General features: G+C 62.4%; 41 protein-coding genes and 1 tRNA gene (1 of these 42 running past the window's edge). 13 read left to right on the top strand and 29 right to left on the bottom strand.

Annotated features, from left to right (window positions below; all coding sequences use genetic code 11):
• A protein-coding gene (locus tag K8U03_10805; GenBank protein ID MCE9605377.1) for a U32 family peptidase crosses the window boundary here: on the bottom strand, positions 1-275 show its 5' end (the start). Its footprint begins 2269 nt before the window's first position; the window shows 275 of its 2544 coding nt (coding positions 1-275); the start codon lies at positions 273-275; its stop codon lies off the left edge, out of view.
• A gap of 178 nt (positions 276-453) precedes the next feature.
• Between K8U03_10805 and K8U03_10800 the strand changes: the two genes are divergently transcribed.
• On the top strand, positions 454-1302 hold the full coding sequence (locus K8U03_10800) for a DUF4105 domain-containing protein (GenBank protein ID MCE9605376.1): 849 nt from the start codon (positions 454-456) through the stop codon (positions 1300-1302).
• Positions 1303-1307: 5 nt separating this feature from the next.
• Here K8U03_10800 and K8U03_10795 read toward each other — a convergent pair whose 3' ends face one another.
• Positions 1308-2303, bottom strand: coding sequence for a 2-hydroxyacid dehydrogenase (locus K8U03_10795; protein MCE9605375.1), 996 nt, complete (start codon positions 2301-2303; stop codon positions 1308-1310).
• Positions 2304-2378: 75 nt separating this feature from the next.
• Here K8U03_10795 and K8U03_10790 point away from each other — a divergent pair, with 75 nt between their 5' ends.
• Complete coding sequence (locus K8U03_10790) at positions 2379-3017, top strand: HAD family hydrolase (GenBank protein ID MCE9605374.1); 639 nt, start codon at positions 2379-2381, stop codon at positions 3015-3017.
• Positions 3018-3043: 26 nt separating this feature from the next.
• On the opposite strand, the gene K8U03_10785 is transcribed toward K8U03_10790, so the two are convergent.
• The gene (locus K8U03_10785; protein MCE9605373.1) at positions 3044-4813 is read right to left on the bottom strand and encodes an HAD-IIB family hydrolase; all 1770 of its coding nucleotides are present in this window, start codon (positions 4811-4813) and stop codon (positions 3044-3046) included.
• A 148-nt stretch (positions 4814-4961) separates the two neighbouring features.
• Complete coding sequence (locus K8U03_10780) at positions 4962-5108, bottom strand: hypothetical protein (GenBank protein MCE9605372.1); 147 nt, start codon at positions 5106-5108, stop codon at positions 4962-4964.
• A gap of 79 nt (positions 5109-5187) precedes the next feature.
• Here K8U03_10780 and K8U03_10775 point away from each other — a divergent pair, with 79 nt between their 5' ends.
• From K8U03_10775 to K8U03_10765, 3 genes are all read left to right on the top strand, one after another.
• Entirely contained in the window at positions 5188-6279 is a 1092-nt protein-coding gene (locus K8U03_10775; GenBank protein ID MCE9605371.1) for a TIGR03009 domain-containing protein, read from the top strand.
• Positions 6280-6640: 361 nt separating this feature from the next.
• Positions 6641-8881 carry a hypothetical protein gene (locus K8U03_10770; GenBank protein MCE9605370.1) on the top strand — a complete coding sequence of 747 codons (2241 nt, stop codon included), beginning with the start codon at positions 6641-6643 and terminating at the stop codon, positions 8879-8881.
• Between the two features lie 79 nt (positions 8882-8960).
• The gene (locus tag K8U03_10765; protein ID MCE9605369.1) at positions 8961-9542 is read left to right on the top strand and encodes a hypothetical protein; all 582 of its coding nucleotides are present in this window, start codon (positions 8961-8963) and stop codon (positions 9540-9542) included.
• 76 nt (positions 9543-9618) lie between these two features.
• Here K8U03_10765 and tyrS read toward each other — a convergent pair whose 3' ends face one another.
• The 9 genes from tyrS to K8U03_10720 all read right to left on the bottom strand — a co-directional run bounded on the left by tyrS (position 9619) and on the right by K8U03_10720 (position 21919).
• Positions 9619-10908, bottom strand: coding sequence for a tyrosine--tRNA ligase (gene tyrS / locus K8U03_10760; protein MCE9605368.1), 1290 nt, complete (start codon positions 10906-10908; stop codon positions 9619-9621).
• A gap of 169 nt (positions 10909-11077) precedes the next feature.
• Complete coding sequence (gene ispD, locus K8U03_10755) at positions 11078-11815, bottom strand: 2-C-methyl-D-erythritol 4-phosphate cytidylyltransferase (protein MCE9605367.1); 738 nt, start codon at positions 11813-11815, stop codon at positions 11078-11080.
• 128 nt (positions 11816-11943) lie between these two features.
• A complete protein-coding gene (locus tag K8U03_10750) occupies positions 11944-13422 on the bottom strand; it encodes a J domain-containing protein (protein MCE9605366.1) in 1479 nt (492 codons plus the stop codon).
• Positions 13422-14567 (bottom strand): hypothetical protein, encoded by a 1146-nt coding sequence (locus K8U03_10745; GenBank protein MCE9605365.1) that lies wholly within the window; start codon positions 14565-14567, stop codon positions 13422-13424. The genes K8U03_10750 and K8U03_10745 overlap by 1 nt, the downstream gene beginning before the upstream one ends.
• Positions 14554-16335 (bottom strand): molecular chaperone HscC, encoded by a 1782-nt coding sequence (locus K8U03_10740; protein MCE9605364.1) that lies wholly within the window; start codon positions 16333-16335, stop codon positions 14554-14556. The genes K8U03_10745 and K8U03_10740 overlap by 14 nt, the downstream gene beginning before the upstream one ends.
• A gap of 122 nt (positions 16336-16457) precedes the next feature.
• Entirely contained in the window at positions 16458-16709 is a 252-nt protein-coding gene (locus K8U03_10735; protein ID MCE9605363.1) for a hypothetical protein, read from the bottom strand.
• Between the two features lie 32 nt (positions 16710-16741).
• A complete protein-coding gene (locus K8U03_10730) occupies positions 16742-18151 on the bottom strand; it encodes a DUF1501 domain-containing protein (GenBank protein MCE9605362.1) in 1410 nt (469 codons plus the stop codon).
• A gap of 16 nt (positions 18152-18167) precedes the next feature.
• On the bottom strand, positions 18168-20441 hold the full coding sequence (locus K8U03_10725; GenBank protein ID MCE9605361.1) for a DUF1549 and DUF1553 domain-containing protein: 2274 nt from the start codon (positions 20439-20441) through the stop codon (positions 18168-18170).
• Between the two features lie 149 nt (positions 20442-20590).
• Positions 20591-21919: an NAD(P)/FAD-dependent oxidoreductase gene (locus K8U03_10720; protein ID MCE9605360.1), complete on the bottom strand. Its 1329-nt coding sequence runs from the start codon at positions 21917-21919 to the stop codon at positions 20591-20593.
• A gap of 195 nt (positions 21920-22114) precedes the next feature.
• On the opposite strand from K8U03_10720, the gene K8U03_10715 reads away from it, so the two are divergent.
• Positions 22115-22558 (top strand): PGPGW domain-containing protein, encoded by a 444-nt coding sequence (locus K8U03_10715; protein MCE9605359.1) that lies wholly within the window; start codon positions 22115-22117, stop codon positions 22556-22558.
• Here K8U03_10715 and K8U03_10710 read toward each other — a convergent pair.
• The 6 genes from K8U03_10710 to K8U03_10685 all read right to left on the bottom strand — a co-directional run bounded on the left by K8U03_10710 (position 22501) and on the right by K8U03_10685 (position 28739).
• Positions 22501-23265, bottom strand: coding sequence for an endonuclease/exonuclease/phosphatase family protein (locus K8U03_10710; GenBank protein MCE9605358.1), 765 nt, complete (start codon positions 23263-23265; stop codon positions 22501-22503). The genes K8U03_10715 and K8U03_10710 overlap by 58 nt on opposite strands.
• 34 nt (positions 23266-23299) lie before the next feature.
• A complete protein-coding gene (locus K8U03_10705) occupies positions 23300-24493 on the bottom strand; it encodes a hypothetical protein (protein MCE9605357.1) in 1194 nt (397 codons plus the stop codon).
• A gap of 90 nt (positions 24494-24583) precedes the next feature.
• Positions 24584-25951: a cardiolipin synthase gene (gene cls, locus K8U03_10700; protein ID MCE9605356.1), complete on the bottom strand. Its 1368-nt coding sequence runs from the start codon at positions 25949-25951 to the stop codon at positions 24584-24586.
• Positions 25952-26079: 128 nt separating this feature from the next.
• Positions 26080-27348 (bottom strand): glycoside hydrolase, encoded by a 1269-nt coding sequence (locus K8U03_10695; protein ID MCE9605355.1) that lies wholly within the window; start codon positions 27346-27348, stop codon positions 26080-26082.
• Positions 27349-27452: 104 nt separating this feature from the next.
• Positions 27453-28538 (bottom strand): GGDEF domain-containing protein, encoded by a 1086-nt coding sequence (locus K8U03_10690; GenBank protein ID MCE9605354.1) that lies wholly within the window; start codon positions 28536-28538, stop codon positions 27453-27455.
• 63 nt (positions 28539-28601) lie between these two features.
• The gene (locus K8U03_10685) at positions 28602-28739 is read right to left on the bottom strand and encodes a hypothetical protein (GenBank protein MCE9605353.1); all 138 of its coding nucleotides are present in this window, start codon (positions 28737-28739) and stop codon (positions 28602-28604) included.
• A gap of 283 nt (positions 28740-29022) precedes the next feature.
• Here K8U03_10685 and K8U03_10680 point away from each other — a divergent pair.
• A tRNA-Asp gene (locus tag K8U03_10680) sits at positions 29023-29096 on the top strand.
• A 169-nt stretch (positions 29097-29265) separates the two neighbouring features.
• Here the strand turns inward: K8U03_10680 and uvsE are convergent.
• Complete coding sequence (gene uvsE / locus K8U03_10675; protein MCE9605352.1) at positions 29266-30162, bottom strand: UV DNA damage repair endonuclease UvsE; 897 nt, start codon at positions 30160-30162, stop codon at positions 29266-29268.
• Entirely contained in the window at positions 30159-30566 is a 408-nt protein-coding gene (locus K8U03_10670) for a tryptophan-rich sensory protein (protein ID MCE9605351.1), read from the bottom strand. The genes uvsE and K8U03_10670 overlap by 4 nt, the downstream gene beginning before the upstream one ends.
• Positions 30567-30957: 391 nt before the next feature.
• Here K8U03_10670 and K8U03_10665 point away from each other — a divergent pair, with 391 nt between their 5' ends.
• The 3 genes from K8U03_10665 to K8U03_10655 all read left to right on the top strand — a co-directional run bounded on the left by K8U03_10665 (position 30958) and on the right by K8U03_10655 (position 40648).
• Entirely contained in the window at positions 30958-38919 is a 7962-nt protein-coding gene (locus tag K8U03_10665; protein ID MCE9605350.1) for an SUMF1/EgtB/PvdO family nonheme iron enzyme, read from the top strand.
• 136 nt (positions 38920-39055) lie between these two features.
• Positions 39056-40060 (top strand): isopenicillin N synthase family oxygenase, encoded by a 1005-nt coding sequence (locus tag K8U03_10660; GenBank protein MCE9605349.1) that lies wholly within the window; start codon positions 39056-39058, stop codon positions 40058-40060.
• Positions 40061-40117: 57 nt separating this feature from the next.
• Positions 40118-40648 (top strand): hypothetical protein, encoded by a 531-nt coding sequence (locus K8U03_10655; GenBank protein MCE9605348.1) that lies wholly within the window; start codon positions 40118-40120, stop codon positions 40646-40648.
• Between the two features lie 53 nt (positions 40649-40701).
• On the opposite strand, the gene K8U03_10650 is transcribed toward K8U03_10655, so the two are convergent.
• From K8U03_10650 to K8U03_10640, 3 genes are read right to left on the bottom strand one after another with little or no spacing between them, the layout of a single operon-like run.
• Positions 40702-41271 carry a hypothetical protein gene (locus K8U03_10650; GenBank protein ID MCE9605347.1) on the bottom strand — a complete coding sequence of 190 codons (570 nt, stop codon included), beginning with the start codon at positions 41269-41271 and terminating at the stop codon, positions 40702-40704.
• Positions 41268-42554, bottom strand: a complete 1287-nt coding sequence (locus K8U03_10645) for a DUF1552 domain-containing protein (GenBank protein MCE9605346.1) — start codon at positions 42552-42554, stop codon at positions 41268-41270. Before K8U03_10645 ends, K8U03_10650 begins: the two co-directional genes overlap by 4 nt.
• A 26-nt stretch (positions 42555-42580) precedes the next feature.
• Positions 42581-45304, bottom strand: a complete 2724-nt coding sequence (locus K8U03_10640) for a DUF1592 domain-containing protein (protein ID MCE9605345.1) — start codon at positions 45302-45304, stop codon at positions 42581-42583.
• Positions 45305-45497: 193 nt separating this feature from the next.
• Between K8U03_10640 and K8U03_10635 the strand changes: the two genes are divergently transcribed.
• Complete coding sequence (locus tag K8U03_10635) at positions 45498-47156, top strand: CehA/McbA family metallohydrolase (protein MCE9605344.1); 1659 nt, start codon at positions 45498-45500, stop codon at positions 47154-47156.
• A 15-nt stretch (positions 47157-47171) separates the two neighbouring features.
• On the opposite strand, the gene K8U03_10630 is transcribed toward K8U03_10635, so the two are convergent.
• Together K8U03_10630 and ggt are read right to left on the bottom strand one after the other, a co-directional pair.
• Positions 47172-48518 carry a DUF1501 domain-containing protein gene (locus K8U03_10630; GenBank protein ID MCE9605343.1) on the bottom strand — a complete coding sequence of 449 codons (1347 nt, stop codon included), beginning with the start codon at positions 48516-48518 and terminating at the stop codon, positions 47172-47174.
• Between the two features lie 148 nt (positions 48519-48666).
• Positions 48667-50421 (bottom strand): gamma-glutamyltransferase, encoded by a 1755-nt coding sequence (gene ggt, locus K8U03_10625; protein ID MCE9605342.1) that lies wholly within the window; start codon positions 50419-50421, stop codon positions 48667-48669.
• Between the two features lie 345 nt (positions 50422-50766).
• Here ggt and K8U03_10620 point away from each other — a divergent pair, with 345 nt between their 5' ends.
• Both K8U03_10620 and K8U03_10615 read left to right on the top strand, forming a co-directional pair.
• Positions 50767-51396 (top strand): pit accessory protein, encoded by a 630-nt coding sequence (locus K8U03_10620; GenBank protein ID MCE9605341.1) that lies wholly within the window; start codon positions 50767-50769, stop codon positions 51394-51396.
• A gap of 129 nt (positions 51397-51525) precedes the next feature.
• Positions 51526-52629, top strand: coding sequence for an inorganic phosphate transporter (locus K8U03_10615; protein MCE9605340.1), 1104 nt, complete (start codon positions 51526-51528; stop codon positions 52627-52629).
• A gap of 35 nt (positions 52630-52664) precedes the next feature.
• Here the strand turns inward: K8U03_10615 and K8U03_10610 are convergent, their stop codons facing one another.
• The 3 genes from K8U03_10610 to K8U03_10600 all read right to left on the bottom strand — a co-directional run.
• Positions 52665-54113, bottom strand: a complete 1449-nt coding sequence (locus K8U03_10610; protein MCE9605339.1) for a DUF1501 domain-containing protein — start codon at positions 54111-54113, stop codon at positions 52665-52667.
• Positions 54110-56719 (bottom strand): PSD1 and planctomycete cytochrome C domain-containing protein, encoded by a 2610-nt coding sequence (locus tag K8U03_10605; GenBank protein MCE9605338.1) that lies wholly within the window; start codon positions 56717-56719, stop codon positions 54110-54112. The genes K8U03_10610 and K8U03_10605 overlap by 4 nt, the downstream gene beginning before the upstream one ends.
• Before the next feature lie 83 nt (positions 56720-56802).
• Positions 56803-57671, bottom strand: an 869-nt coding sequence (locus K8U03_10600; GenBank protein ID MCE9605337.1) for an MlrC C-terminal domain-containing protein, incomplete at its 5' end; no start/stop codon positions are given.

Here is a 57671-nt window from a genome sequence, read left to right as displayed (position 1 = left end):
ATCCCGGCGATCATCTGCGAAGCGGCGGCAAGCTCGTCGCTGAAGATGAGCGTGTTCATCGTCACGTAGCCGCGCACGTTGTGCCGGTGCAGATACTCGACCACCTGCGGCAACTCTTCGAGCGTGAAGTTGTGCGCGCGGTGGCGGGCGTTGAAATCGGAGAGCCCGAAGTACACGGCATCGGCACCGTTGGCGCAGGCCGCGCGGAGGCATTCCCAATCGCCGGCAGGAGCCAGAAGTTCGCAGCTATTCGTGGAAACGGTAGACACGGTCATACGCGGACTTCGATCGGAGAAAAAGGGAACGGCGAGAGAATGCCGGCGGTGCTAGAGATCCCAGCGCTCTTGCGGCGCGGGACCGACGTCGAGTAGTAACCTTCAGTTTACTCGACGCCGCGGGAACTTGGATAGGTAGCCGAAAACCACACTTGGCGCTCATGACAGCCGCTTTACGATGACCAACGCCCCCCAAACCAAACGCTTTTCGCTTGCCTATCGATCGGCGATTGCGCTCGCGTTGTCGGTTGCCTTGGCCGGGGGCTGCGCGAAGTTCAAGGCCTCGAACGAGCGGAACTGGAGCCCGGACCAATCGGTGTTGGCGAGCGCGGAGTTCTCGAAAGATCTCAACCAGGTAACGGTGCGCAACGTTCGCTACTGCGATTACAAAACATCCGACGATTACGTCGTTCGCCATTACGACAAGACGTACGACCTGACGAAGCTGAAGACCGTCGACTTCGTGCGGGTGCCGTTTCCCGACATGCCCGAGCTCGCGCATACGATGCTGAGCTTCGGCTTCGACGACAAGGACTATGTCGGCGTCAGCGTCGAGATTCGCAAGGAGCAAGGGGAGACGTACAACCCGGCGCTCGCGGCGATGAACAAATACGAGCTGATGTACGTCGTCGGCGACGAGCGCGACTTGATCGGCTTGCGGACGAACTTCCGCTTAAACGACGTTTACGTCTACGCGACGCGGGCCGAGCCGGACCAGGTGCGTAAGCTGTTCGAGAATATTCTCCTACGCGTGAACAAGCTCAAGCGACAGCCGGAGTTCTACAACACGCTCACCAACAACTGCACCACGAACATCGCCAAGCACATCAACGAACTCATGCCGAACCGCGTCCCCTACGACTATCGCATTCTACTCCCCGGCTACTCCGACCGACTGGCTTACGACCTCGGGCTCCTGAAAACGGAATACTCGTTCGACGAAACACGCCGCGCGGCCCGCGTGACCGATGTGGCGTATCGACATCGGGACGATCCGGAATTCTCGCAAGCGATCCGGAAGCGATAGTAGCTCTACTTCAGCGTGACTTCGTTCAATAGCGGCTTGCCGGTTGCGAAGGCCGTGATGCCGGCGATCGTTTGCGAGGCGATGCTGGCCAGAGCGTCGCGCGTGAAGAACGCTTGATGACCCGTGACGAGGACGTTCGGAAACGTCAGCAGGCGCGAGAAAACATCGTCGAGAATCGGATGGCTCGAATGGTCTTCGAAGAAGAGCTCGGCCTCTTCTTCATAGACGTCGATGCCCAGCGCGCCCAGCCGGCCCGACTTCAGCGCCGCGACGACGGCCCCGGCATCGATCAGCGCCCCTCGACCGGTGTTGATCAACATCGCGCCGGGCTTCATCAGCGCGAGCCGGGCCGCATCGATCAGATGATGCGATTGCGGCGTGAGGGGGCAATGCAGCGTCACGACATCGGACTCGCCGAGCAGTTGCGGAAGCTCGACGTAGGCGGCTCCGAGCTGTTTCACGGCCTCGTTCGGATAGGGATCGAACGCCAAGAGCCGGCAGCCGAAGCCCGCGAGGATCCGGGCCGTGCATTCGCCGATCTTTCCGGTGCCGACGATCCCGACGGTTCGGCCGTGGAAGTCGAAGCCGAGCAAACCTTCGAGGGAAAAGTTTCCTTCGCGCACGCGGTTGTAGGCTTTATGAAACTTGCGATTGAGCGTGAGCATCAGGCCGACGGTATGCTCGGCGACGGAGTAAGGCGAATAGGCCGGCACGCGAATCACGCGGAGCCCCAACGCGGCCGCGGCGGCGAGATCGACGTTGTTGAAGCCCGCACAGCGCAGCGCGATGAGCTGCGTCCCTCCGGCGGCGAGCGTTCGCAGCACGTCGGCATCGAGCCGATCGTTGACGAAGACGCAGACGCAGTCGAACCCTTCGGCGAGCTTGGCCGTGGCCGGCGAGAGGTGCGGTTCGAGGAACAGCAATTCGTATGAGAACTTGCCGACGGCCGTGGTGAGAAATTCCCGATCGTACGGCTTCGAGTTGAATACGGCGATGCGCACGTTACGCTCCTTTCGAAGAACGGGCGAGACGGTAACAATCTAACCGCGCGAGCTCCTTTTGGGACGAGATTTATCATGCCGAAATCCACTAACACCGACCCGACGCCCCGACCCGAGCGGGTGCCGGTGCGCGGGATCATCTTCGATCTCGACGGGACGCTCGTCGATTCGGCGCTCGACTTCGACGCGATGCGCGCCGAGATGGGCCTGTCGGCGGGAACGGCGCTGCTCGAAGCGATCGCCGACCTTCCGCCTGAGGAAGCGGAACGCTGCCGTGAGATCCTTCATCGGCATGAACACGCCGGCGGCTTGCGCGCCACGCCGATCGCCGGAGCGGCCGAGTTCGTGCGCACGATCGACGCGCTCGGCATGCATCGCGCGCTGTGGACGAGGAATAGTCGCGCGGTCGCATTGCAAACGATCGCACGGTTGCAAATGCCGTTCGAGATCGTCGTGGCGCGCGACGACGCGCCGCCGAAGCCCGACCCGACCGCCGTGCGCGATCTTTGCCGGCGTTGGAAGATCGAGCCCAATGAGATCGTAGTCGTCGGCGACTACGTGTTCGATATCGAAGCCGGCCGACGGGCGGGAGCCCGGACGGTGCTGTATACGGCCGGGGCTCCGCTAGAGACATGCGAGGGGCATGAGCTGGCGGATTTTCATCTCGCGTCGTTCGAGCAGACGGAGCAATTGCTGCGCTGGATGTTGCAGTAGAATCGCGTCGAGATAATTTCTTGTGCTCACGCATGCACCGGCTTGGCGTCGGTATCCGGCATCGGCATGAACGGCGTCATCGGCAAGGTGTAGCGTTTCTCGATCGCGGCGCGAATGAGTGCGCGGCTTTCTTTCGGCGTCACGCGGTTCCCTTGCGACGACTGCTCGGCGATCCCTTGCGCTTCGGCTTCGAGCTCACCGTCTTTGATTCCTTCGGCAAACCAACGAGCGACGTCGCCGCGATCGAGATGAAACTTCCAAGTCGCGTCGTCGACGCCGTCGGCCGTTTGCATGAAGAGAATCAAGTTCTGCGCGCGCAGGTTGAGCGCCTTCGTCGGACCGCGGAAATAGAAGCTCCGTTCCGGCGGCAGCTCGCCTTCGGCGTATTTACGGATATGCCGACGACGCTCCGATTTGCTGCGGGCCGGGCGCACGAAGGCCGTCTCACCGGTCGCGCGCGACCAAAGCAACACTTCGTCCTCGCCGCGCTGGAGCCCGGCCAGCGATGGCTCCGGCGCTTTCAACGCTACGCACAACTCCTTCACCGTTTCCGCAGGCTCGGGCCCGACGGCGACGACCAGCTTCACCGTTTCCAGCACCGTCGGCGAGACGGCGGCCGGATGAACGGTGATGAGGATCAAACGATTGAGTTGCTGAGGCAGCGCGAGCGCCACCGGCAGCCAATTCGTCGGCAGCAGATGATGGGCCTCGTCGACTACGATCCAATGGGGCCGGCCGGTCGCGGCGCGTAGTTCCAAGAGCCGGCTCAAGAGCGTGAGGAACATCGCCGGCCGATCGGCGAGCGCCACGCCGACCATATTGAACACGCAATTTCGCGTTGGGTCTTTGAGCACTTGCAGCGTTTCGTCGATCACCGGCGGTTGCTTCGCGCCGCCGAGCACGATCGCCCCGTCGAAGGCCGTGTAGTCTCCCTCGGGATCGATGAGGCAGTATTGAAATTTATGCTCGCCGAGACGTTCGAGCAGGCCTGTCGCGACGGTCGACTTGCCGCTGCCGGAAGGGCCCGCGATGAGGATGCCGTTGTCGTACGGACGGATGCGCAGCTCGACCCCGTCGGCGCGCGTCCCGAGCAGCAGCTTATGCCGCTCGACTTTGCCTTCGAGATCGGCCAGGTCGTCGGCCAGCATCTGGTCGATCAACTGAGTCACGCCGGCTCCGTGGTCGCGCGCCAGTACGATGTCGGCACGCTCCTTCACCGCCGGCAGCGCGTTGTCGACCGCGGCCGAGCACTCGCACATGCTGAGAAACGCGTGATCGTTTTCGGCATCGCCGACGCCGACCACTTCGTGCGGCGAGAGCTCCATGCGCTTCAGCGCCGCTTTTAGGCCGGTCGCCTTGTTGATGTTGGCCGGCAAGACCATCACGGCGTCTTTGTTGAAGATCACCTGTAGTTCGAGGCCGAGATCGCGAATGACTTCGAGCACCGTCGTCTCGTGGGGATGCCATGTCGCGACGATGATTCCGCCGACCGAGATCGGGCCGACGCCGCGGCGCACCAACTCATCGACGAACGCTTGCGACGGGCGTTCGCCGAGGTACGTCGACTCCTGATTGCTCGGCCGATACAACAGCGCGCCGTTCTCCGCCACGATCCACTCGAAGATCTCGAAATGGTCGAAGGTCTTCTTCAAGTCGTCGAGCTCTCGGCCTGTGACCAGGATCAGCTTCCGGCCGGAGCCGCGCAGCCGTTCGAGCGCGGCCAAGGTCGGCTGGTCGACGATGCCGCTCGTGGCGATCGTGCCGTCATAGTCGGTTGCAAGAGCTAGGTAACGCATAGTGAGCCGCTCAAAGAAGAGGTCGCGAGATGGAAGCCGGCGGGCCAGCCGAGGCGGAATCGCCCAAGCCATGCGGGCGAATCCCATGCCGAACGGTGCATGAACGGCGACGAAACCGGCGTTTCTCGGCCTCGGCGACGGACAAAACCTATTCCGAGGGCATACTTGTGCGAGGTTTCGCGAGGCCTGCCGGCACGAGGTCGACCAGCGGCCGGCCGGAGTTCGCGCGGCCGCGCAGCGCGAGGCCGAATCGTGCCGCCAGCGGGGTGAATCGGTCTAGGGTCGGTTTGGGCATGTTGCTAGAATCCCGCCCGCATTTTGCCTCCCGTCGGTGTTGTCTCCAGCGTCGTCTCCTTCTCCGCTAGGTGTTCGCTATGTCGTCGCGCATCGTTCCGCTCACGGCGCTTTCGGTCATGTTGCTGGTGATCTTTTGGGCCGTCGTCGCAACGGCGCAACAGCAGCAATTCCCCGAACAACAGCAACAACCGCTTCCGCAGCAGCAACTTCCACCTGAACAACAGCAACAACAGCTGCTGCAACAACAACAATTGCCGCCGCAGCCGCTCGAGCAGCAACTCGTCGGCCCGCCGGCCGGGGTTCCGCAGCAAGGGCTGCCGCCGGGAAATGGCATGTTGCCGGCGCCGGCACCGCAGCCGCTCCAGCAAGCTCCCTTCGTGCTCTCGCCGCCGGAAGAAGAGGTGCTCGATCGACTGCTCACCGATTGGCAAATGAAGAGCGGTCAGGTGAAGACTTATGAATCGACCTTTACCCGCTGGGACTACGACGGCGTGTTCGGAAACGCGAACGCCGCGAAGCGGATCGTCAAAGGGAAACTGAAATACGCCGCCCCCGACAAAGGCTACTACGAGCTCGACGACGCCAGCGAGAAGTGGATCTGCACGGGCGCCGCCGTCTTCGAATTTCGGAACGACTTAAAGCAGATGCGCGAACATCCGCTGCCGAAAGCAATGCAAGGGCAAGCGATCGCCGACGGGCCGATGCCGTTCGTGTTCGGCGTCGATGCCGGAAAGATGAAGGCCCGCTATTGGCTGCGTATCACGACGCCCCAAGCCAACCAAGCGGATCAGGTCTGGCTCGAGGTCTATCCTCGACACGCCAAAGACGCCGCGAACTTCCAGAAGATCGATCTAATTCTGAGCTTCGCCCACGACGGCAAGGCGGTGACGAAGCTGGAGCCGTTTGCCTTGAACATGCACTTGCCCAACGGCAAAGACCGAACCGTTTATCAGTTCACGGACATGGTCGTGAACGGAGCGTTTAACAACTTTCGCGAGTTTACCGGCGTCTTCGTGCGCCCCAGTACGCCGTTCGGTTGGCAACACCAGGTGATGCCGAGCGGCGACGAACCGGAAGGAGCCGCGCCGGGTGCGAACCCACAACAAGCCGGCCCTCCCAACGGACAGCCGAACATCAACGTCGGCTTGGCTCCGTCGGCGAATCGGTAAGCGTGGGCGAATGTTCCTGTAGAGATACGGCACTTGTGCCGCCCCCCAACGGCCGGTTCACACCGGCCACTCGCCTCGGAGATCGAGAGGCCGTCTCCGGGAGCGTAACTCCTTCTTGCGTGGCGAGTTGCGTCTCAGTTGCAGATCGCCTACCCGGGCTCCGCTGATTGACTCGCCGGGCCGGCTCTCTATAATTCCCGGACGAAAGGCCATATTCGGTAAATACTTACGCCCGAGCGGCGAAGTGCTTATCGAGGCGTTTCAGGCCGCGAGTTCCTGGGCCGTTTCGGTGTGGGGCCACTAAGGTCTCGGGCCGCATTAGACCCCTGTGGGGCAGGTCGATCTACCGATGGTAAAGGCGATGCTTCGCACACTGACGGTTCCGGTCTTCAGCTTACTAACGGCTACATGCCTCCTGGCACAAGCTTCGGGCCTGCTGGCCCAAGCACCTGCCAGCGGCGACGAGCCCGGCAAGCCGGCCGCGGAGAAGCCCGAAGGGGCGAAAGCCGGTCCGCCGCAACTCGGCCCTGCCGGTGAAAAGCGGGTCGGCAAATACCTCCGCATCGGAGCTCCGATCACGGACAAGGTTCGGGATCGGGTTCGGCGCACCGTCGAGACCTTCGTCGATCAGGCGAAGAAGCATCAGCAATGGCCGGTCGTCATCTTGGAGATCCAGTCGGGCCGCACCGAGTTCGGCAGCGCTCACGACTTGGCGAAGTATCTCAGCGGGCCGAACCTCAACGGCGCGACCACGATCGCTTACGTCCCGAAGACGCTCACCGGCCACGGCGTGCTCGTCGCGCTGGCGTGCAATGAGATCATCATCCATAAAGACGGCGTGAACGAGACGACCGAAATCGGCGATGCCGGAACGCACGAAACCTCGATCGATCAGGTCATGACCGCCGGCTATCGCCAGATCGCCGAAGGGCGCAAGACCGTGCCGCTGCCGATCGCGCTGAAGATGCTCGATAAAAAGATCGAGCTGCTCCAAGTCGAAACGGAGAGCAGCCGGGAGTTCGTCTTACGCGAAGATCTCGAAGCGCTCAAAAAGCGCAAAGCGGTGAGCGAGCCGAAGGTGGTGATTCCCGCCGGCCGGCCGGGACTCTTCACGGGAGCCCAAGCGCAAGAGTTCGGCTTCGTCGGCCGCCGCACGGCGGATAAGACGGAGCTGTTGCAAGAGCTCGGCCTCTCCGGCGAAGCGCTCGAAGAAGATCCCTCGATCGACGGCGAATGGCGCACCGTGCGCGTCGACGTGCGAGGGGTGATCAACGCCGAGATGATTCAAGAGAAGATCAAAGTCATCGACGACGAGATTCGTAAGAACGACGTTAACTTCATCTGCGTCTGGATCGATAGCCCGGGCGGAGACTTCGCCGCGAGCTCGGAGCTCGCGCATCATCTTGCGAAGGGGCTCGACCCTTCGAAGCGGCGCACCGTAGCCTATATCGCCGGCGAAGCGCGCGGCGATGCGGCCCTCATCGCACTGGCTTGCGACCAGATCGTGATGCTGCCCGACGCCGAGCTTGGCGGCAGCGGCGCGAAGGCGATCGAAGATCGGAACATCGCCACGACCGAGATCACGTTTCGCGACATCGCCGGCGCGAAATTCCACTCGCCGACGCTCGCCGCGGCGATGGTCAACCCGAAGCTCGAAGTGTTTCGCTATACCCGCCGCGACAACGGCCTGACCGAATACTTCACCGAGGCGGAAGTCGATCGCCGACCCGACACCGGGCAATGGCAACAAGGGGAACAAATCAAAGCCCCGCAGCACAACCTGCTGCTTTCCGGCAAGCGGGCCGATGATCTCGGTCTGTCGCAGCATGTGGTCGCCGACTTCGCGGAATTCAAAGCGCTGTACCATTTGGAGCACGACCCGCAGCTGCTCGAACAGAATCTCGCGATGCAGTTTATCGCCGCCCTTAACACGCCGAGCCTGAGTTTGCTGTTGCTGCTCATCGGCGGGGCCGCGCTCTACATGGAGCTGCACACGCCGGGAGTCGGCGTCGGTGGGTTCGTCGCCGCGGTCTGCTTCGTGCTCTACTTCTGGAGCCAGCATCTCGGCGGAACCGCCGGCTGGCTCGAAGCGCTGCTCTTCGCTCTCGGCATGTTCTGCGTCTTGATCGAGATCTTCGTCTTTCCCGGCGTCGGCATCTTCGGGCTCGGCGGCGGCTTGCTCGTCATCACTTCGCTCGTGTTGGCGAGTCAGACGTTCGTCATCCCGCGCAACGACTACCAGATGGAGCATCTGCGAACGTCGCTGTTGGTGGTCGTCGGCGCGATCGGCGGCACGATCGCCACTTCGGCCATAATGCGCCGCTTTCTGCCGCACGCACCGATGTTCAGCCGCGTGTTGCTGGCGCCTCCCATCGGCGAAGAACTGAGCGAGCTTTCGCGGCGCGAATCGCTCGGGCAGTTCCAACACTTGCTCGGCGCTCGCGGCACCGCCTCGACCACGCTGGTGCCCGGCGGCAAGGCCCGCTTCGGCGAGCAACTGGTCGACGTGATCAGCGAAGGAGAGTTCATCGATCGTGGGTTGCCGATCGAAGTGATCGAAGTGCAAGGAACGCGCGTCGTCGTGCGGCAAGCCAACGCTTGATTTATGTTCCAAGCCCGACGTACGCTGTGTGATCGTAAGACGCGTGATCGTAAGACGTGGGTAATATGAGACGCTGCCGATGATGTCCCCTCTCGCCTGGGCCGCTTGCTTGCTCGCTTTCGGGCTGTTGATCGTCATCATCGAAATGTTCGTTCCCTCGGGCGGCGTATTGGCGTTCATCGCCGCCGTGTCGGTCATCGCGTCGATCGTCACCGCGTTTCGTCACTCCTCTACCGCGGGCCTGGGCTTCATGACGATCGCCGTCTTCGGGACGCCGATCCTCCTGGCGATCGGCTTCAAGCTCTGGCCGAGTACGCCGCTCGGGAAGCGCATCTTGCTCGATGTGCCGACGGGCGACGACGCCGTGCCCGACGCCGACTTGCGAAAACAGCGGCACGTGCTCATCGGTAAGTTCGGCACGGCGAAGGCCGAGATGCTGCCGGGCGGACCGGTCCTCGTCGACGGCCGGATCTACGACGCCGTGAGCGAAGGAGACGCCGTCGACGATGGGACGCACGTGAAAGTGGTCGACGTCCGCGGCACCCGGCTCGTCGTACGCCCGACGAAGGAAGAACTCCCACCCGTCGGCGACCCGAACGACCCACTGAACCGCCCGATCGAGTCGCTGGGGCTCGATCCCTTCGAGGGGCCGCTAGGCTGAGAGACCGGACGCTAACGCGTTCCGGCTGATGGGCTTCTATTAGCCGGAACGCGTTAGCGTCCGGTTCACAAACGTCCTAAACGAACCTTAGCACGGCTTTCTTCTTCTTCCCCACCGCCACGATCATCGACGCTCCGCCGATCAACTGCTCGGCGGTCAGTTGCGTTTTGAGGTCGTCGATGCGGTGGTCGTTCACGTAGGCCCCGCCTCCTTGGATGGCGCGGCGAGCGTCGCTGTTGCTCGTCGCTAAACCGGCGGCGACGATCGCTTCGATGATGTTCAGCCCTGCGCCGTCGAGCTTCGCGCGGGGAAGCTCTTTAGACGGCATCCCCGCGAGCGCTTGCTCCAAGAGCTCGCCGCTCAGTTGATCGACCGGCGTGGCGAAGAGGGTCTGCGTCGCTTGCTGCGCTTCGGCGAGGCCGGCCTCGCCGTGAACGAGCTTCGTCAGTTCGTCGGCGAGCCGCTTCTGGCTCTCGCGCTTGCTCGCGTCCGCGGCGCGCGCGGCATCGAGCGCGTCGAGCTCCGCATGGCTCAAGTCGGTGAAGAGCGCGAGACACTTCGCTACGTCGGCGTCGGTCACGTTCACCCAGTATTGGTAAAACTGGTACGGCGACGTCTTCGCAGGCGAAAGCCAAACCGTGCCGCTCTTTTCGGATTTCCCCATCTTGCGACCTTCGCTATCCGTCAGCAGCGGACAGGTCATGCCGTAGAGTTGCACGCCGCGCATGCGCCGCCCGAGGTCGATGCCGGCCGTGATGTTCCCCCATTGATCGCTTCCGCCGACTTGCAACTCGCAGCCGTGCGCTTCGTGGAGCTTCACGAAGTCGTACGCCTGGAGGAGCATGTAGCTGAACTCGGTGTAGCTGAGCCCGGCATCGGAGCCGAGCCGAGCCTTCACCGAGTCTTTCGCGAGCATCATGTTCACGGAAAAATTCTTCCCGACGTCGCGCAGGAAATCGAGAAACGTAAACGGCCCGATCCAGTCGAGGTTATTCAGCAGCAGCGCTCCTTGCGGCCCGTCGAAGCTGAGGAACCGGCGCATCTGCTCGCGCATCGCGTCGACATTGGCCGCGAGTTGCTCTTTCGACAACAGATTCCGCTCGTCGCTCTTGCCGCTCGGGTCGCCGATCATGCCGGTCGCTCCGCCGACGATCGCGATCGGCCGATGCCCGGCCCGCTGAAAACGGCGCAAGATCATCAACGCCACCAAGTGCCCAACATGCAGGCTATCGGCCGTCGGGTCGAAGCCGGCGTAGAGCGTGCGCGGCTTCTCGGCGAGCCAGGCACTCAGCCCGGCGTCATCCGTCGTTTGATGCACCATGCCGCGACGACGGAGATCGGCCAACACTTCAGGAGCTTGCGACATACTACTTAAACCGAGAAAGCGAGAGAGATTCGAGACTCAACTAAAGAAGCACGAATGTCGAAGTGCGAATGACGAAAGAAGCACGAAGTACGAATGACGAAAGGCCTTCCGTGCTTCGTCATTCGTCATTCTTTCGTCATTCGCACTTCGTCATTTCAACAATCAACTACTAACGAAAAAAGTCGTCCCCCGCGAACGGATTCGAGAAATCGTTCTTCGGCTTCGGCAGTGCTTTGATCGCTTGCTCGGCGAAGCGCAGGTCGTCTTGGGTCGTGATCTTCATGTTGATCGGCGACCCGGCGACCACGGCTACTTTGCGCCCCAAGCGCTCGACGAGTTGCGCATCGTCGGTCGCTTGGAAGCCGGCCCGCTTGGCATACGCTTCCAGCAGCAGCTCTTTGCGGAATACTTGAGGGGTCTGGGCCTCCCAAAGGTTCGCGCGCGAAACCGTTTCTTCGATCGTGCCGTCGGCCGTAACTCGTTTCAACGTCGAAGCGACCGGCACGCCGAGAATCGCGGCATCCGTTTTTTCCGCCGCCGCGAAGACTCGGCCGATCCATTCGTCGGCGATGCAGGGTCGCGCGGCGTCATGCACGGCGACGAACTCGATCTCGGGCTTCAACCGTGCGAGGCCGTTCTGAATGGAATCGGCCCGCTCGGCCCCGCCGGCGACGACCTCGATCCCCAGAAACGTGACGTTCGCCGAGAACTTCCGATCGAACTCTTCGCGATCTTCCGGCGCGATGACGAGGATCACTTGCTTCACTTCGCTGCGAGCAAGAAACCGCTCGACCGAATACAACCACACCGGCTTCCCGCCGAGCGGCACGAACGGCTTCTTGTAGTTCTTATCGCGAAAGCGGCTGCTCTTCCCGGCGGCCGGCAAGATCACGGCGAAGTTCGACACGGGACAAGCTCGCTAACAGGGGGACGATACGGAACGACACAAGGCGGCAGCAGCGAAGCGTACTATTGTCCCCCTTCGCCGGCGAACGTCAAGCGAACGGCCGGTCCCGAGCGGCTTAAGCTCCCGCGCTAAAGCGTGACGAGCCGCAGCGTTTGATACGTGAACCGCAGCGGCCAATCGCGCGCGATCTCTTCCGCCGGCCGCGCGTTGATCGAGGCGTAGAACTCATTCTCCGCCATTACCTGCGCCACGGCTTCCGGCGCAAGCTGATGGTAGAGGCAAAACTTCAACAGCCGCAAACGAAACTCGGAGGTGTAACCCTGCTTCAACGTCGGGACATCGAGAAAATCCACGACCACGCCGCGGGCCGTTTCCAAAGTCCAAAACGACTCGCCGTTCCGCTCCGTCTCCGTTTGCACCTGCTGCACGAGCTGCCCGAAACGGCTCAGCGCGGCCGGTCCCTTCCCGGCCACTTCCGACAGCAAAATCAACAGCTCGGCGGGATCGTCGATCCACGGCGCAACGAACGCGCAGATCTCGACGTAAGAGTCGAGCGCCTGGAGCGACCACGAGCCGGCGATCAGATTGCAGAACGCCGGCGACACCCCTTCGTCGCGCAACTTCTTCACTACCTCGGCCGTTTCGCGCAAGTAGTCGAGTTGCGTCAGCGAGTCGTAGTTCGACTCCTGCGCATTGCCGAACTGCTCCAGGTCTTGCATGCATTCGGCCGTCAACGCTTTTGCCGATTCCGCATCGGACCAGCAAAAGCATTCGACCGCCGTCCACAAGACTCGCATCCACACGCTCGCATCGTAAGCCACGCGCGAGCGCCGCAACACGGCCAGGTCTTCCCGAATGAGGGCCCAAGCGTTGCTCCGCACCGCCGCTTTCCATCGCCAATCGGCCAACAACGAGATCGGGCCGCTCAGCAGCGTCTCGCGTAATAACGTCGTGCAGCGCGGCGTCAATGCTTCGGCCGGCCGCCGCTCGAGCTCGCGGCGATACAACTCCACCGCCGCGCCGCGCGAAGCGGTCGCCTTTTCCATACAGGCGATCAACCAATCGCACGGCTGCCGCTCGGCGTCGAGCCGCGCGCTGAGCCGCAACAGCCAATAGAGCCCGAGATACGCTTCATGCCGGGTCGGCGTCGCGCTGCGCAGTGCATCGAGCTCGCGATACGCCGCGGCGCTATCGCCGCCGACGGCCGGCGCCCAAGCCGCGGCAAGTCGGGCCTCGTACGTCGGTTCGACGGACGTCGGCCTTCCGTTCGCCGCGGTCGGAGCTACGTCCGCCGAATTCGGAATCGCCGACTGCTCCATGCTCGCCCCTTCGGCAACGGGCGGAACGCTCCCCTGCTCCGCTGCCGACTTCTCGATGCTCGGCAGATCGCCGACCGAGGCCATCCATTCCGTGATCGACAGGGCCGTGTCGTACGCTTCGCGGATCCGCCGAAACTCCTCGGGATAACGCTCCGGGCGATACGTCTTAATCAGCTTTTGATAGGCGCGCTTCAGCCCCTTCTCGTCGGTCCCGAGCACGACGCCGAGCAACTCGAACACGTTCTCCGGCCAACGCGCAAGATCGGCGGGTAACGGCAAGTCGCTCATCAACGAGGACGCGCCGGAATCGCAGGGCCAGGGTTCGGCCTCGACGAGGGTCGATTGAAAGAGGGGTTCGCGCTCCGATTCGGGTTCGGCACCGGGTTCGGCATCGGGGGCGAGCGAGGCACGAACGGCGCCGGTCGAGGCGCCTGCTGTTGCGCCTTCAATCTCTCCAGCGCTTCGGCAACCTTTCGATTCCCCGGCTCGCGATCGATGGCGTTGAGGTCGCGCTCGACCCGTCCGTAAGCTCCCGGCGACTGCTGCGCGCGGGGCGTCGAAAGAGCCGGCGGCGATTTGGAAGACGACAAGAAATTCAAGTACACGCGAATCGCAAACATCGCCACGACGATGACCCAGCCGTTACGAAGAATCGCGACCCCTTGGCCCGGCGCCAGATTGAAGATCTTGCGCGACTTCTTCGGTCCGCCGTAGTCGTGAGCCCTCGCCGAACCGTCGGTGTCGAACGCCGGGACGAGTTCTCCGAGGCGCGACACGGAACGTTTCTTCGCCGTGAGCAGCGCATTCACCAAGCCGGGTTCGAGGGCCGCCACGAGCGGCAACTGCCGCTGCAAGCGCCCGGCCGCGTCGCGCCATTGCGGCAAGGTCGCCGTGAGGCGCTCGTCGGGCGTGCGGCGACGTTTCGATCGTTCTTCCGGGCGCAACGTGAAGAGCTGCGTGAGGTGTTCCGCCAAGTCGAGCACCGCGCGATCGTGGCCCGTGCGCGGAACGACGACCTCAAGCCCCGGTTGCAGCGCGCGCAGTCGATGCGCGAGGGTCGGAAACGTGCGGCAGCGTTCGGCGAGCCGCTGCCAAGCGATGGTCCGTTGCGGTGGACTCTGTTGAAAGAACCCTTCCGCGAATCGTTCGACCTCTTCGCGCAGCTTCTTCTCCGCGGCCCAAAAGAACGAGCCTCCGCCGACACCGACCAGCGCGCGGCGTTCCTCCGCCGAACGCAATGCGAGCGTTTCCAACGCGTACTGCGCTTCGGTTGACGGGAACCAGCTTTCCTTTTCGAGCCGTTCGAGTAGCGTGCGGCGAAACTCGTCGACCCCCGCCTCGGGACCGACTTGCAGTTCCTCGCGCGCCCAGGGAATCAAATCGGCGCGTGCAATCTCGAGCGTGGCCGGCGCCGCCGCGTCAGGGTTCCGCATCCGGCGCTCCTTCGTAGTCGTCGCCCCGATCGAAGAGCGCGAGAAACGAACGCACTTCCGCCCGCTGTTCCTCGATCTGTCGCGGATCTCCCAGCTCGAGCGCCGACTCGAATTGGTGCAACACGCGATCCATCCGATCCCGATCGGGTGCGGGCAGCTCTTGGTAAAGCCGTTCGGCCCGTTGCAAGAGGAAGCGGTTCACGGAATCTTCGCGCGGATGCACCTTGATCGTCTTCATCGCCGCGACCGCCTTCGCGATCTGCTCGGGGCTCATCCCCTGCGCGTGCCGCGTGACGACGTGCGAATACTTCTTCCCGCTCTTCACGATCGTCGCCTCGACTTCGATCACGCCGTTGAGATCGTAAGTGAAGCGCAAGTCGATCTCTTGCCCGGCCGGCCCGGGCGGGATGTTGCGCACCTCGAACTCGCCGAGCAGCAGGTTGTCTTCGCACCGCCGCGCCTCGCCTTGATAGATCTTCACCGTGACGTGCGTTTGGTTCGGATGCAGCGTGCTTACGCGGCGGACGCGGCTGACCGGAATCGTCGTGTTGCGATGAATGACGGGCATGAAGTAGCCGTCGCGCACTTCGACGCCGAACTCGCGCGCAATTTCGGTGCCGAGCGAAAACGGCGAGACGTCCGTCACGACCAAGTCGTCGACGCCGGCGTCGTGGCTCATCAGGCCCGACTGCACGGCCGCGCCGATCGCGACGACTTCATCGGGATTCAAGCGACAATGCGGCGGCTTGCCGAAAATCTCGCCGACCCGTTGAATGAAGCGCGGCATACGCGTCGCCCCGCCGACGAGCACCACTTCGTCGATCTTCTCCGGCGCGAGCTTCGCATCTCCCAGCGCGCGGCGAATCGGCATTTCGACTCGGGCGATCAGATGCTCCGTCCAGCGCAAGAGCTCTTCGCGGGTGATCGTGACTTCGGCATTCGTCGCATCAGCACTCTTCGTCTCGGCAGCGGCGGCGGCGGGGAACTCTCCTTCTCGGTTCGGCAGCCGTACCGACGCCGTTTCCTCGCGCGAAAGCCGGCATTTGGCTCGTTCGCATTGTTGCAACAACCGCGAAACCAGCTTCGACGATTCATGCTCGCAGCGTTCGAAGACGAGCCCTTGCTGTTGTAAGATCTTCGCCGCCATGACTCGCGTGAAGTCTTCGCCGCCGAGAAAGTTTTCGCCGGACGACGCGCGGACTTCGAGCACCCCTTCGAAGAGCTCCACCACGGAAACATCGAACGTGCCGCCGCCGAGATCCAAGACGACGATCGTCTTGTCGTCCTTCATTTCGTGAAAGCCATAGGCGACGGCCGCCGCGGTCGGCTCGTTGAAGATCCGCTCGACCTTCAGGCCCGCGATTCGTCCGGCGTTGATCGTCGCTTTGCGTTGATGCTCGTTGAAATAGGCCGGCACCGTGATGACGGCCCGCTCGATCGGCAACTGCAAAAACGCCGCGGCGTCTTCCTTAAGCGATTGCAGCACCAAGCTCGAAAGCTCCTCGGGCGAGAACTTCCGGCCGCAAATCTTTACCGACCGATCGGTTCCCATGTGCCGCTTGAAGATGGAAGCGCACCGCTCCGGCGCCACCACTTGCAGTTCGCGGGCCGCAAGTCCGACGAGCAGCTTATCGTGTTCATCGATCCCGACGACCGACGGCGTCAACGTCTCGCCGAGCGCGTTGGGAATCAGCTTCGGCCCCTGATCGGTCATCGCCGCGACGACGGAGTTGGTCGTTCCCAAATCGATGCCGATAATGACGCTCATAAACCGACCGCGTGCCTACTAAGAAAGGAGGCGATCAACTCGCCTCGGCACCATCAAGCACCGAGCGAGAATCGCACACCCCATCTTGCCGGCGGGGAAACGAGAAGTCAAATTCCCAACGATCACGAACACAAATCGAAGACAATCATCAACAGCAGCAGGGTTGCGGAAAGGACGCGGATGCCCCAACTATTGAACAACATTCCAACGCTCGCTCCGATTCCGGCAATGACGATCGCGAACGAGCGGATGAACGGCGTGAAATCGATGGCGTAGCCGCCATGAACGTTTCTTAAGCACCCACTGGCATAACCCAACACAACCGAAAACAAGCCGATAGAAATCAGTATTCGTCGTAGAGAGAACTTAAACATATCGGTCTTCGATCTCGCGCCAATCAAAAGCCCTACGCAATCACCCCATGAATCGGCGAACCCGCCGCGATCGGCAACGGCCGATTGTTCGGGTCGAACACTTCCGTTCCTGAGTCGATCCCCAGCAGATGGAACATCGTCGCGGCTAGGTCGTCGGGTTTTACCGGTTCGCGGTTCGGGATCGTGCCGTGCTTGTCGCTCGCGCCGTGGAGGTAGCCTCGCTTCACGCCGCCGCCGGCGAGTAACACCGTGTAGCAGCCGGGCCAATGATCGCGCGAAACATTGGCGTTGATCCGCGGCGTCCGGCCGAACTCACCCATCCAAACGACGAGCGTTTCCTCAAGCAAGCCGCGCTCGTCGAGGTCGGCGAGGAACGTCGGGAGCACTTGGTTCGTCAGCGGCAGATGATACTTCTGCATGATCGGAAACGCGCGGGTGTTGTCGAAGCCGTGCGTGTCCCAGCCCCCCTTCTCGGTGCTGCGCCCGCCGATGCTGTCGGAGAAGTAGACATTCACGAACTTCACCCCCGACTCGACCAACCGCCGCGCCAGCAAGCAACTCTGCCCATAGGTCGTTCGGCCGTAGCGTTCGCGCACCGCTTCGGGCTCGCGCCCCAAGTCGAACGCCGCCGAGATCTTCGACGACGTGAGCATGCCGAGTGCCGTGTCGTAGTATTGATCGATCCCGCGGGCCTTGGGGGAGTTCTCCAAGCTGCGCGTTTGCCGATCGATGAGCTGCTGCAAGCCGCGCCGTTGCGCGAGCCGGTCGAACGACAAGTTTTGCGGCAAGCTCAACTCCGGCAAATGAAACGCGCCGGCATTCGGATCGGACGCGATCAGCAACGGATCGAACTTGCGGCCGAGAAAGCTCGCGTGTTGGCCGGGCGTGACGGAACCATCGCGGCAGACATACGGATGGGCCGTGAAGGTCGGCACGTCGCCGTCGCCGGGAGCCAAGCGCGACACGACCGAACCGTAGCCCGGAAACAACTCGATCGAATCGCGAAGCCGAATGTCGTCGACCGGCGGGGCGTGGCCGGTGAGCGCGTAGTAGGCCGCCGAGTTGTGGTTCTTCATCGTATGATGGACGCCGCGCACGAGCGTCACCTTGTCCATCATCGGAGCCATGCGCGGCAGATGCTCGCAGATCCGGAGCCCGGGCACGGAAGTCGGCACGCTGCCGTAGAGGCTGCGGATGCCGTCGGGGGCGTCGGGCTTCATGTCGAACGTATCGAGATGGCTCGGCCCGCCGAACTGAAACAGAAACACGACGCTCTTCGCTTTGGCTTTCAGCTTCGGCGCGACGAGCTTCGCTTGTTCTTCGGCCTGCAAGACGCGCGGCATCGACAAGCCCAACATCCCGAGCCCGCCGATCTTCAGCGCATCGCGCCGCTCGAGCGCCGCGGCGACTGCTTGCCGTTCGTAAGACTCGAATAAAGACATCGACGGCTCCTTTCCGTTACCGGCGCAGCAGAAATTCTTTCGCGTTGACGAAACCCCAAACGACGTCTTCCAACGCGCTCCGCTTGTCGCTCGCTTTCGCCACATACGCCGCGAGCGACGTTCGTTCTTCGGCCGTCGGTGCGCGGCTCAGCGAGGCCCAGGCGAGCTCTTCGATCATCGCGTCGACGCCTCGGCCCGACTTCAACAACGCGTCGATCCGGTTCTCCGGCGTGGTGAGCAGCTCGTTGATCGTCGGCCCGCTGATGAGTTGAAAGGCGTGGCCTAGCGCGACGTCGCTCGAACGCTCGCATTCGCAACTCAGCAACCGGAGCGGCTTTCCGAACTTCGTGAGAAACGTATCGCCGCCGGTGCCGGCCTTCGAGCGTTCGCGAAACGTCCGGACGCCGGGAAGCTGCCCGGCCCGCATCCCGAGCGGATAGCCGGCGAACTTGAGCTTCGTACCGGTCACTTGCGACAACGCATCCAATAACGGCTCGGCAGCTAAAGGGCGCGGCGCGACGTGCGCATAGTTGCTCTCGTCGTCGCGGTTCGTCTCGTCGGTAGCGCCGGAGAGTTGATACGTGCGCGAGTTCATGATCGTGCGGATCAGATGCTTCAAGCGGAAACGATGCTCGACGAAGTCGGCAGCGAGACGGGCCAGCAGTTCCGGATGCGACGGCGGATTCGTCGCCCTAAAATCGTCGATCGGATCGACGATCCCGCGCCCCATGAGATGAAACCAAATGCGGTTCGCCTGCGCCTGCGCGAAGAACGGGTTATCGTCGGCCGCGAGCCAAGCGGAAAGATTCCGCAGCCGATCTTCGCCGGTCGGCAAGTCTTGCACCGCCCCGAGCATGCGCGGCGCGCGAGGCGCACCGGTGCGCGGATCGTCGTAGTCGGCCGACGGAGCCAGCCACACGAGCTGCTCGCCGTCGAATTCGTGCGTGGCGTTTTTATCGTTGAGCCGATCTTCGAGGATCTTGTACTTCACTTGCGAGAAGACGTTGACCCAGCGGTAGTAGTCGGTCTGCGTCCAACGATCGAACGGATGGTTGTGGCACTTCGCACATTGCAGCCGGACGCCGAGAAACACCTGCGCCGCGGTTTCGGCACGGACGACCGGATCGCGCTGGGCCCGATAGTAATTCGCAGCGGGACTGAGATACGTGCTGCCGCGTGAAGCAATCAACTCGGAAGCCATCTCGTTGAGCGGCAAGTCTTGATCGATCCGGCGCCGAAGCCAAGCATGAAAGCCTTGCACTCCCTTCCGATCGAGCGCCTCTTCTTCGAGCCGCAGTAGGTCGGCGAACTTCAAAGCCCAATGATCGGCGAACTCCGGCCGTGCGAGTAGCTCGTCGATCAGCTTCGTGCGCTTGTCGGGTTCGACTTCAGCTAAGAACCTTTGCGCTTCATCCTTCGTCGGCAGCAGCCCGAGCAAGTCGAGATAGACGCGCCGAAGAAACACGACGTCGTCGCATAGGGGAGCGGGCAGCATGCGCAGCGCGCGGAGCTTCGCGAAGACCGCCGTGTCGATATAGTTTCGCTCGGCAGGATAGTTCGGCTCGTGGGCATCGGGCCAGTGAAAGTCGGGCCGATGCGGCACGAACGCCAACCGGACGGGACTTTGCCGATCGAGATAACGGACCAGCACCGTCGTCTCGCCGAACGCGCTGCGGCGAACCGTGCCGTCGGCCGCGACCTCGGCGCGCTTGTTCGAGGTTTCATAGACGGCCTTGTCGGAAACGTCGAGCCGCGAGCCATCGGCGAAGACCGCTTCCGCCCGGATGCGCACTTCTTCCGCCGGCTCGACGACGAACTGCTCGACCGGCGTGACGAGCAGCCGATCTAAGGCAGGTATTCGGCCGACATCGCTCGGCGCGCCCGCCGCGATCCACGACTTCAACACGGCATAAGCGTGTGAGTCGCGCGTGAAGCGTCGGCCTCCTTCGTGGGCTTGTTGCATCGTTGCTTTGAGCAGCAGCAGGCTTTGCTCCGGCTCCAGCTTGTCGATGCGCCGGCCGAGCTGGTCGCGCACGAGTGCCGTATGGTCAAGCTGAGGGTCTTGCCCACGCAGCGAAAGCTTGAAGCCGGCCTTGCCGTTCGCGTTGCCGTGGCACGTGCCGAGGTTACATCCGGCCTTCGACAACACCTGCATGACGTCGCGCGTGAAGCTTACTTCGGCGGCGGCCGCGGTGCAGGAAGCGTTTGCAAATCCGTACGCGGCGAGGCAGAGACCGATGGCGAGACGCAGCGAGCGGCGATCTCCGAAGCGGCGGCGTGTTGCGAGCATAGCGGCCGGCCTGGGGAAGGAGCTTGCTAAGCGATGCGGAAGGCGGGGCAAGAAGGATCGTGGTGGGCGAGCGGCGGGAGGCTCCTATTGTATCGTCGCCGGTCGCGGACCCGCAACAAGTCTTCCGGCCACCGTCTCTGTTCGCACCGTCACATCGACGAGGCTGCCAGCCAACCGGTGCTGAACGCGGCTTGAAAGTTGTAGCCGCCGATGAAGCCGTCGAAGTCGAGGATCTCGCCGGCGAGGAACAGGCCCGGCACGAGTTTGCTTTGCATCGTGCGGGAATCCACTTCGTCGAGTTCGACACCGCCGGCCGTGACCTCGGCTTTGTCGAAGCCGCGGCTGCCGCTGGTGCGGATCTTCGCGCGCTTCAAGGCCTCGATCAGCTTGGCGCGCTCGCTCTTCCCTAGCTCCGCGGCACGGCGCTCGTGCGGGATGCCGGCCTGTGTGAATAACGCCTCAACCAAGCGCCGCGGCAGCAGGTCGGGCACCAGCGCGAGCGCGAGCTTCTTGCCGTCACGCGCAGCCGCCGCGCGCAGCAACTCGTCGAGCGCCGCATCGCTCACGTCGGGAAAGAAGTCGGCGAGTAGCAAGACTTCGCTCGGCCGCTTCGCTCCGGTCACGGCGCGACTCACGTCGAGCACGGCCGGCCCGGAAAGCCCGACATGCGTGAAGAGCGTTGCACCGCGCCGTTCGATGAGCACCCCCGGCGGCAAGCCTCGCACGCGCTTCTTCTCCGACCCGAGCGGTACACCTTCGGCAGCGACGACGCGCAGAATCGTGTCCGGAATCGCGATGCCGGAGAGATCGCGGACCCAGGCTTCGTCGGTGGTCAACGGCACAAGCGCCGGACGCGGAGGGCGGATCGTGTGGCCGAGCGCGGCGAGCCAGCGATAGCCGTCGCCCGTGGTGCCGCAACCGGCATAACTCTTGCCGCCCGTAGTGATGAGCAGCTTTTCGGCAACGAGAGTCCGCTTCGAAGTGACGACGCGAAACGACGTGGGCTTCGCCGCGTTGTCGCCTGCGGAGGGAACCGGCTCGAACGCTTCGACCGGCTCGTCGAGCGCCAGTTCCGCCCCGCTCCGCCGCAAACGCCGCACCAGCGCATCGGCCACGTCGACGGCTCGATCGCTCCGCGGAAACACCTTGCCGGTGTCGGGCTCCACATACGTTAGCACCCCCTCGGCATGGAACAACTCGACGACTTCGCGCGGCCCCAGCGCGGCAAGCGGCGAATGTAGAAACGAACCGGCCGAGCCGAAAGCATCGCGGATCCCGCGGGCATCGCAATCGTGAGTGACGTTGCAGCGCGTGCCGCCGGAGATGAGGATCTTCACCCCCGGCTTGCGATTCTTTTCTAAGAGCAACGTGCGCCGCCCGCGCTCCGCGGCCCGAGCCGCACCAAGCAACCCCGCCGCACCCGCGCCGACGACGATCACGTCGTAGCGGTCTTCGCCGGCGGAGTGGGTGGTCGTCACGGTGGCATGCCTATGCGGAAAACGATACAAAAACGAATCCACTATTGTGATCGTTCCGCAAGCGGCGTTCTAGGGTTGATTATTCCGCGAAGCCGGCGGATGGAACTAAAGTTGGATTGCGTTACATTGCCATCTCCGATCGACTTGAATCGACATTCCGATCCCTGGCCCCCGACCCCTGACCCCTGAATCGCCGTGCCCTCCCTTTACGTTTGGTGTGGAATCGCTTCCTGCGCGATGTTCGTCGTCGGCCTCGCCGCGACGGGCTACGCGCTGCTGCGGCTGCCGGTCGACTTCTTTAGGAACGGCCTTTCGCCGAACGCCGAGCGCCGCTTCGCGCATCCGGCCCTGCATCTCGGTTGGTGCGTAGCTCGCAATCTATTGGGAGCCGCGCTCGTCGTGGCAGGCATCATCATGCTCGTCACGCCGGGGCAAGGGCTCTTGACGCTCGTCGTCGGGCTGATGCTCGTCGACTTTCCCGGCAAGCGCCGACTTTCGCTCTATCTGATTCGCCGCGGCCATCTCATCGAGGGGGCGAACCGCTGGCGGGCGCGTTACGATAAGCCGCCGTTCGCAGCACCTCACGACGACACGCCGGGGAGCGGGCCGACGACCGACGCCGAGGCCCCTTCGGCTTGAAGATGGAAGTCGAGCACGAGCGGCAAGTGGTCGCTCGCGCTCTTCGCCGCCTTGCTGCTGACGACGCGAGCTTCGTTGACGACGACGCCGCGACGATGAAATGCTTTATCGAGCGAGCCGAGCGCGAAGTACGCCGGAAACGAACGGAACCGCGACGGCGGGGTCGTGATGTGTTGGAACCCGTGCCGTGTCATCGGGCCGGCGGCCAGCGTATTGCGCCAGTCGTTATAGTCGCCGACGATCAACTCCGGCACGTTCGCCGTCGCTTGAAACAGCCGATGCTCCAAGAGATGCGCAACCTGCCAATGGCGCTCGGCCTCGGCGAGCCCGAGATGCAAGTTGACGATCTTCAACGGCCCTTCGGGAGTGTCGACGACGGCGATCTGCGCGCCGCGCGGCTTCTTTTGCTTCAAGCGGAGCGAAATTTGGTGTCGTTCGATGATCGGCCAGCGCGAGATGAGCAGGTTGCCGTAGCCGCCGCTCTTCAGATTGACGTTCATCTGATACATCTTGTCGACAGCCCGAAAATGCTCGGAAAGGAGCGTCGCTTGATCGTCGCCGCCGCAGCGTTTGAAGAGGTGCGTCACTTCTTGCATGAGAATCAGGTCGGGATTTTCATGCTCGATCACTTCGATGATCCGCGGCAAACGGTAGCGCCGATCGCGGCCGCCGATTCCCTTATGAATGTTGTACGTCAAGAGGCGCATCGCAAGAGCGTTCCTTCCGGGAAGTCGGCGAAAGTTACAAGCCGTGTCGAAAGTACCAGGCCATACGATGCAGAAAGCGCTGCCACCATGACGAGCGACGATGCGTATCGAGTTCGATCTTGCGACTATGGGCGCGCTCGTAGTCGCTGACCTTCAATAGCGCTGCGGCCAACGGCTGCGAGCGGATCACGGCGAGGAATTCCAAGTTGATCCGCAGGCTGCGCGGATCGAGATTGCAAGACCCGATGACCGACCAGCAGTCGTCGACGACCATCGCCTTGCTGTGGAGCATCCGATCTTCGCGCTCGTAAATCTCGAAGCCGTAGCGTAACAACTTTTCATACATATACCGGCTCGCCCATTGCACCAGCGGCACGTCGTTGACGCCCGGCACGATGACCTCCACCGCGACGCCGCGCTTCCGCGCATGCAGCAACGCGCGCAAGATGCTGCCGACGGGGATGAAGTAGGCCATCAGCAGCGTGATCCGGCTCCGCGCCCCGTCGATGATCGTCTTCAACACGCGCGACGGACGACGATGATGGAGCGTCGGCTGCGAGTCGAAGAAAAAGATTCCCTCGTCGCGGCAATTCGCCATCGGGATCACCGGCCAGCGACGCTTTTCTTTCGGGCGGAGATGATTGATCCGGAGCCAAAGGTCTTCCATCGCGGCGGCGATCTCGGCCGATTGCGGACCGGTCATGCGAACATGGACGTCGCGCCAGCCGAGACCCTCGGGGGGGCGATTGTGCTTCTCGGAGACGATCGGCGGCCCACTCGCGTCGATGAGGTTCATGCCGCCGAAGTAGGAGACCTGATCGTCGATCGCGGCGAGCTTGCGATGGCTGCGGCGATTGAAGATCCGAAAGAAGCCGACCTTCCCCCACAGCGCGGAGAGCTCGCGAAACGGCTTGACCGTGATGCCGTCGCGGGCGAGATCGGCGAAGAACTTCGCCGGCGTGCGCAAGCTGCCGACGGCATCGTAAACGAGTCGGCAATCGACGCCGGCGGCGGCCCGTTCGCGCAGCGCATCTGCCACGGCGCGGCCGGCCGGGTCGTCGGCCATGATGTAGCTTTCGATCCAGACTCGGTGCTTCGCCGCGCGAATATCGGCGACCAGCGATGCTACCATCGGCGGCAATTCGACGAACAGTTCCAGCCGATTGCCGGCGACCTCGATCGCAGCGACTTGGCCGCTACGGCTTTCCGGGCTCAAGGTGGTGGTCATGGGGTGCCTGCTCGAACAAGTGAGCGATTTTCATGCGCTGTGAGGAGTCCTCGCGCAGCGGCGAACGATCCGTGACCGGTCGCCGCGTCATTAGAGCAACGAATCGACCAGTCGGGCCAAGTTTTCCGCGACCTTCACGTAGCCTGGTCGCCCGCGCCAGCGTTCGAGGCTGAGCGTTTCCGCCCCGGCTATGTAACGTTCCTGGATCGAACGCAGTTTTTGCGCCAATTCTCGATGATATACGATGCAACTCACCTCGGCGTTCAAGGCGAACGACCGAATGTCCATGTTGCTCGAGCCGATTTGCACCGCTTCGTCGTCGATGCTGAGATGTTTCGCGTGCAAAAATTTCTCGCGATGCAGATGCACGACGACGCCGGCCTCGAGCAGTTGCTCGTAGAACGAGCGCTGCGCGAAGCCGACCAGCCATTGATCGATCTCGCGCGAGACGATGAGCCGAACTTCAAGGCCTCGCAAGGCGGCGGCGACGAGCGCTTCGAGCAGCGTCTCGTCGGGAATGAAGTACGGCGTCGTGATCACGACCCGCTGCTGAGCCGCGTAGATGAGCGTGGTGACTAAGCGTAGCGTATTGGCTTGCGGATAGCCGGGCCCGCTCGGCAAGGCCTGCGCAACCATGTCGCCGGCCGGCACGACGGGAGGAAAGAACCGCTTCGCTTCGCTCAATTGTTCGCCGGTTTCCAAATAGCGATCGGCTAAGAGGACCGCTTGAAACTGCGGCACCACCGGGCCGGAGATGCGGGCGACGAGTTCCTCGAACACCAAGCCCCGCTTAAACGCGGCATCGACGAGATTCTGCGAACCGATGTAAGCGATCGTGCCGTCGACGACCGCGATCTTGCGATGGTTCCGCAGATCGCGACGGGCCGTGTGTTTACGGAACAGTCCGACCGGCAGCAGCACTTCGACTTCGATGCCCGCGCCGATCAAACGCGGCACCAGCGCGCGACAAGCGTGTCGCGAGCCGTGGGCGTCGACGAGCACCAAGCAGCGGACGCCGCGGCCATGCGCATCGAGTAGCGCCGCCTCGACGCTCCGGCCGGTCGCATCGTCGGCGAAAATATAATAGAGCAAGTTCACATGGTTGCGCGCCGCGCGAATATCGGCGATGAGCCGTGCGATCGAGCCTTCGTAGTCGGCGAGAAGTTCGACGTCGTTGCCGCCGACGACCGGAAAATCTCCCAAACTTTCCGCCAAGCGCGTCGTCTCGCGGAAGCGGGTCGGCAGATCGTGCTCGGCCGCTTTATTGCCGAACGTCGGAATCGAACCGCTTTGCAGAAGACGAGTCACGCGGCTCTGCAACTGCACCCGCTTCAACGGTAAGTAAGCTCGACCGAAGAGCGCGTACAACACTACGCCCGGCACAGGCAACAAGAAGATCAGCAACAGCCAAGTGCGCGCGGCGGACGGCGTGCGGCGCTGCGGCACGTAGACGAGCATCACGAGGCGGATCGACCATTCGACGCTGTAGAGAATCAGGCTCCACTGGTCGCTGAGCCATTCAAGAAGCATGGGGCTAGGAAGGGGCCGGGGGTCGGGGGTCGGGGATCAGACGGGAGTCGGATGGTTCAGTCTCGTGCGCCATCTTTGCCGTCGGTGAGCCATTCGATGTTGAAGCGCGCGAGCGTTAGCGCGGCGTAGCCCTTTGTCTTCTTCGGGTCCGCTTCGGTCGGACGGCCGCTTTCGTAAAGGCACAGGATCGTACCGTTCGGAAGCACGGCGACATCGCTATATGCCCCGAAGCCGGGATCGAGCGATTTGTTCACCGGCCAGGTTTTTCCTTCGTCGTACGAAAGCTTCACCGAGAGGTTGCGCCGGTCGCGCGCTTTCCCGGCGACTGCTTTCCCGTCGGCACGTTCTAAGTTGTGCGGGTTGACGAACACGATCCGGTTCCGATCTTGCGCCCCCGCCAAGCTCACGCGGACGATGCTCGCCATGCAGATCGGGTCGAGCAAGGCCTCGTCGAAACGGGGAGCGGTCCAACGGGTCGCCCCATCGGCACTCTCGACGACGAGCCGGCGGTGTTGCTTCGAATCGCTGCGCATGTTGAGCATCGTCCGGCCGTCGGCCAACTCGACGACCACGGTTTCGCTCGGGTCGACGATCTCCGGGGAAGCGACGGCGGCGATTTCGCTTCGTCGCCACGTTCGGCCCGAGTCGTCGGAAAAGATCGTCGCCGCGACGGAGGGATGATGGGCATGGCCGCCGGTGCCGGTCGACAGCCAAACCGGCACGACTAAGCGACCGGTGCGGAGCTGAATGCCGTGGGCCGGACCCGTCGCGAGCACCTTCCAAGCGTAATCGGAACGAAACTCGTCGAAGGTCGGAGTGATCTCGACCGGCTTGCTCCACGTTAGGCCGTCGTCGGTGCTGCGCATGGCGAAGCAGCGCATGTATTCGAGGCAGAACAGCATGTGAACGGTGCCGTCGCGCTCGGCGATCGCGACCGGGTTGTTGTACGTCACTTCGTTCGGGTCGGCTAAGTTCTGCGCGAGCGCTACGGGATTCTTTTGCTTAGGGCCGGCGACGTTCGAGATCGTTTCCGGAGCGGAGAAAGTCCGGCCGCCGTCGGTGCTGCGACGGATGCGGATGTCGATCGCGCCCCAATCTCCTTTGCTCCCTTTGCGTGCCTCGCAGTACGCGAGCACGGTCCCTTTCGCCGTGACGACCAAGCCGGGAATGCGGTAGATCGAGTAGCCGTCTTTGCCGGCTTCGAAGAGGTCGGCCTTTTCCGACAGCGGCGCGGCTTCAAGCGCAGGCAGATTCGCGAGCGCTGCGACAAGCGCGAGCACCGCAACTCGCAACACGAAATTCCCGGCGGCGACACTAACGCGCATGACGATTTCTCCCAACGCTTGAACGAGCAAACGACTGCCGCGATTCAATCAGCGGCGGAGAGGCGCGTCAAGCGCTCGCGGGCGAATTCGGCGCGCGAGCGGCGTTAGACCTTGGCCGTGGCGACCGGGGAAAGTTCTTCGGCGCTCTCGTCCGGCAACTGCAAGGTCGGCAGATCGCTGAGCGTCTCATGCAGCGCGGCGATGTCGAGCAAGGCGGCCGCCGTGCCGGCCGGATCGAGTTCGACGGCCGAGACCGCGGCATCGTGCGCGTCGGAGATCCGTTGCGAGCGATCGCCGTTGGGGACGACCTTCAAGCCATCGTGGAAGAACGTGCAATTGCGGCCGGCTTGCTTGGCGGCATACATCGCCGCGTCGGCGCGCACGAGGATCGCATCGGAGGTTTCGCCGTCGCCGATCGCCGCGGTCGCGCCGCCGCTGACCGTGACGGAAAGCAGCTTCTCGATCTTCTGGCGCATCCGCTCGACGAACACGCACGCTCCGCGCAGTTCCGTTTGCGGCATGATCACGACGAACTCTTCGCCGCCGTAACGCGTGACGATATCCGTCTCGCGGGCCGTTTCTTCGATCAGCTTCGCCACGGCCTTCAGCACGCCGTCGCCGGCCAAGTGGCCTTGGCGATCGTTGACTTGCTTGAAGTGGTCGACGTCGAACATGGCGAGCGAGAAGCCCATGTTGTAGCGGTTCTTCATTGCGACGAGCGAGGCCAGCGCATCGTCCATCGCCCGACGATTGCAAACGCCCGTCAGCGGGTCGGTGCGCACGTCGGAGAACGTCAGCAGGTGGTTCGTTTGCTGACGGATCTGATCGTAGGCGTGTGCGATCTGCGTCGCGAGATGCATCGTCGGGCCGAGAATTTCTTCGGCTTCCGAGCAGAGCTCTTTCCACGACGCTTCGGAATGTTCGTTGCTGAGTGAGCTGACGCGCGTTTTGAAGCGGTCGAGGCTGGCCCGATGGCGGGCGAGATCTTTGCGAATGTCGCCGGCGATCGCTTCGAGACTCTTCGCAACGGCCTGCGCGCGTTTGATTTCGCGCCGCGCTTGCGGCTCGGAGGTGATCGGCATTTGCTTGCGCAACCGACCGACGATGTAGCCCAAGAGCGCTACGATCGCCAATCCGACCGGGCTCGGCAGGCCTAAGTGGACGATATCGAATTCGGCGAGGAGCGACATCGGCGAAAGTCTCGAGCGGAAAGAGGAGCGAAATAACGGCGCGACGAGCGACGGGTTCGGCGATTAGTATTTGTTGCGCGAGCCGAAGCCCCGCATACTGAACACGCCGAACACGACGCAACCGAGAAGTATCCAAAACCAGTCGCGCATGTTGAGTGTGACGACCCAATGCATGACGCTGCGATAAGCTTGGTAGAGCACGGGCACTCGCTTTCGGCGAATCCAAAGGTCGCTAAAATCCCACACACCGAAACTGTAGTTCACATTTCCGGTTTGCGCGGCCGGAGACCGGCTCGCACGAGGCTCGTCCGGGGGAGCGTCGGGAAAGCCTGTCCGGTCGTAACGATCGCACCGCGCATTCCGCCTCGGGAGAACGCGGGCCTGGAAACCGGCTTCGCAAGCCTGCCGGCAGGGGTTCGCGGCGCCCGTAGAGAGGCCCTTGCGAGCCGTTCGGCGCGAGCTATAATCGGAGACTTGTTTGCTTGGGGACGTAGCTCAATTGGTTAGAGTACCGGACTGTCGATCCGGTGGTTGCGGGTTCGAGTCCCGTCGTCCTCGCTTGCTGAAATGCTTTCCGTACTGGTTACCGCACAAGGGCTTGAGTCAATTCGCTGACTCAAGTCCTTCGTCGTTTTCAGGGGGGTGTTACCTAAAGTGTTACCTTCCGGCGAATTCGGTCGCTGGTACGTCTCCCATGCGGCCTCCGCCGTATCTTCCGCGCGGCGAGTCACCCGTTGCTCAACTCCGCCCTCAACTTCTCTACCGCTGCTTCTTTCGCTTTGGCTTCGACTTCGACGGTGATCTTTTTTCGCCGCCAGCAATCGGGAAAGTCATTCACGTCGATGAAGTCGTGATGTCGTTCAGGCTTGGGGCCGTCCCAGCCTTCCAACGGACTGGAAAGATGGAATAGCGGCTCCCGATTCCATGTCGTCATAGCCTGCTTCGTGGCTTCTTCGATGCTCAGACCATCGGGAAGACAACGGTGATGGTGCACGTCATACACCAGCGGGATGCCGGTGGCCCCGCAGATCGGCAACAGATCGGCAGGCGTGAAAACTTTGTCGTCGTTCTCGACGGTCAATCGGCTTCGGACCCTCGATGAGAGCCGGTCGAGATTGCGGGCGAACTCAGCAAGGGCCTTGGGCTTGTCGCCGTAGGCCCCGCCCCCGTGGATGTTGATGACATCCGCCTCGATCCATTCGGCCACTTCCCCCTGGTATTCAAGTTCCTGCAAGGAGTTTTCAACCACGTCGAGTCGGGGCGAGTTCAGCACCACGAATTGATCGGGATGGAAACAGGTTCGCAGCTTGTGTTTCTCGGTGAACTTACCGCACGCTTGGAAGCGGCGAATGATCTCGTCGCCATCCGGCAGATCATCGACCTCGTACCCGCACGTCGGATGCGTTTTGATGGGGAGAATTTGGCTGTTGATCCGAAAGCAGCCGATGCCGTTGTCGGCACAATACTGAAGGGCGGCCAGCAAGGCGTCGGCGTTTTCCAAGCAGAGACGGCTCAACTTCGCCAGGGCGTCGGGGCGCTTCATCTTGCCGATGGAGGTAGCCGTCGTCGTGACGAACTTGATGGGCTGGTCCCGAAACGTGCAGCAAAGGCCGAGCCGAATCAAGGGGCCGTCCCCCAATTCATCGCCGTGATCGACAGTTGCAGCACCGTCGCAAGCGAAACCCAAATCAAATACGGCACTTGCGCCAAGGCGACCGAGCGATAGTACCGCCGGATCGCCGCCATCATCCAGACGATCGTTCCCAACACGATCAGGATGTCCACCGCCGCCAGCGGCAGGTTCCGCAAACCGAACTGAATCGGCGTGAAGCTCAGGTTGGCAACGAGGTTGATGGCGAACGGCAGAGCCACGAGCCATGGCAATTTCCTACGAAACGCCTGTACGAACACGAACCCGAAGCTGACGAGAATGATCGGGTAGAGAATCTGCCAGATCAGCCCGATGGTTGCCGGGGCGGGCGTCCAGCTGGGTTTGGCGAGCGAGTCGTACCATTCGAGCCAGGGCATCGGATGTCTCGTTTTCGGTTGCGGCGGTCGGCGGTCGTCGGCACGATCAGAATACAGTATGCCGCCACGGTGTTGAGAGGCGTATCGGAAGCCATGGCACACCCTAGCTTCCATCTTCAACCGAACTGATTTCCACCCAACGGTAGGGGAGGCTATAATCGCTCCCTGTGAATCCGCTGTGGGGAGCGATCGATGGCCGTGGCGTTGGAAACCGTCGTGAAGCAGCTTGCCGACTCGGGCATCATCGCCCAGGGGAAGCTGGAAAACTTCGTTCCGCCGAAAGCGCATCCGACGACCGTCGAAGAGTTCGTCGCCGAGTTGGTGAAGCAGAACCACCTCACGAAGTTTCAAGCGACGCAAGTCGCCGCGGGCCGCGCGAAGTCGTTGATCCTTGGCGGATACGCGGTTTCAGCGCGAGGTCGAAGCGGCAGCCAAGCTCCGCCATCCGAATATCGTCGCGGCCGACGATGCCGACGAAGCGGCCGGCGTCCACTTCCTCGTGATGGAATACGTCGAAGGGCAAGACCTCTCGGCGCTCGTGAAGAAGAACGGCCCGTTCCCAGTCGCGAAAGCGGTGAACTACATCCTGCAAGCGGCGCGCGGCTTGGAGTTCGCGCATGCCGAAGGAGTCGTGCATCGCGATATCAAACCGGCGAACCTGCTGCTCGACAAAAAGGGAACGGTGAAGATCCTCGACATGGGCCTGGCCCGGATCGAGACCGCCGGCGACGTCGCCGCGCAAGCCGAACTGACCGGCACCGGCACCGTGATGGGAACGGTCGACTACATGAGCCCGGAGCAGGCGTTCAACACGAAGAGCGCCGACGCGCGAGCCGATATCTATAGCCTCGGCTGCTCGCTCCATTATCTGATCGCCGGCAAGGCGACGTACGCCGGCGACTCGATCATCGAAAAGATCCTGGCGCACCGCGAGAAGCCGATCCCGTCGTTGAAGGCGGCGCAAGCCGAGGCTTCGGACGAACTCCAAGCGGTCTTCCGCAAGCTGGTCGCCAAGCGCGCCGAGGATCGCTACCAGACGATGAGCGAAGCGATCGCCGACTTGGAACGGTGCGCGGGCGGCTCGCAGACTTCCATCTCCGAGGCGAATGCGGCGACGACGAACGCCGATTCCGACGCGATAGCGAGCTTCAAGAACATCCAGCTCGCGCCGACGATTCAAACCGTCGCGCCGAAGACGAAAGCGACGAATACCGTGCCCGCGAAGCCGGCCGCCGTGCCGACCGATAGCGCCGCCAAAACTCCGCCGTGGAAGAACGTGAAGGTCTTGAGCGGCGCGGCTCTGCTCGGCGCGTTGATCGTGGCGGGCATCATTGTCTCCCTGCGGACTAAGGACGGCACGCTCGTCGTCGAAGTCGATCAGCCGGATGCGACGGTGCAGGTGTTCGATGCCGAAGGCAAGGTCGAAGTCAGTCAAAAGGGCGGAGTCGGCAAGGTGTCGATCTCGGTCGATCCCGGCAAGCATCGGCTACGGGTAGAGAAAGACGGCTTCACCATCTTCGGGCAAGAGTTCGAGATGGAGTCGGGCGGGAGTAAAACGATCGCGGCGAAGCTGAATGCGGTCCAAACGGCGCCCATGAAGGCGATTCCTTTGACGGATCACGATCAAGACAGAAAAGCGGCCGCATGGGTGTTGAGCAAAGGCGGCAGGGTGACAGTCATCGTGAAACAGCAAGATCGTGCTCTCAACTCCGTCAGCCAGATTCCTTCAGAGCCGTTTCGGGTCAAGGTAGTCGATCTGGCAAACACCGCAGTAAAAGACGAAGAACTAAAGAACATCTCCTCCCTGCAAAGCGTCGAGTGGGTGAATCTATTGCGAACGTCGGTTACGGACGCCGGTGTGTCGCACCTCACGACACTTCCTATGCTCAAGGATTTATGGCTATTGGGTACGCAAGTCTCCGATGCTTGCCTTAAAGACATTCGCGGTATGAAAAGCCTGCGGTTTCTCGGCCTCAATGGCACTCGAATCACGGATGCCGGACTCGTCGACATTGCGACCATGACGAATCTGACAAGCATGGATTTGAACGGCACGAACGCCACCGCTACCGGTATTGCGGCCCTGAAAAAAGCGTTGCCTAAATGCGGAATTGGTTGGAGTGCTCCGGCCGAGGCGCCACAGCCCACTGCTCCGCCCGCTCCCTCGAAACCGATTACCGACATCAACGCCCCGGCCTTCCAGCAGTGGATGAAGGATGTGCAAGCGATGCCTGCCGAAGAGCAATTGAAGGCGGTCGGCAAGAAGTTGGTGGAGTTGAATCCCGGCTTCGACGGCACCTTTGAGTCGCAGATGATCACTAATAACAAGGTGGTTCAACTGGGCCTGCATGCCGGTGCTCTGACGGACATCTCGCCGCTGCGTGCTTTGTCCGGCCTGAAATCGTTGACGTGCAACAGAAAACAGGTGAGCAAGCTCGCCGATCTGTCGCCGCTGGCGGGTCTGAAGCTGACGAAGCTGTGGATCGACGGCACGAGCGTGACCGACTTGTCGCCGCTCAGGGGCATGCCGTTGGAGGAATTTGAATGTCAACGGACTCCAGTGGCCGATCTCACACCGCTCAGGGGGATGAGCACGCTCACCCACGTTAGTATCTATCTAACGAACGTGTCCGATCCGACCCCTCTGAAGGACTCGAAGCTCAAAATGCTCGGGGCCAACGGTGTGAAAGGCAAGGATTGGTCGTTCTTGAGGTCGATGCCGCTGGAAGATCTCTGGCTCTGGGCCGACTTCGACCCGGTGAGGGATGAGGAACTCCTCCGTTCCATCAAGACGCTCAAGACGATCAACGGCAGATCGGAAGCCCAGTTCTGGAAAGAAAGGGCCCCGAAACCGGCCACGCCCGTCACGAACATCAACGATCCCGCCTTCCAAGCATGGATGAAGGAAGTTGCTACGAAGTCTGCGAAGGAGCAGATCGAAGCCGTTACCAAGAAGCTGATGGAACTCAATCCCGGCTTCGATGGGAAGGTGACGGATGCGGCGGGACCGGGGATGCCCAAGGTTGAGAACGGAGTGGTTACGGGGATCGGATTTATATCCGACAACGTGACGGACATTTCACCGGTCAGAGCATTGGCGGGATTAAAGACGTTGACTTGCAGAGGCAGCGGCAGGGACAAAAGTAAGCTGTTGGACCTGTCGCCGCTTAAAGGAATGTCTCTGACTGCCCTGAATTGCGGATACACGCACATCTCCGACCTTTCGCCGCTGGAAGGGATGTCGCTGACATCTCTGGAGATCACCGTCACACCCGTACCGAATCTCACGTCCCTACGAGGGATGAAACTGACTGACCTGAAACTCAGCGGTACTACGGTGTCGGACCTTTCGCCTCTGCAAGGCATGCCTTTGCGCGACTTGGTTTGCAGCCAAACGCAAGTGTCCGATGTTTTGCCGCTTAAAGGGATGCCGCTTGCAAGGTTGCTTTGCGCAGGTTTGACGATTTCCGACCTGTCTCCGTTGGTTGCATGTACGAACCTGAAAGACTTGGATGTCACGAAAACCCAAGTCACCACAGTTGGAGTCGCCGCCCTGCAAAAGGCACTGCCGAATTGCAAGATCGAGTGGGACGACCCCGCCGCTACGACGATCGCCGCCGCCAAGCCGATCACCGACATCAACTCTCCGGCGTTTCAAGCTTGGCTGCAGGAAGTTCAAGCGCTGCCTGCCCAAGAGCAGATCAAGCGAGTCTCCGCGAAGCTGATCGAGCTGAATCCGGGCTGCAGCGGCGAGATGAAAAACCACCATGGCGGCGGGGCGCCCGATATCAGAGACGGCGTGGTCTTCTCCTGTGGCTTCGGCACCGACGCAGTTCGCGATCTCTCGCCGCTTAGAGCGTTTCCCGGCTTGCGATTGATCCTCTGTCCCGGATCTGGGCCGGAAAAAGGAGTCCTCACTGACCTCCGGCCGCTGGCCGGGCTGGCGCTGGAAAACTTGGATTGTCCCAAGAACCCGATCTCTGATCTGACGCCGCTGCAGGGGATGCGGTTGACCTTTTTGAACCTCACGCACACGCGCGTTCGCGACCTCACGCCGCTCACGGGGATGCCGCTCGACAGATTCAATTGCGACCATTCGCTCGTGACCGACTTGAACCCGCTACGAGGCTCGTCGGTCCGAGTGCTCACGTGTCAGGGAACGCCGGTGGTCGACATCTCCGCTTTGTCGGAATGTCCGAGGCTCGGGTTGGTCGATCTGCGGGCGACGAAAGTCACTCCGGCCGCGATCGAGGCGCTGCGCAAGGCATTGCCGAATTGCAAGATCGACTGGGACGATCCGGCCAAGACAACCGCACCGCAACCCGCCGACCCTCTCGGCCCCGCTCCGCCCCTCGCCGTCGCTCCCTTCGACGCGACGCAAGCTAAGGCCCATCAAGCCGCCTGGGCGAAGCATCTGGGCGTTCCCGTGTCGATCGAAAATTCGATTCGGATGAAGCTGACTTTGATTCCACCCGGCGAATTTCAAATGGGAACGCCGGCGAGCGAACCGGGGCATCAGGGCCAAGAATCGCCGCTGCATCGCGTGATCATTGACAAGTCCTTCTATGTGGGAGTCTACGAGGTCACCGTCGATCAATGGAAGCGAATCATGTCGCAAGGCCCCGACCCGCAGTCGGCCTTAGGAGATCCCGCATCGAATGTCAGTTGGCAAGAGGCAGACGAGTATTGCAAAAAGCTATCGGAGCTTCCGGCTGAAAAGTTGATGGGCCGGCGATACCGCTTGCCTACCGAAGCCGAATGGGAGTACGCCTGCCGCGCCGGCACCACGACCGCCTATGCCTTCGGACCGACGCTCGCGCAAGCCGACGCCAGTTGTTCACCATCGCAACGTCGTACGCCGGTTGGGTCTTACCGTCCTAATGCCTTTGGTTGCTACGATATGCATGGCAACGTTTGGGAATTGTGTTCAGACTGGATGTTAGCGGACTATTACAAGGTGTCGAGCACTACGAACCCACAAGGGGCGACGCAGGGAACGAAACGCGTACTGCGCGGTGGCGGAGCGGGCGACCACGGTCTGCTGAGTTGCCGCTCGGGTCATCGTCATGCTGTTGATGAATCCTATCTATTTCACTCGATGGGCCTACGTGTTGTCTGCGAGCTGGATAAGACTTACGAAGCCTCCGCTCCTCCTCTCGCCAAAGCCCCCTTCGACGCCGCCCAAGCCAAGCACCATCAAGCGGCCTGGGCCAAACATCTCGGCATGGAAATCGAGACGCCCAACAGCGTCGGCATGAAGATGGTGCTGATCCCGTCCGGCGAGTTCATGATGGGCAGCACCGATGCCGAGGTCGAAGCCGCATTGAAAGCGGCCGACGAAATCAAGGTCGATAGCGGAGTCATCAGCCGCATAGAAAAGGCCGAACGGCCTCAACATAAGGCTGTCATCACCAAGCCGCTGCTGATGAGTGCTACCGAAGTAACGATCGGACAGTTCAAGAAGTTCGCCGCCGCAAAGGGCTATCAGACGGAAGCGGAGAAGGCTGCCGAATCGAAAACCTATCTCAATCCGGGCTACGTTGCGAGCGACGATTTGCCGGCGGCCTACATCACTTGGAACGATGCCGTGGCCTACTGTCAGTGGCTTTCGACGCAAGAGAAAGCTCTCTACCGCTTGCCGACCGAAGCCGAGTGGGAATACGCCTGCCGGGCCGGGACGACGACGCAGTATTCATTCGGCGATGACTGGGCATTGTTGGATCAATACGCTTGGTATCACAAGAACTCCGGCAGCAAGTCGCATCCGGTGGGCACGCTGTTGCCGAACAACTTCGGCTTGTTCGACATGCAAGGGAATTTGTACGAATGGTGCGGAGATTTTTACGATGAGAAATGGTATTCAGCAGCTACGCCGAACGACCCATACGGCCCATCCTTCGGCTCCTCTCGCTCATGCCGTGGCGGCTACTGGCACGGCAACGCTTCCAACTGTCGCAGTGCGACTCGCAGCAGCAGCACGCCGTCGTTCCGTGACAAGTATTTCGGCTTCCGCATCGTCCGAGAACTTGCCGCCGCATCAACGACGGCGAGCGTCACTCCTCTGCCCACCGTCCCCGCCGCCGCTCCAACCAAGCCGATCACGGATTTCAACTCACCTGAGTTCCTAGCGTGGATCAAAGAAGTTCAGGCCATGCCTGCGGAGGAGCAATGGAAAGCCGTTTCCAAGAAGTTGGTGGAATTGAATCCGGGGTTTGAAGGAAATGTCCGTAGTGTCCCTGGAACAGGAATGCCTAAGATTGAAAACGGCGTGGTTACCGAGTTGATGTTCTATATTGACAAAGTGAAGGATATTTCGCCGGTCCGGGCATTATTCGGTTTAAGACGTCTAAGGATGATGGGCAGCGGTCCAGGCAAAGGTCAGTTGGTTGATCTATCACCACTTCAAGGAATGAAACTGACATATTTAATTTGTGGATGGTCCCCCCCGATTTCCGATTTATCGCCGTTAAGAGGAATGCTGCTAGAGCATCTGAATTGCGGCGGCACGAGCGTGTCCGACCTTTCGCCACTCGAGGGAGTGCCCTTATCCAGCCTTGAGATTCATGACACGCTGGTAACCGATGTTTTGCCCTTGCTGGGATGTAAGAGTTTGAAATCTTTGGCTATTAGATCAACCAAAGTCACTCCCGCCTCCGTCGCCGCTCTGCAAAAAGCTCTGCCGAACTGCAAGATCGAGTGGGACGATCCAGCCAAGACGACTACTCAAGCTGCCTCGCTCGGCCCCGCTCCTCTACTCGCCCAAGCCCCGTTCGACGCCGCTCAGGCCAAGGCCCATCAAGCCGCTTGGGCCAAGCATCTCGGCATCGAGGTCGAAACGCCGAATAGCGTCGGCATGAAGCTGGTCCTGATCCCGCCCGGCGAGTTCATGATGGGAAGCACCGACAGCCCCCAACCGGCCGAGCGCCCGCAACATCGAGTCGTGATCACACAGCCGTTTTGGTTCGGCGCCACGGAAGTGACGATCGGCCAATTTAAGAAATTTTCCGCCACGGGCTATCAGACCGTGGCGGAGATCGCAGCGAAGACCGCTCCATCGCCGGCAGCGACCGTCGGCCAACCCTCGACCGCTCCTCCCAAGCAGCTACGGACTTATCTCAATCCCGGCTATGCGGTGACCGACGATTCCCCGGCCGCGCTCCTTACCTGGAGCGATGCGGTGGCTTACTGCAAATGGCTTTCCGACCAAGAGCAGGCCCTCTACCGGCTGCCGACCGAAGCGGAATGGGAATACGCCTGCCGAGCCGGGACGACGACGCAGTATTCATTCGGCGACGACCCCGCCGAGCTCGGCAAGTATGGTTGGACGAACGCCAATGCCGCCGGCCAGGCGCATCGGGTGGGCATGCTCGCGCCGAACGCTTTCGGTCTGTTCGACCTGCAGGGCAACGTGCAGGAGTGGTGCGATGATTTTTTCGACGACAAGCGATATGCGACGTCGGCGCTCAACGATCCGGTCGGCCCGGCGTCCGGCCTCAATCGCGTCCTCCGCGGCGGTAATTGGCGTCATGCAGCCTCCCTCTGCCGCAGCGCGCACCGACAGAGTAATTCTCCCTTAAACTTGGTCGACAACAACGGCTTTCGCGTCGTTCGAGTGGCGGTGCCTGCGACCGACTCGCCGCAGGTCTCGACCAAGACGGCGACGACAACCTCGCCGAGCGGTTCGCCGAAGCCGACCACGAACATCGACGACCCAGCCTTTCGACAGTGGATGAAAGACATAGCCGCGATGCCGGCCGAGCAGCAGATCGCAGCGGTGACGAAGAAGTTAGTCGAGTTGAATCCCGGCTTCGACGGAATCGTTACGAGTGCCGATAAAAAGGGGCCTCCCAAAATCGAAGACGGCGTCGTCACGGACTTTCGTTTTCTCTCCGACCACGTCACCGATATTTCGCCGGTGCGAGCCCTGACCGGCTTGAGAACTCTAGATTGCAGCGCTGCGGGCGGCACCTGCAAGTTCGCCGATCTATCTCCTCTTCAAGGCCTGAAGCTGCGAAATCTTGCCTGTAGCGGCACGCAAGTATCCGACCTCTCACCGCTCGTAGGGATGCCGCTGCAAAGCTTGAGCTTCCAGTCCGCGCCGGTAGTCGACTTGTCGCCGCTGAAAGGAATGTCGCTGAATGTTTTGAGCTGTTCCGGCTCGAAGATCTCCGATCTGTCCGTGTTAAGCGGCATGCCCCTGACGCATCTCTATTGCAGCAACACGCTCGTCTCCGACCTCGCGCCGCTGGCGAAAGTATCCACGCTCGTACTCTTGGGCCTGAGAGGCAGCAAAGCCGCCCCGGCCGACATCGAAGCCCTGCAAAAAGCTCTGCCGAATTGCAAGATCGAATAAAACGAGTTCACGGCGTAGGAAACACGGTGCAGGAAAATAGCCGCGCGACGAACCCTACGCCGCTCGATATACTCGACCATGGTGCGAAGCCCACCATGGGGCCGACCGCACGATTACGCATCTCGGCAGGCGCTCCATGTCCGACGACTTCTCGCGGATTCCGCTCATCGATGTCTCGCAGCTCGTCGTCTCCGGAGCAGGCCGGAGCGCGGTCGCTGCTCGGATCGACGAAGCTTGTCGAGAGAGCGGCTTCTTCTACGTCGTCGGCCACGGCGTCGACGAGGAGTTGCAACGTCGGCTGCACGCGGCGGCGCGCGAGTTCTTCGCGCAGCCCGGCGATGCGAAGCAGCGCATCGCGATGAGCCTCGGCGGCCGCGCTTGGCGAGGCTACTTCCGCGTCGGCGACGAGCTCACTTCCGGCAAGCCCGACCAAAAGGAAGGGCTCTACTTCGGCCGCGAGCTCCCCTCCGACGACCCGCTCGTCCAAGCCGGCACTCCGCTACACGGGCCGAATTTGTTTCCCGCAGAGCCGGCAGGGCTGCGCGCCGCGGTGCTCGAATACATGGCCGCGTTGACGACGCTGGGGCAACGCCTCCTAGCCGGCATCGCGCTGGGGCTCGGTCTCGACGAAAACTACTTCCTCGACCACGGCACGCGCGAGCCCCTCACGCTGTTCCGCATCTTCAACTATCCCCCTCCGCCGCCGCACGCGCAGGGCGAGCTCTGGGGCGTCGGCGAGCATTCCGACTACGGCCTCCTCACGATCTTGCTGCAAGACGACGCCGGCGGCCTGGAAGTGAAGTCGGAAGCGAAGTGGATCGCGGCGCCGCCGGTGCCGGGCTCGTTCGTCTGCAACATCGGCGACATGCTCGACCGGATGACGCGCGGCGTCTACCGTTCGACGCCCCATCGGGTTCGCAACCCGGCGCCGCGCGATCGGCTCTCGTTTCCGTTCTTCTTCGATCCCAATTTCTTCGCGCCGGTGCAACCGATCGAGCTCCCTTCGGGCGAAGTCGCTCCGGATGACCGCTCCTCGCGCTGGGACCGAACCAGCGTCCACGTTTTCAACGGCACCTACGGCGACTACCTGCTCGGCAAGGTCGGCAAAGTGTTCCCGGACTTAAAGGCGAAGGTGCTTTGATTCGCTGTCGAAAGCGATGAATCGGACGATACGAACCCCGACCGCCCGGAGACACCCATGCGCATTCCCTCGCTGCTGCCGATCATTCTTACTGCCGCTGCGATCCTCGCCGCCGCCCCGCTTCTCGCCGGCGACCGTGCCCGCTCCGAGCCCCTCGACGCGCTCAAGAAACTCGGCGCGAGGATCACGTTCGACGAGCGAAACGAAGTCATCGGCGTCCATCTCGGCGAGCGGAAGCTTACCGATGCCGACCTGATTCATCTGCGCGGACTTCGGCACCTCGAAGAACTCGATCTTACCCGAACCGGAATCTCGGGAACCGGCCTCACGATCCTCAAGGAGACGACGTCGCTAAGAAAACTATTTCTCACCGACACGAAAGTCGACGATGCGGCGATCGCGCATCTCCAAGGAATGAAAAACCTAGAACTCCTCGGGCTTTCCGGCACCAAGATCGACGATGCCGCCCTGCCCCATCTCGAAGGACTGACGAAACTTAAACAACTTTTCTGTCTCGGCACGAAGGTCTCCGACGCGGGTGCGGAAAAACTGCGGCGAACATTACCACGCTGCGAGGTCACGCGTTAAGCCGTCGCTCCTCCGGAAAGATCCGTCCCCTTTCGACACGAAGCCGCGGCGGTTCACCCCCGATAAAAGTCGATCCACTTCAGCGTGATCGAGTTCGGGTTCTGCGCGAAGAACGCCGCGGGAAGCGGCAGCTCGAAGTAGCCGTCGTTCAACGGAACTCCTTTAGCCGGCTTGCCGTCGCCGCCGACCATGCGGATCTCCATCCAGAGCGGACTCCGCCGATCGAGCGGAGCATCCTCTCGGCCGTCTTTCCAGAGCCGCGGTTCCGGCCGATCGGCCTGACTCGACACCGACGCTTCGAGCGCGACCTTGCCGTTCGTAACTTGAAAGCTCTCCAGCCCCTTCAGATGCAATCGCAGCACCACGCACGCCGGCCACTTCTCGTCCGTCCGTTCGATGATCGCTTGGCCGATGCCGACCGGGCTCCGCACCGAGAACACCGTCCGATCTTTCTCGACCGCGACGGTCACCGTATCGCTGTCGCGCTTCGTCGCGATCTTAAACCCCGGCGGCTTGTCATCGCCTCCGGCGGCGACGACGCTCCCGATGCCGAGAAACGCAGCGCAGAGACCGGCGAGAGATCTTCGCCCGACGCATGATCGGGCCTCGGCCGCGTCCCTCATGCGATCAGCTCTTTCACGACTCCGGTACTGTCGCCGTGGCGTTCGGCTTCGATGCCGATGCCGTGCAGCAGCGTAAGCCAGGCGTTGCACAGCGGCGTTCCCTTCGGCAGAACGAGATTCCGACCGAGCTTGATCCCCGCACCGCCGCCGGTGAGGATCGTCGGGCAGTTGTCGAGAGAGTGGCCCGTGCGGATGTTGCTGCCGTAGGCGACCGCGGTATGGTCGAACAAGCTCGTGCCGTCGGCTTCCTTCATCGCTTTCAGCTTGTCGATCAGCCCGGCTAGCAGTTCGCTCTGCGCCAGGTCGCGGCGCTGCGAGGCGTCGAGCTTTTCGCCGAGCGTCGAGTGGTAGTGGCTCATGTCGTGCGGATGCACCTTGATGTCGAGGCTCGTCAGCAAAGTGCTCACCGGTTGCCGATAAGTGAGCACGCGCGTACTGTCGGTCTGGATCGCCGCGAGCATGATGTCGTACATGAGCTTGATCTCTTCGCGCCCTTCCAGCCCCGGCTTCGGCTCGGCCACGGTCGCGCGCGGCTGCGGCACGCCGAGCCATTGCTCGTCTTTGCTGAGGCGCGTCTCGATGTCCCGAATCCCTTGGAAATACTCGTTGAGTTTCGCGTTGTCGTGCTTGCCGAGGCCGCGCTGCAGGAAGCGCGCATTCTCCAGTACCGTATCGAGCACGCTGCGCCGCTCAGCGAGCATCGCCTTGCGTTGCTCGAGCGGGGTCGTGTCTTTCGAGAACAGCCGATGGAAGGCCGCCAACGGGCCGTTCAATCCGCCGATCGGCTTGCCGCTCACGTCCCAAGCCATCGAAAGCCCGGGTCCATGGCCGGAGCGGTCGCCGACTTCGCTGCCGTTGCATTGCAGCGAAGCGAATCGAGTTTGCAGCCCGAGCTTTGCCGCGGCGACTTGATCGACGGAAATGCTGTTGTGAAAACTCTGGCCCGGCTCGGCGTAACGATTCGCCCCGGTGAGCCACATCGTGCTCCCCCAGTGCCCTTCGTTGGAATACTTATTCCACAAACCTTGCACGACCGTGAAGTCGGCCTTGTGGCGCGCCAGCGGTTGCAGCCCGACCGGTAGCGTGTAGTCGGTGCCCGACTGCTTGACGTCGGGATACCACGTGGTTTCGGTCACTCCCCAGCCGAAGCCGAGGAACATGAGTCGCTTCGGCGGCGCGACGGGAGCCGCGGCGGCGGCGAAACGGCGGAAGCCGAGCGACTCGAGCGCCGGCAGCGCGATGACCGCCGTGCCCGACCGCAAGAAATGGCGACGCGTATTCATAGAGATTCCTTTGTCGATCGAGCTCGTCATTTGGTTTGAAATTCTCGGCTGCGAACCAGCGCGTGAATGAACTCGCGCAGCGCGAAGTTCTTCTCCTTCGCTTGCCGCAACATGGTTTCCAGCAGCGGTTCGTCGCTGAAGCCGCTCGGCCGGCCAAGCGCATACTCGACGAGTGCCGTGCTGAACCCGCGCGCGAAGTCGTCGGGCTTCGCAGCGATCAGCTCGCGCAGCTCGAAATAATCTTGGAACGGAGCGCCGTTATGAAAAGCGCCGGCCGGATCGATGAGCCAAGTCTTCTTCGTCTTCGGGTCGGGCCGGCCGTTGGCCCCCGTCGCTTGATAGCTATCTTCGGTTCGCCATAGCCCGACGGCATCGAAATTCTCCAACCCTAAGCCGATGGGATCGATCTTTCGATGGCAACTCGCGCACTGCGCTTCCTCTTGGTGCGCGATCAACCGTTCGCGAGTCGTCAACGATTTTCCGGCGAGACGCGCGATCAGCGGCACGTTCGCGGGTGCCGGCGGCGGCGGATCGTTCAAGAGCTTGCGCAGCACCCAAGCGCCTCGTTCGACCGGGCTCGAATGCTCGCCGTTGCCTCCCATCACGTGCACCGCGGCCATGCCGAGCAAGCCGCCGCGCGGCGAGCCTGGCGGCACGACGACCTTGCGGAAGTGATCTCCCTGCACGCCGCCGAGGCCGTAGTAATCGGCCAGAACCCGATTGACGATCACGTAATCGGACTTCAACAGGTCGCGCAAGCTGCCGTTGTGCCGCAAGAGATGTTCGATCGTCTCGTATACTTCGTGCTTCGCGGCGATCTGCGTGCTGGCATCGAAGCGCGGATGCAGCGCGAGATTGATCTCGAAGAAATCAAGCCGGTCGAGCCCCAGCCATTGATAGACGAAAGCTTTGATGAATCCCTCGGCGCGAGGATCGTCGAGCAGCCGCTCGGTCTGCGCCGCGAGCACCTCGGGCCTCATCAACTCCCCCCGCCCGGCAAGATCGCGCAGCGCGCCATCCGGCGGCGAGCCCCAGAGGAAATACGAGAGCCGAACGGCGAGCTCGTTGTTCGAGAGGGGCCGGCGTCGATCGTCGGACGCCGGCTCGGACAGATAGAGAAACATCGGCGACGCGAGCACGACCGAAAGAGTTTGTTTCAAGGCCGCGCTATGCTGATCGCCGGCGCTGCGCCGCACGTCGTACAGAGCGAGCAACCGGTCCAGGTAACTCGCCGGAGGTTCGGACCCGCGAAACGCTTCGACGGCGAACCGCTCCAGAGCCGCGCGCAGTTCGGGCTTCGATGGAGTGGGAGATTTATCGTCGAGCGGAATGCCGAGCGCGGCAATGCCCGGAGGCTTCGGCTTACCGATATTCGGTTTGCGCTCGACCTCGATCCAGTCGACCCACAGCGCAACCTCGGGCCCGATGCCGTTGCGCTTCACCGCCTCGGAACGTCGACGTCCTCCTTCTTCGTTGCTGTCCCACGATCCCTTTTCGCGAATGAACAGGGTCCGGTTCTCGCGCACCGCGTGTCCTCGGGTCAGCGTGAGAGGAATCTCGATCACTTGCGGCGCGTCCATCGTGCCGGTCACTTCATGCGTACTCATCACGCGACCGGTGCGGGGATGAATGCCGAACTCCAGAAACCGCTGCTCAGGCCGCGAGTCGTTCGTGGCTGCCAAGCGAACGCGTACGACATACTCACCCACCGGCCAATCGAACGGCACCAGCAACTCGATGTACTGCACGTTCAACTCGGCGGGATGTCGGGTTTGAGTGCCGAGATACGCTCCCCGGTCGACGCCGGGCTGCCGGAGATAATACTGATGATAGGGAAGCCAGCCCGCTCCTAAGGAGTCGTTGGCGAGATCGGCATCGTTCTCCCCTTTCTTGTCGAAGCCGAACGAGCGCGGCGAAGGAGCGCCGGGGATTTTGTCCCACGAGCGGCGGAAGATCGCGTCGTTCTTCGCTTCCTTTTTGAGCTGAGCGACGAGGTCGCGGTTCTCGGGTCGCGCGGCGGCTTCCTCGACCGCCTTGACCCAGCGCTGCGCCCGCTCTCTGGCATCGATCTGATACGCGACGAACTTGGCGACGATCGGCGTCGTCGTTTCCGCTTCGTAGCGCAGCTTCTTCTCGATCGTCGTCGCAGCCTGCCAAGCGAACGCTTCGTCGAGCGCTTCCCGTCCGAGCGCTTGATATTGCTCGAATTGATTGGCCGACATGAAGAGGTTCGAGCCCACGGTGTCGAAGCCCCCGGTGCCGGTATCGGCCGGCAGCTCGCTCACGTTGATCTCGGTGCCGAGCAGTTCGCGTAGCGTATTGCGGTATTCGCGCCGATTGAGCCGGCGCATCGTAATGACGCCGTGTTGATCGCCGAGGCTTTTCCGCGCCGCGACCATGACGTTCGCCAGATCGTCGAGAAAATCGGTCTTCGCTTTATTCGCCGGCTGCTTCTCGTCCGTCGGAGGCATCTCTCCTGAGTTAAGCGCGTTGAGCACCTTCTGCCATCGCTCCGCCGTCTCGATGTTCGCGATCGTAAAAGAGAGATCGTCTACGCGAAACTTCCCTTCCTGCTTCCGGGCGCCATGACAACTCAGGCAGTGCGTTTGCAACAACGCCCGATGCCGCTCGGGCATCACCGCATGCGCCGCCGGCTGCTTGAGGGGCGGTTCCGCCGCCGGAGCCTGCGCACCGATGACAAGCAGACAGGCGACGGCCGCAACGATGATGACCGAAAAAGCGGATTTCATGAAAATCGATGTCGGGCCGAATAGCGGGAGCGAACGAGTCTTCATTGTATTCTCGCGGGCTGCCGGCCGTCAGTGGATTTGACGCCCCCGACGACGTTATGATCTACGGCTGCTCGACAAGCGGAAACGTAGTCGATGTAACTGAAGAATCATGAAATTACGTTACGAAAAGAGCATCCGGGAAAAAACGACCATGAACTGGCGCCGCCCGCTCCTGCTCGCGTTGCTCTTCGTTCCAGCCGGCTTCGCGCACGACCTCACGCGCGAAGCGGCCGACGAGCGACGGCGCGAGGTCGAGCAAGTCGCGCTGGCTCAGGCCGACCCCGCCGCCGCGAAGTTGCCGCTTGAGCAAACGGCCGAACTCGCGATCCGGCTCGTCGACGACCAGGGCCGACTCCTGCCGGCTCTGGTGCGCATCACGAACGCCGACGACGGCCGCGCTATTCAGCTTCCCGGCGAAATCCATCGAGCCCTCAATTGGTTCTCACTCCACGCCGAAACAAAGCTCCGCTTGCCGCGCCGCAAGCTCCGCATCGAAGCGGTGCATGGCTTGGAAACCGAACGGGCCACGGCCGAGGTCGACCTGACCCACGGCAACGAGAAGAAGCTCGAGCTCCGGATGCGGCGCATCTTCCATGCTCACCACGAAGTGCTGCGCTCCGGCAACACGCATCTGCATCTCAAAGACATGAGCTTCGACGAGATGCATCGCTACCTGATGCTCGTCCCTAAAACCGATGGGCTCGACATCGTCTTCGTGTCCCACTTGGAGCGCAAGCCCGACGACAAAGCGTATATCTCGAACGTGTTGACGGCCGGCGATCTCGCGCGGCTATCGCAGTCGGGCACGATGTTCGGCAACGGTGAAGAACATCGCCACAACTTCGGCCCCGGCGACGAAGGCTACGGCCATGTGATGTTTCTCAACATTCAACAACTCATTCAACCAGTCAGCATCGGGCCCGGCATCATGCGCACCGGCACCGACGCGCCGGCCTTGCGACCCGGCATCGAAGAGGCGCGCCGCCAGGGTGCGACGGTCATCTGGTGCCACAACCGTTTCGGTTTGGAAGACGTGCCCAGTTGGCTCGGCGATCGGCTGCATGCGCAGAACATCAACGACGGCGGCGCCCATCACGGCAGCTACGACGAAACGTACTATCGCTACTTGAACATCGGCTTGAAGGTCCCCTTCTCGACCGGCACCGACTGGTTCATCGATGATTTTTCGCGCGTGTATGTGCCTGACGACAACGAAGCGCAGGCAATCGATGTGATGCGACCGGCGGCCTGGCTCAAGCAACTGGAGCGTGGTCGCACGACGATCACGAACGGCCCGCTCTTGAAATTCTCGCTCGATTTCGCCGGCAAAGAGACGCAACAGGTCGGCGATGAATTGCGGTTGGATGCCCCGCGCACGGCGACGCTCCATGCCCGCGGCATCGGGCGACACGACTTCCGCGCGATCGAAGTCGTTTACAACGGGCGGGTCGTGCGCACGGTGCCGACGAAGCGAGTCGGCGAGCATTTCGTAGCCGAGCTCGACGGCACGCCCGAGAGCGAGCTCGAACTCCAGGAGTCGGGCTGGCTCGCGCTCCGCATTCCCGATCGGGACCAGCCGAAGCACGAGCTCGACCGAGCGCTCTTCGCGCATACGAGCCCGATCTACGTCGAGATCGGCGACAAGAAAGCGTTTCACCGCCCGACGGCCGAGCTCATGCTCGCCGAAATGCGCCGCGCTCTCGACGTGATTCCCAAGCGCGCCGCCTTCGCCAACGACGACGAGCGCCGGCGCGTGCTCGAGGTCTATCGCGAAGGAATCAAAACGCTCGAAGCGCGGATGCAACCGTAGTCGCCGGCCGCCGGCTTAAATCAATTCGCGGATCGGTTCGCGACGTTCCAGAATGTAACGGGGGCGACCGGTCAGATCGTCGTGCGTCGCCGCAGGGTCGATGCCGAGATGGCGGTACACGGTCGCCAACACGTTCTCGGGCCGATACGGATTGTCTTGCGGCACCTCGCCGCGCGCGTTGCTCGAGCCGACCACCTGCCCGACGCGTAAGCCGCCGCCGGACATCATCACGCTCATCACGCCTCCCCAATGGTCGCGGCCGGCGTTGCGGTTGACGCGCGGCGTCCGCCCGAACTCTCCCATCGCCACGACCATCACGTCGCGGTCGAGGCCCCGTTCGTACAGGTCGCCGATGAGCGCGGCCAGCCCGCGATCGAAGGCCGGGCCTTTCTTTTGCATCGCCTTGTCGATGTTTCCGTGATCGTCCCACCCTTCGTTCATCCGCACGGTCACGAACGTCACGCCCGACTCGACCAAGCGCCGCGCCAAGAGGAGCGATTGTCCGGTCAAGTTCCGTCCGTAGCGCTCGCGCATCGCTTCCGATTCCTTCGTCAGATCGAAAGCCGCGCGGGCCCGATCGGTCGTGAGCATGTCGAAGGCTTGGTGCGTGAACTGATCGATCGCCGCCGACACCCCTTCGTTGTCGACCATCCGACGCTGCACATCGAGCGCGTCGAGCAGACCGCGGCGGGTGTCGAGCCGGCCGAGCGTCAGGCCATCTTCGAGGAATAAGTTGTTGACCTTGAAGTTCTTTTCCGACGGATCTTTGTCGACCACGAATGGGTTGTAGGCTTTCCCCAACCAAGAAGCCGTGCCGAAGCGCATCGCGCGGGGCATCGACACGAAGCTCGGCATCCCTTCCACGTTCGCGCCCCGATTGCGGGCCGTGATCGAACCGATCGACGGCATCTCGTTCGAGCGGTTCTGATTGTCGCGCAGATAATAACCGGTCTGCGTCAGGTGCGAGCTCGTGCCGTGGCTCCCCGAGTCGTGGTGGATCGAACGAATGATCGCGAGCTTGTCGGCGATCTTCGCTTGCTCCGGAAGGACTTCGCAGAAATTCACGCCGGCGATTGCGGTCGGAATCGCTTTCAGCGGCCCGCGATATTCCAGCGGAGCCTCGGGCTTCGGGTCATACGTTTCGAAGTGCGTCGGTCCGCCGGACATTTCGAAAAAGATGACGCTCGTCTTCCGCGCGCTCGAGGCTCCCACGACAGTCGACCCGCTCGTCGCCGCTTGCGACCTCAGCGCGAGTATGTCGGCGAGCGTGAGTCCGCCGAGCCCGAGCGTGCCGATCTTAAGCAAGCTCCGACGCGTGATCCCTTCACAATTGCGAATGGGCCGACCCGATAGCGAAAGCATGGGTGGAACTCCGATAGAAGGCGGGGACGTCCGTGGCAGGAAGCCGTGCGCGAGGCATCAGCTGTTTCTAATATATCGGCATTCTTTGATGGGAGTCAAGAAAACTCTGGACGATTGTCGCCGACCGGAGAGACTCGATGGGGGTTCGCTACCACCCGGCAGCACAGCCGTCTTTCCGGCTTTCGCTAGCACCGAGCAGCGTATCGTATCGCCGATCGATCCAGATTCCCTGGTAGCCGCCGTAGCCGCCGCGCGAGCGAACCACCTCGTGCCCGAGCTTGCGGAGCTTGGCTACGGTTGCTTCGCTGATGCCGCTTTCGACGTAAACCGTTCCGCCGTCGGCCTCGGCCGGCTGACCGGTCGGCGTGGCGCTGCCTCCATGGCGGACGCGCGCGGCGTCGCCGGCCGCTTGCGGATTCATTTGGAAATCGATCAAGTTCACCAGCACCTGCACATGCCCTTGCGGCTGCATGTCGCCTCCCATCACGCCGAAGCAAAACACCGGCTCGTTCTCCTTCGTCACCATCGCGGGGATGATCGTGTGAAACGGGCGCTTATGCGGCGCGAGCGCGTTGGGGTGCTTGGGGTCGAGCGAAAACAACGCCCCGCGGTTCTGCAGAGCGAAGCCGAGTTCGCCGGCCGTGTATTGCGAGCCGAAGCCGTAGTAGTTGCTCTGTATCAACGAGCAGCAGTTGCGATCTTTATCGACGACCGTGAGATAAATCGTGTCGCCGTGAACGAGCTTCTCATCTCCCGGCGGCATGGCGACCATGGCACGTTCCGCGCTCATCAGCTTGCGGCGCTCGTTCGCGTAAGGCTTCGAGATCAGGCGCGCCGTCGGCACGTCAGCCATCGTCGGGTCGGCGTAGTAGCGGGCCCGATCGGCGTAGGCGAGCTTCTTCGCTTCGACGAAGAGATGCAGATACTCGGCGCTGCCGGGCCCGAAGCTGCGCAGATCGTACGGTTCGAGCAGGTTGAGCATCTGCAAAGCGGCGATCCCTTGGCCGTTCGGCGGAAGTTCCCACACGTCGTAGCCGCGGTAGTTCGTCGCGACGGGCTCGATCCAGTCGCTGTGATGCTCGGCGAAATCTCGTTCGGTGAAGTACCCTTTCGTGCGCTGCGAATAAGCGACGATCTCGCGCGCGAGCGAACCCTTGTAGAAGTCGTCGGCACCGGTCGTCGCCAGCCGGCGGTAGGTCGCGGCAAGCCGCTGGTTGCGAAACATCTCACCGACGCGCGGCGCTCGTCGCCGGCCGGTTGCGGCACCGTCGGCGGTCTTGTTGTCGACCAAGTACGTCGCACTACTTTCCGGAGTCGCCGCAAGCATCGAGGCCGAGCCTTGCCAATCGGCTCCGATGACGGGACTTACCGGAAATCCCTCGTCGGCATACTCGATGGCCGGAGCGAGAATTTCGGCGAGCGGCCAAGAGCCGAAGCGGGCTCGCAGGTCTTCCCAACCCCGCACGCAGCCGGGCACCGACCACGACAGCGGCCCCTTATCCGGCAGGCTCGCATGGCCGGCGGCGCGGACCTTGTCGATCGTCAACTCATACGGGCTCCGGCCGCTCGCGTTGAGGCCGTACAGTTTCTTCGTCTTCGCGTCCCAATAGATCACGAACAAGTCGCCGCCGATGCCGCAACTCATCGGCTCGACGACACCTTGCACGGCGTTGGCCGCCAGCGCCGCGTCGACGGCATTACCGCCGCGCCGCAAGACGTCGAGCCCGGCTTGCGTGGCGAGCGGTTGGCTCGTAGCGACCATGCCGCGCCGCGCGACGACCATCGAACGTCCTTCGCCCGCGGCACTCGAAGCTCGATCGTAGAGCGGCATGGTTTGACCCGCAGCGGAGAAAGCGGAAAGCAAGACAAGGACGACGGCTCGCCCCAAGGGAGAGAATCGCATGGCGTGGTTCACGAGTGGGATTCGCGGGTAGGTGCGTCGAGGTGGCGACGGGAAGGAACAGGCTGCGAAACTAGCTATGAAACGGGAAAGATGCCGGTCAGCGGCACGATGAAAGCGGCCCTCGCAAGGAGTCGGAATACCGGCCAACCGAGCGAAATTGTAACGCCGGAAAATCGCGACCGCGACGAAAATATCACTCCTTAGGCTCAATCGATCGCGCCGATCTCTATCAACCGGTCAGTGGTGCGACTGCGAGCTTCGCATTACAATTCGGCTCCCCGAAAAATCGGCCTCGGATCGATTCCCGAGTTTCGTTCGCCCGGCCTTCTTCGTTTCGAAAGCACTATGTTCTCCATTCAGAAGTTTTTCAGCCACGACGCCAAATTCTTCGACCTCCTCGAAGCCAGCGCCGAAGAGACGCTCGCCTCGACCCGGCTCTTGGTCGAGTTGCTGAAGGATCGGACCCATCCTCATCCGCTCGATCAGTTCGCCCTCTCGCTCGGCAAAGACAAACGGATCACGCAGCAGATCAGCCTCGAGCTGGTGAACACGTTCGTGACGGGCTTGGAGCGCGAAGACATCGAGACGGTGTCGTATGCACTGTATCGCATCTGCAAGACGATCGAGAAGTTCGCCGAGCGTTTCAACATCGCTCCGCAACGACTGCAAGCGGTCGAGTTCAACCGCCAGATCGAGCTCATGGAGCGCGCCACCCACACGCTGTCGGACATGGTGCGGATGCTCCGTAAGATGCCTCCGCTCGACACGGTGAAAGCACTCAACGACCGTTTGCAAGCCGTCGAGAGCGAGGCCGATGAAGTGATGGTCGACTTGCTCCGCGAAGTCTACGGCGGCAAGTACGAAGCCATCCAAGCGATGATGGTCCGCGATCTGTACGACTTACTGGAGAAAGTCATCGATCGTTGCCGCGACGCCGGAAACGCCATCTCGCATATCGTGCTCAAGAACACGTAGCTCTGCCTGACGACCCTGCTCGACGACTCCGCCCGACGATTCTGCCAGGGCCGGTCCGGAAAACGAAAAACTCGCGCCGCGCTCGAAGTCTATTCACGCCCAATTGTTAGCCGATCGTTAGACAACTATATGACGCTGATCTTCGTCGTGGTCTTCGTGGCGTTGATGTTCGAATACATCAACGGCTTTCACGATACGGCCAACTCCATCGCCACGGTCGTCTCGACCAAAGTGCTCACTCCGCGACAAGCGGTCGTGCTCGCCGCGTCGACCAATCTCGTCGGCGCGCTCTGGGGCACCGCCGTCGCCAAGACGATCGCCTCGGGCCTCGTCGACGGCCGGGTCGTGTCGCAAGAAGTGCTCGTCTGCGCGCTCACGGCCGCGATCGTTTGGAATCTCGCCACTTGGTATTGGGGCCTGCCGAGTAGTTCGAGCCATGCCCTGATCGGCGGCCTGATCGGCTCGGCCGTCGCGGCGGCCGAAAGCTGGCACGTCATTATTTGGTCGCAGCCCAACAAAGACCATTGGTACGACGGCAAAGGCTTGCTCTGGAAGGTCTGCATTCCCATGTTCAGCTCGCCGGTCGCAGGCTTCGTGCTCGGCATGCTCGTGATGGGGTTGCTCTACTTCCTGTTACGAAACTGGAAGCCGGCGCTCGTGAATACCGTGTTCGGGAAGGCGCAAATGGTGAGCGCCGCCGGCATGGGCTTCATGCACGGCACCAACGACGCACAAAAAACGATGGGCATCATCGCGCTGGCGCTCGCGGCGGGCACGGCCGACGGCTCGATGGCCGACGCTCCCCCCTGGCTCGCGTTCTTGCACACTCCCCTGCCCGCCCCCGGCCACGACCTCGAAATCGCCGTTTGGATCAAAATCCTCTGCGCTCTCGTCATGGCCGCGGGGACGGCCGCCGGCGGGTGGCGCATCATCAAAACGCTCGGGCATAAGATGGTGCGATTGCAGCCCGTCCACGGCTTCGCCGCCGAAACCACTTCGGCCTCGATCATCGGCCTGGCCTCGCACTTCGGCATTCCGGTCTCCACGACGCATATCGTCTCCGCGGCGATCATGGGTGTCGGAGCAGCCAAGCGTTTCAATGCCGTTCGCTGGACAGTGATCGAGAAGATGATCTGGGCCTGGATCCTCACCATTCCCGTCTCCGCGATCATCGCCTACGGGCTCGTCCGCGCGCTGCTCTTCTGCGGCTGGATGACCGCGACGAAGTTATAAATCGCGAAGCCCACTTCGAGCGGGGCTTGCGGCGACTACGCCAAGACTTCGCGAATCACATGCCCCTCCACGTTCGTCAACCGGCGTTGCACGCCGTTGTGCTCGAACGTGAGTTGCTCGTGATCCAGACCGAGCAGGTGCAAGATCGTGGCGTTGAAATCGTAGAGCGGGTGAATGTCGGCCACCGCTTGCCGGCCGAGTTCGTCGGTGACGCCGTGGCTCACGCCCGGCTTCACGCCCGCGCCGGTGAGCCAGCAAGTGAACCCGTCGGGGTTGTGGTCCCGGCCTTGCGCCCCGCGCTGAAACATCGGCATCCGGCCGAACTCCGTACACCAGACGACGAGCGTATCCTTGAGCAAACCCCGTTGCTTGAGATCGCGAATCAGCGCGGCCGCCGGTTGGTCGAGAATCGCGGCATGCTTGTCGTATTGCTCTTTCAGTTTGTTATGGCCGTCCCAATTCAGATCGCCGCCGCTGGCGTAGGCGCCGTTGAAGAGTTGCACGAACCGCACCCCGCTCTCGATGAGCCGGCGGGCGAGAATGCAGTTGCGCGCGAAGGCCGCCTTGGTCGGGTTCGCCGTGTCGTCGGCTCCGTAGAGCTTCAGAATGTGCGCCGGTTCCGATTTCAAATCGCTGAGCTCCGGCACGCTCAGTTGCATGCGCGCGGCGAGCTCGTAGCCGGCGATTCGGGCCGCGAGCTTGCCGTCGCCCGGATGTTGTTCGAGATGCCGCTGGTTCATCCGCTGCAACAGCTCGCGCGCCGCACGATCGGCTGCCGGCGAAACTCCTTGCGGCGTGAGATGGCGAATCTGCTCCTTCGCACTGAGCGTGGTCCCTTGAAACGCGGCGGGTAAGAAGCCGGGCCCCCAATTGTTCGAGCCGTTTTGCGGCACCCCGCGCGGGTCGGGAATCGAGACGAACGCCGGCAGGTCCTGGTTCTCGCTTCCCAGCGCATAGCTCGCCCACGAGCCGAGGCTTGGAAAGCCGTCGAGCACGAAGCCGGTCGAGAGAAAGTTTTCGGCCGGCCCGTGCGTGTTGCTCTTGCTCGTCAGCGAGTGGACGAACGCGATGTCGTCGGTCAACTCCGCCAGATGCGGAATCATGTCCGAGACCATCTTGCCGGTCGCGCCGCGAGGCCGAAACGCATATTGAGGCCGAGCCAGATTTCCGGCCGGCCCTTGAAACGTCACCGCGGGTCCGCCGGCGAGCGGCTTCCCGTCTTGCTTCGTCAGCTCGGGCTTATAGTCCCACGTTTCGAGTTGGCTCACGGCTCCGGCGCAGAAGATCACGACGACGTTCTTCGCCTTGGCGGGAAAGTGCGGGGCCCGCGCCGCATACGGCCGTGCCAAGTCGATCGCCGGCGACGGCGCGGCGAGCAAGCCGTCGGTGCGCAGCAATTGCGCAAGCGCTACGGAGCCGAGCGCCGTGGCGGAGTCGGCCAGGAAACGTCGCCGATCGAGATAAGGGTGCGAAGTTGGATTCATGGCAAGAAGAGAAACTCGTTGCTGTTGAACAAGGCACGGCAAAGCGTCGAGAGCCCGAAGCCCGCGACGACGGTCTGCGCGTCGACGACTTCCGCGGCACTCGGATCCCGCCCGAGCGCCAAGCGATAGGCCCGCGCGATTTGCTTCGCCGCGTCGACATCGGCGCCGGCGTCGGCTTTCACGCGCGCGGCGAAAGCGTCGGCCTGCTCCAGCGTAAAGCGACTGTTGAATAGACTCAACGCTTGAATCGGCGTAGTCGACTCGCGACGGCGCGCCGTGCTTTGCCCCGCGTCCGGACAATCGAACGCACCGAACACGGCATCGCGCTCGCGACGAACTTTATGCGCGTAGATCATCCGCCGCAGACCTTCGCCGCTGAACGATTCGACCGGCACGAAGCCTGACAGGCCCCCTCGCTTATCGAACAAGTTGAAGCCCGTGCCTCCCATCTTCAGGTCGAGTCGGCCGCTCACGAAGAGCATAGAGTCGCGAATCGCCTCGGCTTCCAACCGGCGCGAAGGGAACCGCCACAGCAGCCGGACGTCGGCGTCTTTCTTTGCCGCGGCAACGTCGTGCCGCGTCGATTGCCGGTACGCGGCGGAAAGGACGATCAGCCGGTGCATGTGTTTGATCGACCATCCGCCGCGCACGAACTCTTGCGCGAGCCAGTCGAGCAACTCCGCATGCGACGGCTTCGTTCCCGTCCGCCCGAAGTCGCTCGCGGTCTCGACGATGCCGGTGCCGAAATGCCCCTGCCAAATGCGGTTCACCATGACGCGCGCGGTCAACGGCTGGTGCGGCGCGGCGAGCGCGTCGGCCAGCGCCATCCGGCGTTGCTGCTCATTGGCGTTCGCGGCCGGCTTCGCACCTCCGAACAGGGCGAGCATCGCCGGCGCGACCGCCTCTTTCGGCTGTTCGGGATCGCCGCGGTTCAACAAATGAATCACGTCGGGAGTTCGGAACACTCCGGCAAAGGCCTTCCGCGAGTTCTCGGCGCCGGTCAGTTTCGCTTCGAGCGTTTTCTGGCGTGCGACCAACCGTTCGGCTTCCTGCGCTTCTTCGCTTTTAAGCCCCTTCGTGGAAAACGGCGCCGGCTTATCGCTGCGCGCGTCGAATGCTTTTCGATCCTGCGAGTCGGCCACGATCCGCCATGCGCCGGCGTCGTCGGCGACTTCGAGCTTGTACTTCGTCGCCAGTCGGTCGGTGAACTTGCTCTCGCGATCGCGCCCCCAGACGACTCGCTCGATCGTGTGCGTGCGCGGGAACTCGAGCACGACCCAGCCGCTTCCCTTGGTGTTCGACATCCAACTGCGCGAGTTGCCGTACTGCCCGTCGTTGATCTGCCGCAGTTCGTGCCGATCGGCGACGGTCGTATCGCCCGACGAAGTCGCCTTGGTCCCCAGACTCGGCCGCTCCGTGCCCGACTTCGCTTGCGGCACATAGCGCGCGAGTTGCCCCAGTATCGTTTCGAGCTCTTGCTTGTATTGCTTCGCTTCGAGCTTGCGCGTTTCGGCTTCGGGCGTTCGCAGCTCCCGATCTCCATACTCGACTCCCGCGACGAAGGCCTGCATCGCGTAGTAGTCGTGCGCGGCGATCGGATCGAATTTATGATCGTGGCAGCGCGCGCAGCCGACGCTCAAGCCGAGAAACGTCTGCCCGATGTTCACGACGATCTCATCCAACGCGTCTTGCCGCGCCAGCCGCTTCGAGGGCTCGTCTTGGCCGATTTGTCCCGGCAGCAACACCGACGCCGTCACGAGAAATCCCGTCGCCGGATCTTTGCCGAGCGCGTCGCCGGCGATCTGCTCGCGAATGAACCGGTCGTACGGCACGTCGGCGTTGAACGCCTCGATCACGTAGTCGCGATACGGCCAAGCGTTCGGGCGTTCGGTGTTCACCTCGAAGCCGTGCGTGTCGGCATAGCGGACCACATCGAGCCAGTGCTGCGCCCAGCGCTCGCCGTAGCGCGGCGACTTCAACAACGTGTCGACCATGCGCTCATAGGCATCGCCGCGCATGTCGCCGACGAATGTTTCGACCTGCTCCGGCGTCGGCGGCAAGCCGAGAAGATCGAACGATACGCGCCGCAGCCAAGCCGCGCGATCCGCCTCGGGAGCCGGTCGCAAACCTGCTTGCTCCAGCCTCGCCAATACGAAGCAATCGATTTCGCCGCGCGGCCAGGCGCCGTCCTTCGTCGGCGGCGGCACCGGTTTCGACACCGGCTTGAACGACCAATGCTCGCGCTTATCTTCCAGCTTCGCCAGATCGACCCCCTCGGGCCAGTTCGCTCCTTCGTCGATCCAGCGCGTCAGCGTCGCGATCTCGGCATCGGATAGCCGCGCGCTCTTGGGGGGCATGCGCTGTTCGGCGTCCGCTTCCGTCACCAGTTGAACGAGCGGGCTCTTCTTCGCCTCGCGCGCGACAATGCTCGGCCCATACGATTCGCCCCCTTTGAACGCCTCCGATTTGATGTCGAGCCGTAGATTACCCTTCTGCTTCTCCGCGCCGTGGCAAGCATAGCAATGCTTCGCGAAGATCGGCCGGACATCGCGCACGAAGTCGATCGGCGCAGCGCTTGCCGAGGCCGAGCTCGCGCAACCGAGCAGCAGGAACGCAAATCGAACTAAGGGGGCTCGCGACACGAATTCATTTCCACAGGCCGAACGGAGCAAGACGGAGACCTTCCAGCTTAATCGCGAATCTCGACCGGGAAAACCGGGCGCGTCCGACGACGATACGGCAAAGTGCCCCAATCGTGCGTGAGAATCGCGCGGGCATCGACGTTGTGGATCGAGCCGGCCGTTTTTTCGAAGCCCGAGCGAAAGTGCGCCGCCGACTTCACCGCGATATAGCGCATGGCATCGCAGCGGATGCCGAGCGTCCGCGCAAAGGCCTGATCGAGCGGCTGTTCCCGCGTCGTCACGACGACGACCGACACGCCTCCGAAGCGCAACCAAGCCGACGGGCCCATGTTGCCGGTGAGGCCGGCATACATCGGGCCGTCGTAGGCGAACGCCCCTTGCGTGACCGCCACGACTTCGGCTTCGACCTCGAGCGGCGGACCTTGCACCGGCGACGACTTGCCGCCAAGCGCGACTTGAATTCGACTGCCGACTCCCGCGGCCTGCGCTGCCAGGGCGGCTTCGGGATCGACTAAGTACAAGAGCAGCGCGTCTTGCAAATCGAGTTCATGGAACGTGCGGAGGATCTCCGTTGAATCCCCCGGAGCGCCGCCGCCGGTGTTGTCGGCATGATCGGCGAGGATGATCGGGTAGCGTCCGATTGCCTCGCCGGCGGCGATGGCTTCGCGCACCGAGACTCGCGGCGCATACCAGCGCTTCCGTTCGCTCCAGATCCAATCGCCAAGCTCGTCGGCCGCGGCTTGAGCACGCGCCGCGTCGCCGTCGGCAACGGCGATGACCGACGCGCCGACATCCGGCACGTCGGCCCATTGAAAACTCGTGGCGATCGTCAGGCTGAGCATGCCGGGACGTGATTCGATCTCAGGAACGCGGCGCAGCACTTCATCCATCGGCGGATGGGCGGTCACCTGCCCGC

This window comes from Planctomycetia bacterium, assembly GCA_021413845.1.
In the GTDB taxonomy this organism is placed as follows: Bacteria; Planctomycetota; Planctomycetia; order Pirellulales; family PNKZ01; genus PNKZ01.
This window is presented reverse-complemented; position numbering and strand designations above follow the sequence as displayed.

Bases quoted from the DNA above. Each gene is read 5' to 3' on its own strand.
- K8U03_10690 (MCE9605354.1), bottom strand. From the start codon at position 28,538: ATGTCGCTCCTCGCCGAATTCGATATCGTCCACTTAGGCCTGCCGAGC.
- K8U03_10650 (MCE9605347.1), bottom strand. From the start codon at position 41,271: ATGAGGGACGCGGCCGAGGCCCGATCATGCGTCGGGCGAAGATCTCTC.
- K8U03_10710 (MCE9605358.1), bottom strand. From the start codon at position 23,265: ATGCGCCTCTTGACGTACAACATTCATAAGGGAATCGGCGGCCGCGAT.
- K8U03_10630 (MCE9605343.1), bottom strand. From the start codon at position 48,518: ATGCTTTCGCTATCGGGTCGGCCCATTCGCAATTGTGAAGGGATCACG.
- K8U03_10745 (MCE9605365.1), bottom strand. From the start codon at position 14,567: ATGCGGAACCCTGACGCGGCGGCGCCGGCCACGCTCGAGATTGCACGC.
- K8U03_10800 (MCE9605376.1), top strand. From the start codon at position 454: ATGACCAACGCCCCCCAAACCAAACGCTTTTCGCTTGCCTATCGATCG.
- K8U03_10655 (MCE9605348.1), top strand. From the start codon at position 40,118: ATGCGCATTCCCTCGCTGCTGCCGATCATTCTTACTGCCGCTGCGATC.
- K8U03_10615 (MCE9605340.1), top strand. From the start codon at position 51,526: ATGACGCTGATCTTCGTCGTGGTCTTCGTGGCGTTGATGTTCGAATAC.
- K8U03_10740 (MCE9605364.1), bottom strand. From the start codon at position 16,335: ATGAGCGTCATTATCGGCATCGATTTGGGAACGACCAACTCCGTCGTC.
- K8U03_10670 (MCE9605351.1), bottom strand. From the start codon at position 30,566: ATGCCCTGGCTCGAATGGTACGACTCGCTCGCCAAACCCAGCTGGACG.
- K8U03_10735 (MCE9605363.1), bottom strand. From the start codon at position 16,709: ATGTTTAAGTTCTCTCTACGACGAATACTGATTTCTATCGGCTTGTTT.
- K8U03_10610 (MCE9605339.1), bottom strand. From the start codon at position 54,113: ATGAATCCAACTTCGCACCCTTATCTCGATCGGCGACGTTTCCTGGCC.
- K8U03_10620 (MCE9605341.1), top strand. From the start codon at position 50,767: ATGTTCTCCATTCAGAAGTTTTTCAGCCACGACGCCAAATTCTTCGAC.
- K8U03_10660 (MCE9605349.1), top strand. From the start codon at position 39,056: ATGTCCGACGACTTCTCGCGGATTCCGCTCATCGATGTCTCGCAGCTC.
- K8U03_10705 (MCE9605357.1), bottom strand. From the start codon at position 24,493: ATGACCACCACCTTGAGCCCGGAAAGCCGTAGCGGCCAAGTCGCTGCG.
- K8U03_10730 (MCE9605362.1), bottom strand. From the start codon at position 18,151: ATGTCTTTATTCGAGTCTTACGAACGGCAAGCAGTCGCCGCGGCGCTC.
- cls (MCE9605356.1), bottom strand. From the start codon at position 25,951: ATGCTCGTCTACGTGCCGCAGCGCCGCACGCCGTCCGCCGCGCGCACT.
- K8U03_10770 (MCE9605370.1), top strand. From the start codon at position 6,641: ATGCTTCGCACACTGACGGTTCCGGTCTTCAGCTTACTAACGGCTACA.
- K8U03_10785 (MCE9605373.1), bottom strand. From the start codon at position 4,813: ATGCGTTACCTAGCTCTTGCAACCGACTATGACGGCACGATCGCCACG.
- K8U03_10725 (MCE9605361.1), bottom strand. From the start codon at position 20,441: ATGCTCGCAACACGCCGCCGCTTCGGAGATCGCCGCTCGCTGCGTCTC.
- K8U03_10765 (MCE9605369.1), top strand. From the start codon at position 8,961: ATGATGTCCCCTCTCGCCTGGGCCGCTTGCTTGCTCGCTTTCGGGCTG.
- ggt (MCE9605342.1), bottom strand. From the start codon at position 50,421: ATGCGATTCTCTCCCTTGGGGCGAGCCGTCGTCCTTGTCTTGCTTTCC.
- tyrS (MCE9605368.1), bottom strand. From the start codon at position 10,908: ATGTCGCAAGCTCCTGAAGTGTTGGCCGATCTCCGTCGTCGCGGCATG.
- K8U03_10750 (MCE9605366.1), bottom strand. From the start codon at position 13,422: ATGAGCGACTTGCCGTTACCCGCCGATCTTGCGCGTTGGCCGGAGAAC.
- K8U03_10645 (MCE9605346.1), bottom strand. From the start codon at position 42,554: ATGAATACGCGTCGCCATTTCTTGCGGTCGGGCACGGCGGTCATCGCG.
- K8U03_10640 (MCE9605345.1), bottom strand. From the start codon at position 45,304: ATGAAATCCGCTTTTTCGGTCATCATCGTTGCGGCCGTCGCCTGTCTG.
- K8U03_10790 (MCE9605374.1), top strand. From the start codon at position 2,379: ATGCCGAAATCCACTAACACCGACCCGACGCCCCGACCCGAGCGGGTG.
- K8U03_10635 (MCE9605344.1), top strand. From the start codon at position 45,498: ATGAACTGGCGCCGCCCGCTCCTGCTCGCGTTGCTCTTCGTTCCAGCC.
- K8U03_10695 (MCE9605355.1), bottom strand. From the start codon at position 27,348: ATGCGCGTTAGTGTCGCCGCCGGGAATTTCGTGTTGCGAGTTGCGGTG.
- K8U03_10780 (MCE9605372.1), bottom strand. From the start codon at position 5,108: ATGCCCAAACCGACCCTAGACCGATTCACCCCGCTGGCGGCACGATTC.
- K8U03_10775 (MCE9605371.1), top strand. From the start codon at position 5,188: ATGTCGTCGCGCATCGTTCCGCTCACGGCGCTTTCGGTCATGTTGCTG.